We start from the raw sequence: 57671 nt of genomic DNA, 5'->3' as shown, positions 1-57671 counted from the left end.
TTATTCACCAGTACGCCTTCAGCATCGTATTTAGAAGGCTGGGTTACATCGATTTCATAGGTGACGCCGTCAATCACGTCAAAGTTATAGGAGCGGTAGTCACCGTTCACAAGATTTTGTTCCTCTGAAGTAGAAGGATCGATTTGATTAAATTGACCCGCAGACATTTCAAGCCATTCCTTCACGTCGGCACCTGTAAGCAGGACTGCCTGCAGTGTGTTTGGATACAGGTACAGGTCAGATACGTTCTTGATGGCGATTTCACCTGCCGGGATGTCTGTATAATAATCAGGATTCGCACGTGTACCCGCTTTGAACGGGGCGCCTGCAGATAGAACCGGAATGCCGTCGTATTCAGTCCCTTTTAAATACTTTTCAACATACCATTTCTGTGCGTTGGTCACGATTTGAACGGACGGATCATCACTCACCAATGCAAAGTAACTGTTGATTGGTGAAGTTGTCTCACCGACTGCACTGCGGACCCATTCAATCGTCGCCTCATGCTCTTCTTTCACTGCGTCGAGGATGCTTTGGTCTGCCTCAACAGCAGGCGTTCCATCGGGATTCAGGATCGAACGGGTGGAAGCCTGAGAATTTGTCACATCCCATTTCCCATCTTTCAATTCAAGTTCAAGGTCAACGAGTCCGAGATGATCTCCCCAGGAACCAGGCATGACCGATCCGACGCCATTGATCGTTCCTTTTTTCACATCTACCCCTTCAATCCCGCTGTAAGAATCAGAAGGGAAGACCCCGTGTGAATGGCCAAACAGGATCGCATTGATTCCATCTACTTTAGAAAGGTCATACGTTGCGTTTTCCTCCATGCCTTCCTGGGTCACATTTCCAATACCCGAGTGAGGGATCGCGACAATTACATCAGCACCTTCAGCCTTCATTTGAGGGACGAATTTGTTGGCTGTTTCAACGATATCCTTCGCAATCACCTTTCCTTCAAGGTTCCCTTTATCCCACTGCATGATCTGTGGTGGGACGAAACCGATGACCCCGACTTTTATTGCATGCTCTTCACCGTCTTCATCGACTACTGTGCGATCAAGGATTTCGTACGGTTTAAAATAGTTCTTGTCATTGTCTGGATTCCCGTCTTGATCATCTACGTATACGTTTGCGTTCACGTATGGAAAGTTGGAACCTTTTAATGATGTACCGAGGAAATCAAGTCCGTAGTTGAACTCATGATTTCCGACGTTGCCGGCATCATAATCCAACAGATTCATCGCTTTGTAGACAGGGTGAATTTCCCCATCTTGAAGCGGGTCTTCTTTTGCTACATAATCTCCAAGTGGATTTCCCTGAATCAAATCTCCGTTATCGAATAATAAAGAGTTCTTCGATTCCGCTCGAGCCTGTTTGATCAGGGTGGCCGTTTTGGCGAGTCCGTATTTATCTGTCACTGTATCTTGATAGTAATCATAGTTTGCGAGGTTCACGTGGATGTCGGTTGTTTCAAGTATACGAAGCTTTACAATATCTTTGTCCATGACGTCTGCATAAGTAATGGAAGGAGTGGCTTGAGGAATCAGAAGGCCAAGGGCCAACGCGCTGCCGGCAATGACTTTTTTCTTATTGGATGTTTTTTTCAAAAGAATCGCTCCTATATATGTAGTTAATTGTCAAACAATTACATGCTAGCATATCAACATGAAATAAAAATGGTGTAAAAGTATGATTTATTTGAAAAATGTAAAACTTTTGTAAAGGGATGGTCCTGGGTAAATTGTTTGTTTATTTTTAAGGGGTAATAAGATAGGATAGAACATATCAAAAATATGCTATAACATCTATTCATCTACTAAAATATACATTTTGGGAACAAAAGAGAGGAGGGAGCCAGTTGGCACGATTATACACGGCCCTAATTGGCTTAAGCCTGATCTGGGGCATGTCGTTCGTCTTTATCAAATGGTTGGTAGAGCCTGCAGGAGTGTGGGGGACGGTGTTTTTACGGTGCCTGGCAGGAGCCCTCGTTCTTCTTCCGATCTTTTTCATACAGAGGAAACGAGAAGGGAAGAAACCACTTCCCCTATGGAAACTCATAGTTGTGGGGATCGGCAATGCGGCCCTACCTTGGACCCTGATCGCCTTAAGTGAAACGCAGATCAACAGCAATACCGCTTCGATCCTGAATGCGACCACGCCGATTTGGACGGGGCTGGTTGGTTTTTTATTCTTCTCGGTTGTATTGACGGGGTATCAATGGATCGGGATTGCGGTCGGTTTCATCGGCATCCTCGTGCTGATGAACTTTGAAGTGAGCGGCATCTTCTCGTCTGATTTTGTCGGGGTGGGAACGATGATTTTGGCCACGATGAGCTACGCGTTTGCTTCCCAGTTCACAAAAAAATACCTGGCAGGAACCAGTGTGGTCGTGATCTCCACGTTTCAGCTGTTGATTGGGGCTGCGTTCGGGTTTGTCGGCATGATGGTCACGGATCCCATCTCTGTCGGTGATTTAGCGTCAGGAGAGGTCATCCTTGGCATTCTTGGCCTGGGCTGTCTCGGCTCTGGTGTGGCGACGCTTCTGTATTTCTACATCATGACCAATGGGAGTCCTGAGTTTGCCTCGACTGTGACGTACCTGATTCCGGGTACGGCGATGATCTGGGGATTCGTGCTTCTAAGGGAACCCGTGACCCACAATCTCATCTTAGGCTTGCTGATCATTTTCGCAGGGGTATTCCTATCATCCAGAAAATCAAAGAAAATCATCACTTCCCTGCCGGCAGGGACAAGGTAAGACCTTTAAACAAACGTTTGATTAGTATGTTGAATCCCTTGTCCCACAAGGGGTGAGTGCACTAGTCAAACGTTTGTTTAGTTTCCGGGCATCGAAACTCCCCGGAAATTAATGCAAACCAACTTATTTTCATATAAAATGAGTAAGATACATAAGGTAGACTAACGCATAGCACATGCTATTAAAAATAAAACATAAGGATGGTAATTCTATATGAAAACGGCAATTGTAACGGATAGTACCGCCTACATCCCGAAAGAATTGCGTGATCGACTCAACATACATATGATTCCTCTCAGCGTCATTTTCGGAGGAGAAACCTATCAAGAAGAAGTTGATATTACGGCAAGTGAATTTTACGAAGAAGTCAGCATCCAGGAAAAGCTTCCAACCACCTCACAGCCCCCGGTCGGGAAATTCGTCGAGCTGTTCGAGAAACTTTCCAAAGACTACGATGCCGTCATCTCCATTCACCTATCCAGCGGAATCAGCGGGACCTATCAAGGGGCCGTGCAGGCAGGTGAAATGGTCCAAAGCATTAAAGTATACCCATACGACTCAGAAATCAGCTGCATGATCCAAGGTTTTTATGCCATCGAAGGGGCCAAACTTGCCCGTGAAGGAAAAACCGCAGAAGAAATCGTTGGCTTATTGGACGAAATGAAAGAATCGGTGCAGGCCTACTTCATGGTCGACGATCTTGCCCATCTGCAGCGCGGAGGACGGTTATCCCAAGCACAGGCCATCATCGGAAGCCTGTTACAGGTAAAACCACTGCTGCACTTCGTGGACAAAGTCATTGTCCCATTTGAAAAAATCCGCACGAAAAAGAAAGCGTTGAAGCGGGTGGAAGGCATCCTTGAAGAAGCGGTAGCGTCAGGCGAAGCCTATCAAGCTTCCATCATCCACGCCAATCGGGAAGAAGATGCGATTGAGTGGAAAAACGAGCTTCAGGATAAGTATCCGAACGTGGAATTCAATGTGAGCTATTTCGGTCCGGTTATCGGGACTCATTTAGGTGAGGGTTCGATGGGGATGGGCTGGGCTCGGAAGATGAGCCGGTAGTGGGATTGGGTGTTGATTTCTGATTTGAAATGATTTGAACTGACTTGTACTGACTTGTACCTGGTACAAGTGGCGCTTGATGTACCAGGTACAAATAGGTCGTCATGTACCAGGTACACACTCCCACACTCTCTAAAGGTGCCAGGCACAAAACGATCGTTTCGTGCCTGGCACCGTTTTTTATTAGCAGGATTTTCAACCTCAAATGTAGAATACAATACTACCCTACATAAGGAGTGATGTTAATTGCGTTTTGCTTTAATGGATCACAGGTTAATCCCCGAGCTCCTCGTACAAGAACCTCACCCCCTTCTCCAAAAAATTTCGGAATTCACTACCATCCCGCCTCAACCAATCAGTCCATCCTTTCAATTTTCACCAGAGCTGCAATCTTATCTTAGTGGACGGTCTTTATTAGCAGACGAGATCCCATTTTCAATCCATACCCTACACGAGCACTATTTGAATGGCTATATTTCCTATGAAAAAGGTGTAGACGCAGGCATGTGTCGTCGTTGTGGAAATAATAAACCTCATCTATTTGCCAGTTTCGATTGCTCCAGATGCCACACCGAATGCACCTACTGCCGGAACTGCATCATGATGGGGAGGGTGTCTGAGTGCACGCCGCTCCTAAGGTGGAATGGTCCCGGACCGGAGTCTCCAACGGTAACATTCGACTGGACCGGTACCCTTTCAGAAGCGCAAAAAGCAGCTTCGGAACAAATGATAACTGCCATTCAAGCCCATAACGACCTTCTCATCTGGGCCGTATGCGGAGCCGGTAAGACGGAGGTTCTTTTTGAAGGGATAGATGAAGCCCTCGGGCAAAACAAGCGAGTCTGTATTGCCGCACCCCGTACGGATGTCATCCTGGAACTGTCTCCCCGCCTCAAAAAAGTCTTTCCTCAAACAAAGGTCACCACCCTGTATGGAGGCTCCGAGGAACGACACAGCTATGGTCAACTTGTTCTCTCTACTACCCATCAACTCTACAGGTACAAAGAAGCCTTCGATGTCATGATCATTGACGAGGTCGACGCGTTCCCCTATTCCTATGATTCCTCCCTGCAAGGGGCAGTAGAAAAAGCCCGGAAGCCCCAATCGTCCATCATATACCTGACAGCAACCCCGGATCAGAAAACGCAACAGGAATGTGCCCGGGGAAAAAGAAACTTCATTGGAATCCCGGCCCGTTTCCACCGGCATCCGATTCCCCTTCCCAAGTTTGAATGGTGCGGTCTCTGGAAAAAATCCTTGAAGAAAAATCGAATTCCCACTCCACTGAAAAAATGGACCTCATTAAGGCTTCAACAATCCAAACAAGCCCTGATTTTCTTCCCCACCGTCGCCCTTATGGAAAAGGCCCTTCCTCTATTTCAAGAAATGAATCCTCTCATTGAATCAGTTCATGCCGAAGATCCCAAACGAAAAGAAAAAGTAATGAGTATGAGACATGGAGAAATTCCGATTTTACTCACGACCACCATTCTAGAGCGGGGAGTGACAATCCCGAACATTGATGTGGCCGTCCTGGGAGCAGAAGAAAAGATTTTCACCGAAAGTGCCCTCGTTCAGATCGCCGGCAGGGTGGGGAGGAGCGCTGACCATCCAACAGGGGATATCGTGTATTTCCATTACGGCCGCACGAGGGAGATGATCAAGGCGCTGCTTCATATCGACCAAATGAATAAGGAAGCGGGGAAAAGGGGGTTACTTCATGGTCACTAACTGTTTGAATTGTAGTACCCGAGTCGAAGAGGTGTGGTCGTGGAGAGGGTTATTTTACAGGGAGCCTCAATTTCTGTGTAACGGATGCGAGAAGCGGTTGGAGAAGATAGAAGGAGTGCGCTGCAAGGGCTGCTCCCGTTCGCTGGAGACACTGCCTTCCAATCTTGTAAAAGAAGAGATCTGCCTGGACTGCCATCGGTGGGAATTGGATCCGGGGTGGAAGGGGATTCTTCATAAAAATGATTCATTGTATCACTATAATGATTTTCTAAAAGAGTACTTGGCCAGATACAAATACCGAGGGGATTACGCGTTGGCCAAAGCCTTCTCCCATACGATTAAATCCTATCTCACAAAAATGGACTATGACCACATCATCCCCATCCCACTCAGCGATGAACGCCTCTATGAGAGAGGATTCAATCAATCTACCGCACTTCTGGAAGAATCAGAGGTCCGTCCCTCACATATCCTCACGCGTTTGCACTCTGAGAAGCAGTCGAAGAAGACGCGTGCGGAGCGTCTTCGGCAGGTGCAGGTTTTTCAGTTGGTGGGATGTGATGTCAAAGACAAAACGATTCTATTGTTTGATGATATCTATACGACGGGGACGACGTTGAGGCAGGCAGCAAAGCTACTGAAGGAAGCGGGGGCTGACGAGGTATCATCTTTAACGCTCGCCAGGGGTTAAAGCAACCCCCTTTTCTGCCGATATAAAATGTAAGAGAAGCTTCACCGGGAGGAAACAGATATGTCAGAAATCATCAACTGTCCACGCTGCAACGCGATTTTTATGCAAAATAAATTCCGTGATGTGTGTGACAAATGTTATAGAGAAGAAGAAAATATGTATGAGACCGTTTACCAATTTTTAAAGAAACGGGAGAACCGCGCTGCGACCATGGATCGGGTAATTGAAGTAACCGGGGTAGACGAGGGAATTCTATACAAATGGGTGAAAAAGGGCCGCATCCAGACGAGACAGTTCCCGAATATGGGTTATCCATGTGATAAATGTGGGAAGATTATTGGGACGGGACGGATTTGTGGTGACTGTTCATCAGAGCTTGCCAATGACCTGGAAAAATTCGAAACCGAACAGGAATGGAAGAAAAAATCCCAGGAATCGGGTCAAAGAACGTATTACACGATGAGAGATTAGAACTAGTCATAGAAAATGGAATTCAGGAAGAACTAACCAGTCCATGATACTAAACAAAACCTGTTTTCATCCGATATACTAGGTAGAAACCATGTACGTGAAGAAAGCGAGGGAAAATGATGAAGATTAACTCTATCGGAAATCAGAACATCAATCCTTACAAGCGCAACCTGAACAAAATGGATGAGGTCGGGAAAGCGGGCAAACCGGCATCCGATAAAATCGAAATTTCTTCTGCTGCCAAAGAGATGCAGGAAGTTTCCAAACTCGGCAAAGAGCGTCAGGCGAGAGTAGAGTCTCTAAAAAATCAAGTTCAGAGTGGAAACTACACCCTCGATCCGAAAGCCATCGCTAAAGGATTAAAGAATTTTTATAACGGACAATAAAAAGGGAGCGAACAAACATGTCAGCAACCAATCTAATCTCAACTCTTGAAAAACTGTATAAGTTGCACAAAAGTTTGTTCGATCTTTCTGTGGATAAAACCGATGTCATCAAAAAAGGTGATATGAGTGAACTTGATCGTGTATTGAAGGCTGAACAGAAACATTTGGCCGCGATTAATACGGTGGAAGCACAGCGGCAACGGGAATCCAGCAACTATCTTCAATCAAGGGGAGTGCCTTTCAACCAGGCACCAACCATATCTCAGTGTATTGAACACAGTTCTTTTGAAGAACAAGAATCGCTCGCCCAATGGCAGGAAAAGCTGGTTGATATCATAGGAGAATTGAAGGCTCAAAACGAGCTAAACCAAAAGCTTGTCTATCAATCTCTTCAATTCGTAAATATGAATCTATCCATGACGCAACCGCAGCCAGAACCATCCACCTATTCACGACCGAACGGTGAAAAGAAAGCACCGGCAAGTCGATCCCTATTTGATTCGAAAGCATAGCACTTACTAATTGAAACGGAGGCAACACCATGCGATCCACTTTTATGGGCCTGGAAACGGCAAAACGAGGCATGTACACCCAGCAGGGCGCCCTTTATACAACCGGCCACAACATCTCCAACGCCAATACCCCTGGATATACCCGTCAACGGGTCAACTTTGAACAAACGACACCCTATCCTGCCCCCTCTATGAACCGTCCACAAATCCCAGGCCAAATCGGAACGGGAGTCGAAGCCGGTTCGATTCAACGCGTGCGTGATTCATTCCTGGACATGCAGTACAGAGGCGAGAACCAGAAGCTCGGCTACTGGGACACAAAAATGGAAGCCATGAAGAAGATGGAAGAAGTCATGAACGAACCATCCGACTCAGGCTTGTCCAAAACGATGGATATGTTCTGGCAGTCCCTACAGGATTTAGCGGTTAACCCGTCCAATTCAGGTGCACGGTCAGTCGTTGTTGAGAGAGGGAAAGCTGTCGCTGAAACATTTAACTACTTATCGTCATCCTTAACAAGTGTCCGTGGCGATTTGAAAAATGAGCTGTCAGTCAGTGAAAAGCAAATCAATTCCCTGTCCAGACAAATCGACAATATCAATAAACAAATAGCCGATGTAGAACCACACGGCTATCTACCGAATGATCTATACGATGAGCGTGACCGCTTGATCGATGAACTTTCACATCATGTTTCCATCCAAACGAGCTACCAGTCCAATGGAGGAGCGTCGTCACCAATCGCAGAAGGAGCCGTCACGGTTACATTGGTCGGTAAAGATGGGAACCTCGCCGTGAACCTGGTCGGGAAAAGTGGAGTCAATGAACTGAAACTCACTTACGGCGGCCCGCAAAATACGGTGGATACCGTATCCATCGGAAGCCAGACACTTGACGTCAATGATTTCTTATCACAAGGTGAGGGGAAACTGAGAGCTCTGATTGATACATACGGCTTTAAAAATAAAGGCGGTGAAGCAGAAGGCTCCTACATCAGTATGCTCGATGAACTAGACAGCATGGCATATGAATTTGCCAAAGCATTCAATGATCAGCATCAACAAGGATTCACACCGGAACAGATGAACGATCCAAACTTTGATCCTGATACCGATGCACCGAATACACCCAAGTTCTTTAAGGATGCGAAGGATGCCGCAGCAGGTTTGGATGGTGTACCGAAAGCAGGGTTCGCGCAAAGAATTCAGGTAGCCGATGAAATGAGCAATCTTGATAACATTGCGACAGCAGGTGTAGATAATCCGACCCTCGGAGATGCATCCAATGTTCTGGCCCTAGCCGACATCATCACGACGACTAAACTGCCTTATGGTGAAAAAGAAGCTTCATTCCAAGGGCACTTTGAATCCATGATAGGAAAAATGGCCGTAGAATCACAAGAATCGGTGCGACTCGCAAGCAACTCTAGCGTACTAAGAGGAGCTGTGGACGAACGCCGAATGTCCGTCAGCGGAGTGTCCCTTGACGAAGAAATGACCGACATGATCAAATTCCAGCATGCCTACAACGCCTCTGCCAGAATGATCACACTGCAAGACGAAATGCTCGACAAAATCATTAACGGCATGGGTACCGTTGGAAGATAGGTAGGTGAAATACTATGCGGGTAACACAAAGTATGCTGACTGCGAACTCAATGAGGAACCTTAGTTCTTCTTATGGACGAATGGGTCAATTACAGGACCAGCTGGCGACAGGGAAAAAGATTACGAAGCCATCGGATGATCCGGTTGTTGCGATGAAAGGGATGTTTTATCGTTCTAATTTGACTGGTATTGAGCAATATAAGCGGAATTTATCTGAGCTTTATTTATGGATGGAAAACTCGGAGTCAGGAATCGATCAGGCAAATCAAGGTTTGCAGCGCGTTCGGGAGTTGACGCTTCAAGGTAAAAACGGGACATTAAGTCCGGAAGACCGGAAAGCAGTAGCGGTTGAAATTGAACAAATCAAAAATGACTTGGTCAGTGTGGCTGAAACGAAAGTAGCAGGAAGATATATTTTTCATGGAACGGATGTTGGGAATTCTCCAATCAAGGAGGGGAATCCTGCTGACGGAAGTGCACCACAGGTCGCTAATAATCTAGGCAGCGGTGCTATCGATGCTTATCCAGTGGAGGTTTCACAAGGCGTTTCCTTAAAAGCCAACGTTAATCCTAATAAGGTCTTTAATCAGAAACTATTTGATACAGTGCACAATATTCAAAAGGCACTGGAATCTGGAAATGATTCTGCCCTTGACAGCCAGCTTGAAGAGTTAGATAGTGTCATGAACACATTATCAGCAGAACGCTCTGAACTTGGTGCCAGATACAATCGTCTTGAAATGGTAGACGACCGCCTGGGGCAGCAGGAAATAACAGCAAACCGGATTCTTTCTGATAACGAAGATGCCGATATCGAACGCGTCATCACGGATTTAAAAACCCAGGAAAGTGTCCATAGAGCAGCACTCAGTGTCGGAGCGAGAATCATTCAGCCTACATTAATGGATTTTCTAAGATAAAAGCAAGGGGACTGACCCTTTAAGGTGTTTTGTCATCTTAAGGTCAGTCCCTTTTATATGGAGGTGAGTACGAGTGAACATTCCACAAATAAGATTGCAGTCCACTTCAGCAGCCATTAGCATCCGGACGATTCCAGGACGCATGGACATCGAACAGCCACCGGCAGAATTGGATCTTCAGCAACCTCAGGCAAAAATGGAGATTGGGCGTACGCCTTCCAAGCTGACCATTGACCAAACCGAAGCGAGGGCCGATATGGATTTAAAATCGGTGCGCCGCAGGATAGAAGAATATTCCCAGCAGGGATATGAAGACTGGCTGAAGGGACTTGCCCGTGTCGCCCAGGACGGGGATGAACTGATGATGATTGAGAACGGAGGAGGTGCGATTGCCGCCCAGGCTAAGCGGAACAGTGAGGGTCCGATGTATGAGTTCAATATAGGATGGATTCCATCTGCTGGGAGTGTCAAAATCAGCTATGAGCCTGGAAGTGTGAAGGTGAACATTGAACCTCAAAAAGTCGTGAATCACTCTCGTCCTCAAAAGCCTGATATACAGTATACACCTGCCCAAGTGGATGTCAGTTTGAAACGGTATGCAGACTTAAAAATTGATTTTGCAAACTTAAAACATGTAGGGATCAACTACGAACAAGAAATATAGAATGAAGGAATGAATTGTATGAAAATTGATACGAAATATCATGGAGAAATAGAAGTGAAGTCAGAAGACGTTCTGACATTTGAACACGGAATACCTGGATTTGGGGAAGAGAAGCAGTTTGTATTATTGCCACTTCCGGAAAATGAGTGGTTCCATATATTGCAGTCGGTTAAGACACCTCAGCTTGGGTTTGTGGTGACAGATCCATTTGTATTTTACAAAGATTATGATTTTGAGTTAGATGAGGCTAGTGTGGAGTTACTGGAAGACCCTGTTGAAAAAGAAGTACAGGTTCTGTCAATTCTTACTGTTCGTGAAACACTTCATGAATCAACGGTCAATCTACAAGCTCCAATCATAATCAACCTGGCAAATCTCAAAGGAAAACAAGTCATCTTAAGAAACTCAGACTACCAAACCAAGCACCTGATCTTTGCTCAGCCCGCAGGAAAGAAGGGGTGAGGGAATGTTAGTACTAACAAGGAAAACGGGAGAGAGTATTCAGATTGGGGATGACATCGAGCTAACGGTTATTTCTGTAAAAGGGGATCAAGTAAAATTGGGAATCAACGCACCAAAGAACGTAGATATTCATAGAAAAGAAGTTTATCTCTCTATCCAAGAAGAGAACACTGAAGCTTCTAAACGAGTCGACAATCTGTTTAACCTTTTGCCAAAAAATGATTAATTATTTTTTTGAAACTATTAAAGACTAGTAGAAATGACCGATAATAGAACTGTAAGCAATGAGAAGAAGGGCGGCCGACCTTTGTGCCTTGTTGCAAACCAAAAAATGATATAGTTCACATGGATGTGGGCTTACTTTCAAGGAGGAAATTATTGTTATGAGAATTAATCATAATATTGCGGCGCTTAACACTTACCGTCAATTAAACAGTGCTTCTACTGCTCAAGGGAAATCTATGGAGAAGTTATCATCAGGTCTTCGCATTAACCGTGCTGGTGATGACGCTGCCGGTCTTGCAATTTCTGAAAAAATGCGTGGGCAAATTCGTGGGCTTGATCAAGCTTCACGTAACTCACAAGATGGTGTTTCTTTAATCCAAACAGCTGAAGGAGCTTTGAATGAAACTCATAGTATCCTCCAACGTATGCGTGAATTAACTGTTCAGGCTGGTAACTTGGGTACTAATGAAGCTGAAGATTTACAATCTATTCAAGATGAAATTAGTAATTTAATTGAAGAAGTTGATGGAATCTCTGACAGAACTCAATTTAACGGTAAGAACCTAATAGATGGTACTTATGCTAGCGGTGCTGCTACATTGACTTTCCAAATTGGTGCTAACGGTTCACAACAACTTGAACTTAAGATTGAAAATATGTCAGCAGGCAGTTTAGGTCTATCTGCTACATCAAACATTTCAAGCCTTGATGTAACAGGTTTCACTGCTGGATCAAGTACTGATGCTGCTCTTGCAATCATTGACAAAGCAATCGAACAAGTTTCTGGACAACGTTCAAAACTTGGAGCGAATCAAAATCGATTAGAACACACCATTAATAACTTAAATAATGCATCTGAAAACTTGACTGCTGCAGAATCACGTGTGCGCGATGTAGACATGGCAAAAGAAATGATGGAACAAACAAAGAATTCAATTCTTTCTCAAGCTGCACAAGCGATGCTAGCACAAGCTAATCAACAACCACAAGGTGTATTACAATTATTAAGATAATTAAATATAATTAAAGTGATTTTTATAACAAAAATAAGTCGACTTTCGTCGACTTATTTTTGTAGATTGGAATAGGAAAGGTGATCATCGATGGAGGATGTATTAGAGGTAAGAAAAACAGCACTAGAACTCATAAATAATTTAGAATCCAGATCAAAAAGTATTAATAAGCTTTTTTTGAAAAACGAAATAGAAGAAGGTACTAATAGGTTATTAATTTTTACTGAGGACATTGTTGTTCTTACAGAAGGATTATCAGTAATTGATTCTGAACAAACCACTTATCGAATTTCAGAAATAAACCAGAAGCTTAACGATATTTTAGGTGCGTTGGAAATGAACGATCCGTTATATGTATCTGAAATTTTAGAACAGGAAATAATTCCTTTGTTAATATACTGGAAGGAGAAACTCTCATAAAATGAGAAAACTAAAATTAAGCATCTGTATGATGGTGAAGAACGAAGAAGAAAATTTAAAAAACTATTTACCGAGCCTTACTCCTTTGCTAAAGGACAATATGGTGGAATTAATCATTGTTGATACAGGATCAACGGATAAAAGTAAAGAAATAGCTTTTGAATTCACCAGTAAAATTTATGAAAAACAATGGAACAATGATTTTTCTTCTATGAGGAACTATACAATTTCAAAAGCAGTTGGTGAGTGGATATTCATAATTGATGCAGATGAACAATTAGTAAATGGAGTGGGACTTTTAGATGTTCTAGATAGTTCAAAGTCAAAAAAATTTAACACGATTCAGATCGGGGTTAGAAATTTCAGTTATAAGAAGAATAATTTATATTCAACAATGGTTTCACCAAGACTATTTAGAAATGATAATGAATTTAAGTATGATGGTTCGGTACATAACCAACCTAAATTTAAAACCCCGATAATTAATCTGACTGATGTATATCTTAATCACTACGGGTATATAAGAGATGATGAACAACTAATGGAGAGAAAATTTAATAGAACTAGTCAATTACTTAAAGTGGAGTTAGAAAAGAACCCGAATAATATTTATTATAGATTTCAACTTGCACAAAGCTATGGATTACATGGAGAAACAGAAAAAGCATTTGAACAAATCAAAATGGCTTATTCGTTACTAAAGGATAAAGAAAAAACTGCTAAACTATATATTTATGGTGTATATGCAAAATTAGCTTACGTTTTAGAGAAAAATGAACAAACCATTGATATTTGTAAAGAAGGATTAGAGATAAGTGAAGAATATATCGACCTTAGTTATTATCTCGCAAGCGCATACGAAAGATTGGGAATGGAACAAGAAGCCACTATTCATTTCATAAAATATTTTGAATTGCTTAATAGGTTAGAGCAATTAGAAATTGGAAAAAGTTCTGCTATGGAATTTCATAAAACAGATGAAAGATCGGTTACTGTGGCAGCATATAAATTAGTGGATTTATTGTTAAAAGACCCCGTAAAAGCAAAAAGTGGTGAAAGTTATATCAGTTTGATTAAGGATGAATATTTTAAAAATGAACAATTGATTAAATACTTTATCGAAATGAAAGAATTCCAGAATATAAACGAACTCATATATAAAACAGAAAATAATAAAGTTCGTGAGGTAATGATAAATACCACTGAAAAGCACAAGGACAAATTACCCTCAGATAAACTACGGAATTTGCACCAAGAGTTATCCAAAGGTGAGGGTATATACCAACATCTAAATAAAATTAGAATTTCTAAAACATTAAATGAGAAAATAAATAATATCAGATTATTTTTTAATAAATATAACTTAAGGACAACTCCTTCCACATTTTTAGAGGAAGTATTCCAAAAAATCCTTGATTTAGACCTATCATTGATTGATTTTGGGACCAAACTTTCTGACGATATGTTATTTTTTGTATGCTCAAAAATTATGAACAAAGATAATGTAGATAAATTCAGAACTCAAATCATGGAAACAGAATTAAAAGAGCATGATTACAATTTTAATAGGGCGTACTTCGTCATTTCAAGCTGTTATCTTAGTTATATAATTAATTCAGGTATGACTGAAGAGGATAATATAAGCAATTATAAACAGATATTTTTCAACTATATTAAGAGTGGTTATGTTTATATTTTAAATCTTTATCAAGAAAAAAAATTAAGAATTATTTATAAAACATTAGGCAATAAAGAACATGCATTTATAATTAGTATGTTATTTGCCAATCAATTAGAAGAAATGGGTAATAAAAGAGGTGCATTAAATTATTACAAAGAAGCCATTGAAAATCATAGTGATTATAGAAGATTAGTAAAAGAATTTTATATAAAAAGAGTATTATGATGTTAGTTAGAAGGGTGAAATTTATTGTGGGATACTGAATGATTAAGTTATTAGGCAGTAATTCCACTCTTCTTTAAATATCAAATAGAGGGAATGAAAGTGAGAATCATGGAAAGTAATGAAAAATTATTTCAAATAAAAGATAAGATAGAACAAATGATTAATGAAGGATATTTAAATGAAGCCAAGGAGTTATTAAATAGAATTGAAAAAAAAGTTGAGATAGATTCAGATATTCTTTCCATGCAAGGAACTTTGCTCATACTAGAAGGTCATTATGAAAACGCAAGAATATTATTATCTGAGGCAATTAAAAAGTTTCCTTTAAATCAAGATATTATGTTTAATCTTGCATATGTATTCGAAATGGAAAACAAAAGTGAAGAAGCTTATAGGATATATAGAGATCTAGAGTTGATTGGAACTGAAGATATCCAGAATGATGTGTCGGAAGCGATAGATAATTTAAACGTTAAAAGGATAGAAGAGCCGCCAGCAAAGAAAAAATTAGCTTTCTTTGTTAAAAAAGGGATGGATTCTTTCCTTATCAGGATAATAGATGAACTCTCTGAAAATTATATTGTGAAAAAAATTATTATAAATAATTTGAAAGATATTGAAATTGGTATGAAATGGTGTGACATTTGCTGGTTTGAATGGTGTGATGAATTGATCGGTTATGGTTCAAAATTAGCATTGGCAAATGAAAGACAGATTATCTGCAGGGTACATAGTTATGAAGCTTTCACAAACTTTCCTCAAAGTGTAAATTGGGAAAATGTTAATTTAACCATATTTATTGCAGAGCATATAAGAGAGGTATTTTTGGAGAATACAGATTTAGACTATTCCAGAACAGCAATTGTTCCTAATGAAGTTGACTTGGGTGCATATACATTCAAAGAGAGGAAGCCAGGCTATAACATAGCCTTTGTAGGATACATAAATTATAAAAAAGGTCCTATGCTATTGCTCCATACTTTTAAAAGTATTTGGGATACAGATAAAAGGTATAAATTATTTATTGCAGGTCAGTATCAAGATTTAAGAGATAAGCTTTATTTTGATCAAATGATAGTGGAAATGGGCATGGAAGATAATGTGTTTTTTGAGGGATGGCAAACTGACCTGGATACTTGGTTAGAGGATAAACATTATATACTTTGTACAAGTTTGCTTGAATCACAAAATGTAAGTGTTATGCAGGCGATGTCTAAAGGGATTAAACCAATAATTCATAACTTTGTTGGTGCAAAGAACATATACCCCTCAAAATTCATTTGGAATACCATCGATCAAGCTGTTAGTTTAACTATTGATAAAGAAGGTTACCATTCCCAAAATTACAGGGAGTATATAAAACTTAATTATTCTTTAGATAGCCACATTACTTCTATAAAAAAAATTTTGAGTGAATCATACTAAGTGAGTCTTTTTTATTCTTAACCAGCCAAAATTAAGGGTATTGAAGTGTGACCTGCACTTTAATATTCTTAATTCATAAAGTGAGTTAGAGATAGGTCAAAAGATTTACAAGTGTAAGGACTTCGCCTTTGAAATTCGTTGTGAACAAAAATATTTAATCTATCTAAATCTCCTCCAATACTTTAATAACTTTCCCCATCTAAATCTAAAACAAAAATCCCCACAATATAATGGAATTTAATTAAATAACTAAACTTTCCTCCTTTATTTCCCGATATAATCCATATAACCATTAGGAGGATTAAATAATGATTGAAAAAGTGACAGGTGGATTTACAGGATTGCAATCATTTGAAAGATTCAATAGCCAAACAAGTGAAGCGGTTAAACAAATACAGATTCAGGAACGACACCAAGAGGAAGCAACAACAAAAGAACCTGTCACAAAAGAAAAAATGCAAGACGTCGTTCATGGGATGAATGAATTTTTATCAGCTTCTAATTCACATCTTAAATTTGAATTTCATGATAAATTGAAAGAATACTACGTTACGATTGTTGATGACGAATCACAAGAAGTCGTTAGGGAAATACCAGCAAAAAAGATCCTCGATATGTATGCGGCAATGACGGAATATGTTGGTTTAATGGTAGATAAGAAAATTTAAAGATAGGAGATTATTATGAGTAATGATATGAGAATAGGTGGGCTTGCAAGTGGCATGGACACTGATCAAATCATAAAAGATTTAATGAAGGCTGAAAGAATACCTCTCGATAAGCTGGAGCAGAAAAAGCAATATTTAGAGTGGCAGCGTGATGATTATCGGGATATGAATAAAGCCATGTTTGATTTTAGTAATCTTATTTTTGATGGCGTGATGAAGCACACAACATATTCACAGAAAACGATTGAAACCTCTGACCCCAATGCGGCTTCTATTAGAAATATTAATTCTACTTCAGATTTCAATGGTACCTTGAAAATAGACCAATTAGCATCATCGGCTACCATGTTTAGTGCGAATTCGGTCTTCACTTCTGGATTTGACCCTGCTGCGAGTCTAAGTGATGCTGGTGTTACTGGTACGCAATCTATTACAATAAAAGCTATCAAACCAGATGGGACCATTGAGACAAACGGATATACTCTATCATTTGATCCAACCACTGAGTCATTGAATAGTGTTATGTCAAAAATTAACGCCAGTTCAAACGTAACCATGTTTTATGATTCATTTACAAGAAAAGTTTCTGTTACAGCTAAAAATAGCGGAGATGTTTCTGGAGGGGATGAAATCCAGCTATCCGGGTCTTTTTTAACAACAAACCTTGGTTTGGATACGACTAATACAATTGCAGCTGATCCAGACGGAAATCCAGGGACCAATGATGGCAGAGGTTCTTTAGGAATGAATGCAAAATTTAGCTATAACGGTCTTTCAACCGAGAGAACTACGAACACATTTCAATTAAACGGTTTTGAGGTATCACTTAAAGAAGCTGATCCAACTAAGACCATTACCTTTTCATCAATACCAGATACGGAAAAAATCCTAGACAAAATCGTCAAATTCGTGGACGAATACAATAAATTAATCGAAAAAGTAAACGGTGAACTAAACGAAAAGAAATATCGTGACTTCCAGCCATTAACTTCAACACAAAAAGAAGGTATGGCTGAAAAGGAAATTGAATTGTGGGAAGAGAAATCTCATAGTGGAACTCTTCGTAATGATTCTGTCTTATCCTCAGGTGTAAATAAAATGCGTGTAGATTTATATAGTACTGTATCCGGCGGAACATCTTCTACGAATCAATTAGCTCAAATAGGCATTAAAACCTCTAGTAATTATTTAGATAATGGCAAATTAGTCATCGATGAAAGTAAGCTCAAAGAAGCTATTTCTAAAGACCCGAATGGAATTTATGAGCTCTTTGCTAAAAGTGGAACTACTTCAAACGAACAGGGACTTGGTAGAAGGTTACGTGAAACTTTAAAGGACACTATGGGCAGCATTGAGAAAAAAGCGGGAAAATACTCAAGTGTAAATAACACATTTTCTATTGGCCGGTTATTAACCAATATGAACTCTCAAATCGACCGCTTCCAAGATCGTATGGTTCAGGTTGAGAACCGCTATTGGCGCCAATTCACCGCTATGGAAAAAGCCATCCAACAATCCAACCAACAATCTATGTTCTTAATGAATCAATTTGGTGGAGGCATGTAATGTTAAAGATGCAAAAACTAAAGGAGTGTCAATATGGCAATCAATAACCCTTATACAGCATATCAGAACAACTCGGTCAACACTGCATCCCCTGGGGAGCTGACACTTATGCTTTATAACGGAAGTTTAAAGTTTATTCATATCGCTAAGAAAGCCATTGAAGAAAGAAATATGGAATTGAAAAATACGAATATCCAGAAAACACAAGCAATTGTTAATGAATTGATGGTGACCCTTAATACTGATCTGGAAGTTTCACAGAGTTTAATGTCTTTATATGACTACATTAATCGTCGTTTGACTGAAGCAAATATAAAGAATGAGGTTACTATTTTAAATGAAGTGGAAGGCTATATAACAGAATTTCGAGATACTTGGAAAGAAGTTATACAGTTGAATCGTCAAAAGCAGCACGCCGGAGTAGGTGGGCAAGCTTAATGAGCGCGGTTCTTCATTGTTATACCATAACAAAGAAATTAAAAGAAGCGATTGAAAAATTGAATGAAGAAAATAGAGAAACAACCATTGAAGAAATTGATTCTCTTTTAGAAAAAAGACAGCAACTACTAGGTACTATCAATCCTCCATTTTCAGCAGAAGAGCAGTCTTTAGGTAAACAAATGATTACTTTGAATAAGGAAATCGATTCGAATCTACTAAAATTACGTGCTGAAGTTAAACGTGATATGAATAACTTAAATAAGAAAAAAGAATCAGCGCAAAAATATAGAAACCCCTTTGAATCCATGCAATATGATGGAATGTTCTATGATAAAAAGAAATGAATGAAAGCTTCGTAAAATAATCCCGATTATTTTATGAGCTTTTTTTAAGAGAATAAGAATTATCAAAATAATGTCTTGCTATAAGAGTACAGGTGGAAGAGCTACCAATCATATATTGAAAAAGTTGATAAAACCATAGTAGACACCGAAAACTTCTTGCTAGCCTTGGCGAAAATCCCCTAGAAAAATATAAATTCTATGTGATAACCAAATTAAATACTCAAAATTGGAAGATGTCTTAATGTACCTATTTTCGGTGCCAGGCACATAAACCCTCGTCGGTGCCAGGCACTAAAAGCATAAAAGTACCTGGCAACTACAACCACAACCCCTAAACCCATTCACAAACCCGCCTCAATTTATACACCAATTCTCCAAATTCCCTCCGTTTATTCCCCATCAAAAGTGAGAAAATAATACTATAAAGAGTGATGGTTGAGTAAATACACATTGGAAATAGCTCAGTCAAATACACATCGTACCTCACTCTATCACTTTTCCAAACCCTTATCACATCAATGCATTCGACAATGTTCACAGTAACATGACAAAAATGTCGGATAGTTGACAAAAAATTTTGAAAGTTTAGGCAGGGATATTTAAGGGAATGGAGAATATATAAACATAGCTTTATTTTTAAAAGGAGGAGTTTACATGTTGAACTACAACATTCGAGGCGAGAACATTGAGGTAACTCCAGCGATTCGCGAACACGTGGAGAAGAAGATTGGCAAGTTAGACCGTTACTTTAATGAAACTCCTGATGCAAATGTACATGTTAATTTGAAAGTGTATCCTGATAAAAATACGAAAACTGAAGTGACTATTCCAATGCCGCAATTAGTTCTACGTGCAGAGGAACGCAACGCAGATATGTATGCGGCCATTGATCTGATAGTAGATAAATTGGAGCGTCAAATTCGCAAACATAAAACAAGAGTGAACCGGAAGATGCGTGAAAAGGGCAGCCCGAAGGAGTTCTTCGCGGCTCAGGAAGATCTGAATCATGTTTCCCCTAACGGTGCAGCTGCCGTTGAATTGGAGGAAGATGACGATGCGGAAGTAGTAAGAACAAAACAGTTCAATCTGAAACCGATGGACAGCGAAGAAGCGATCCTGCAGATGAATATGCTGGGTCACACATTCTTCATCTTCACTGACGCAGAGACGAACGCAACGAACATTGTGTACAAGCGTCGTGACGGCAAGTATGGCTTAATTGAGACAAACTAAATACATCATCGAAATCCTGTAGTCGCTTTGACTGCAGGATTTTTTTAGTGGATAGGAGGATTTTACCATTTTTTGTCGAAGTTTGAAGGTAGACAAAAAATAGGGGGAAATCAAATGAGAGATCCACGATTAGGGAAGTTAGCGGATGTACTGCTGACTCATTCATTGAAAGTCAAAGAAGGGGAAAAGCTCATGATTGCCGGAGAGCATTCAACGAAGCCCCTAATAAAAGAGCTCCTTAAAAAAGCTTACGAAATAGGAGCTATTCCTTACTTTGAACTGGGAGACCAGGAATTAAATCGGATCATGGCCACACATGCCAAACCAGAGCAGATGATTCTGCGAAATAAATGGAATTTGGAGCAGTATCAGGATTTGGACTCCTTTATCAGTATTGCCAGTGATGCCAACGACGCGGAGATGAGCGAAGTCCCTGCTGAACAATGGCAGGAACTTATGCCCCATATGAAAGAATCCAATGATTATCTCATACAAAACAAAAAGTGGGTTCTATTAAACTATCCAAACTCCTCACTCGCCCAAAAAGCGAAAATGAGCTATGACTCATTCTTCAACTATCTCATGGAAGTCTGCACGGTCGACTACAAGCAGATGGAAGCAGCCCAGAAACCACTGAAAGAGCTGATGGACAAAACGGACAAGGTACGCATTACCGGTGAAGGGACGGACCTTACGTTTTCCATCAAGGACATTCCGTCTGTCATGTGTTTCGGAGAGCGGAATATTCCGGACGGAGAAGTATATACGGCTCCTGTGAAGGATAGCGTGAACGGGACGATCTCTTATAATACGCCGACTCTGTACCGAGGTTTTTCTTTTAACAATGTGTCCCTTACCTTTGAAAACGGAAAAATCATCAAAGCAACCGCGGATAAAACGAAGGAACTGAACGATATTCTGGATACAGACGAAGGTGCCCGCTTTATCGGGGAGTTTGCCCTTGGGGTGAATCCGAAGATCAATGAGCCGATGCTGGATATTTTATTTGATGAAAAAATCAACGGAAGCTTTCACTTCACACCGGGACAAGCCTATGAACAGGCAGACAACGGAAACCGTTCCAATGTCCATTGGGATATGGTGTGTATCCAGCGCCCTGAATACGGCGGCGGGGAAATTTATTTCGATGATGTTTTAATTCGTAAAGATGGGTTATTTGTAGTAGAAGAGCTAAAAGGATTGAATCCTGACGCTTTAATCTAAAGGAGGATTTCACCATGACGTATTCCATTATAGGATTTGACCCGGAAGAGATGGAATGGGGGATTGCAGTCCAATCCAAGTTCCTCGGTGTTGGTTCGGTTGTGCCGTTTGCGAAAGCGGGAGTCGGGGCTGTGGCGACTCAGTCCTACGCCAATACTTCCTACGGGCCCCAGGCGCTTCAACTGATGGAGGAAGGTAAGACGGCGGAAGAGGTACTTGATATCATCACCAGGGATGACCCGGAGCGCCCATTGCGCCAGGTGGGATTGATCGATGCGTGTGGCAACCCGGCCACTGTTACCGGTGAAGGGTGCTATGACTGGGCAGGTGGACAGACTGGAATGCATTTTGCCGCTCAGGGAAATATTTTAGTAGATGATCAAACCGTGAAGGCGATGGCGGATACCTTTGAGTCCACCACCGGGTCTTTGGCTGAAAGGCTGCTCCACGCCCTCGATGCCGGCCAGGAAGCAGGCGGTGATTCCCGTGGCATGCAGTCGGCTGCCCTATTAGTCGTAAAGGAGAACGGTGGATATGGCGGGTTCAATGATCGGTATATTGACCTCAGAATTGATGATCACGCCTCTCCTATCCAGGAACTGAAGAGGATCTATCTACTACATCAGCTCTACTTTAAAGAATCAGATGCCGGCAGGGTGGTCCTTATCGAAGGTGACATTCACGATGAAGTGGAACGTGAACTCACCCGTCTTGGCTATGCAAAAGAAGAGCAGTCCCTCTATCAAAATTTGAAAGACTATCTCCATACGGAGAACTTCGAAATGCGTGAGCAGGAAGAGAATTATATCGATTTGGATGTCTTGGATTATATGAAAAATCAAGGAAGATAATTGTAAAAAGAACCAGTCGGAAAGTGATTGGTTCTTTTTTCTTGTTTTAAAACAGTTTAATGCTTGCCTGAAATGTTATATAATGAACCTTTGTGTACGGGACTCAGAGAAGTTGGAGGTAATTACAAACATGAGTACAGTCGGAAGAAATGAACCATGCCCATGCGGCAGTGGAAAGAAATATAAGAAATGTTGCGAAAACGTTGTGAATATAGATACCCTGGTAAGTCAGGAACTGGATGTGCTGCAGGCACAGCTGTATGACTTCATAGCTACGGCTCAGTCTGCCGAGATGGAAGAATCCTATCATCACTATCTGTCCAAGATGGATTTGATGCAGGCGGATCCTGATATATACGAAATGGCATTTGTCAGTTGGTACGGAGCGACTCAGAAGGATGCTGACGGTGTTCGTTTGATCGAACGGTTTGTGGATAAGCAGCTGAGCACGGTGACTCGACCACAGACAGCTGAGGTATTGGAGTCTTGGAAAAATGTACGGGTGACAGCGGGTACGGTAGAGAAGCTTGATGACAATACACTGCGTGTCGGGGAAGCGATCACGGGAGATACGCTTATCGTGACCGAGAAATTCGGTAAGCTTGAAGAGAACAGCTTCTTCCTGGGATTATTATTGCCGAACGGGGAGAAATATCTTCCGTTTGCTCAATACTTCATTTATCCGGCGATTGAAAAGGCGGCGATGGAGTTAGTGAAGATCCGTTTCGAACAGGGTGAGTTTGAAACTCTTCATGGTTACTTATCAGGTCAGTACCTGGAAATCGCGGATGTCGGATTCGTCCTTTATAGTGCGGAGAAGAAGAAGGCTGGAAAAGCAGCGGCAACGGATAAAGCGTCTGCTGAATCAGATCCAGCGCATGATTCTGATAAGGGTTCTGCAGACTCCATTGAAGGCGTCGAAATCTGGAAGACGCCGGAATACAATGAAGCGATCACTTCACTTCAATCCTTCCTGACTGAAAAAGGGGAAGATAAGAAAGAGAGTGAACTGCTCGTAGCCGTATTGGAAAAATACTTCTACACAGAACGCCCTACGATCCGCAACCCGAAAATCTACTCGGGGGCTATGGTCGACATGGCGAAAAACATCGACGAAATCAGTATCCGCCACGTTCAAAAAGAACTCGCCGAATACTTCGATGTCTCTGCCAACAGCATCTCAAGACGAAGCAAGCAAATCTGGGAAAGCTACCAGGACACCGTCTACGAACTGCTGAAAGCAACGAACGCCTAAACCAAACTCAATACACACCCTACAAAAGTCGTCTGATAAAGGCGGCTTTTTTTGAGGGACGGACCTCCCAAATCACGACCGTTGTGGAAAGAAAGGTTGATATGAAAGCATTCAACCTTCCAAAGGGCAGCAATAGGGAGGTCCGTCCCTCAAAGGCTTAAGTTGTAACCGGTATGGGATAGTGGTAAGATTGATAGGGAAAATATCGTGTTTGTGTGGGAGGATAATTGGGTTTTGTAGCGAATTTTAAGTAGAGTGATGCGGAAGAGGTCCTGGGAATTTACAGGGATTTCACATTATTCTCATCCAAATCTCATTTTCTTTCGTTATACTTGTGACGTTTGGCTCTCATTCCAACACAGATAAAGGAGCGTTTATACATGCTTGGTCTACTAAATAAAGTGTTTGATGCGAATAAAAGAGAATTAAAAAGGCTGGAGAAGCTGGCCGATCAAATAGAAGAATTAGGTCCTGATATGGAACGTTTGACGGATGATGAAATCCGTGAAAGAACGGAGCGTTTCAAAGAACGCTATCAAAAGGGTGAAGATTTAGAGGACATGCTCGTTGAAGCATTTGCTGTCGTACGGGAAGCGGCACGCCGCGTATTGGGTCTATACCCGTACCGCGTCCAGCTCATGGGTGGTATCTCCCTTCATGGCGGGAACATCTCCGAGATGAAAACCGGTGAAGGTAAAACCCTCACGGCGACGATGCCTGTTTACTTAAATGCCATCACAGGAAAAGGCGTTCACGTCATCACGGTCAATGATTATCTGGCGAGCCGTGATGCGGAGGAAATGGGGAAACTGTACAATTTCCTGGGACTGACTGTTGGGCTCAATCTCAACTCAATGTCTAAAGATGAAAAACGCGAAGCATATAGTGCGGACATCACATATGGTACGAATAACGAATTCGGATTCGATTACCTTCGTGATAACATGGTCCTCTACAAAGACCAAATGGTTCAGCGCAGCCTTCATTTTGCCGTTATTGATGAGGTCGACTCCATCTTGATCGATGAAGCACGTACACCATTGATCATTTCAGGTAACGCCCAGCGCACGCCTCAGCTTTATATCCAGGCGAATGCGGTCGTACGTACTCTGAAAAAAGAAGAAGATTACACATATGATGAAAAAACAAAAGGTGTTCAATTAACGGAAGATGGAATCAGCAAGGTGGAAAGAGCCTTCCATATTGATAACCTGTTTGATATTTCACACGTAACCCTGAACCACCACATCAACCAGGCGTTGAAAGCTCATGTAAGTATGCACCGTGATGTGGATTATGTTGTCCAGGAAGGCGAAATCGTCATCGTTGACTCCTTCACGGGACGTCTGATGAAAGGCCGCCGTTACAGTGACGGTCTTCACCAATCGATTGAAGCAAAAGAAGGTCTTGAAATTCAGAATGAAAGCATGACGATGGCAACGATCACGTTCCAGAACTACTTCCGTATGTATGAAAAGCTGTCTGGTATGACGGGTACAGCGAAGACGGAAGAAGAAGAGTTCCGTAATATTTACAATATGAACGTTATTGTCATCCCTACGAATAGACCGATCGTTCGTGATGACCGCGCCGATTTAATTTACGCGTCCATCGAAGGAAAGTTCAACGCCGTAGTGGAAGACATCAAAGAACGTAACGATAAAGGACAGCCTGTACTGGTCGGTACGGTTGCCGTTGAAACGTCAGAATTGATTTCTAAGCTCCTCACGAAAAAAGGCGTACGCCATAACGTGTTGAATGCGAAAAACCATGGCCGTGAAGCGGAAATCATTTTAGAAGCGGGTCAGCCTGGTGCTGTGACGATCGCCACGAATATGGCCGGTCGTGGTACAGATATCAAGCTTGGCGAAGGCGTCATCGATCTTGGCGGTCTTGCCGTCATCGGTACGGAACGTCACGAATCAAGACGTATCGATAATCAGCTTCGTGGACGTTCCGGACGTCAGGGAGATCCAGGGGTGACTCAATTCTATCTTTCAATGGAAGATGAATTGATGAGAAGATTCGGCTCCGACAACATGAAGAGCATGATGGAACGTCTTGGAATGGACGATTCCCAGCCGATCCAGAGTAAAATGGTCAGCCGTGCTGTCGAATCGGCTCAAAAACGAGTGGAAGGAAACAACTTCGACGCTCGTAAACAGCTTCTTCAATATGATGATGTCCTGCGTCAACAGCGTGAAATCATCTACAAGCAGCGTAACGAAGTCATCGATTCCGAAAACCTTCGTGACATCGTTGAAGGCATGATTAAATCAGTCATCGAGCGCCAGGTAGCGGCTCATACGGCAGAAGAAGAGATGGAGAATTGGAATCTGCAAGGTATCGTGGATTACGTCAATGCCAACCTTCTACCGGAAAATGACGTGACAGTCGACGACCTTCGTGGAAAAGAAGCCGATGAAATGATGGCTCTCATCTTTGAAGATGTACAGCATCGCTACAATGAAAAAGAAGAGCAGCTGACACCGGAACAGATGCGTGAGTTTGAAAAGGTCATCCTGCTTCGCGCCGTTGATACGAAATGGATCGATCACATCGATGCCATGGATCAACTTCGCCAGGGTATCCACCTCCGTGCATACGGACAAAATGATCCACTGCGTGAATACCAGCATGAAGGCTTCGCCATGTTCGAAAGCATGGTACTCGCCATCGAAGAAGACGTGGCAAAATACGTCATGAAAGCGGAAATCCGCAACAACCTGGAACGCCAGGAAGTGGCCAAGGGCCAAGCGGTCAATCCGAAAGAAGACGGAGCAAAAACCAAAAAACAACCAGTCCGCAAACAAGCAGACGTCGGACGCAACGACCCATGCCCATGCGGAAGCGGCAAAAAATACAAACACTGCCACGGCATAACCGGATAATTTTTATGATTTGAGATGATACCTGGGACTTATTTTGCTAAAATAAATCCCAGGTACTTTTCCGTTTTTTATGGGTTAGATAAATTAGAAGGCATTAATAATGAATATACTTGTAAAATTGGCAAGTGATAAAACACTATTGATTGAAGCGGAAGGTGCTCGACTCCTGCGGGAAACGCGTGGAAGTTGAGACCCCACAGGGCTTTAGCCCGAGGAGGCTCAAGCCACGCCCCGCGGAAAGCGAGCACCTGCAGCGGAAATCACACTACTGTCTAATACAAACTTCAAAATGATTTTTACAAAACAACAACCCAAATAACTATAGAGGTGACCACACATGGAACTATCAGAAATCAGAGCAGAGTTAGAAAAATCAGCTAAGACATTAGCGGACTTCAGGGGGTCTCTTTGACTTAGAAAACAAAGAGGCACGAATCCAGGAACTGGACGAAATCATGGTCCAACCCGACTTCTGGGATGACCAGCAAACAGCACAGGGACTGATCAATGAAGGAAACGGCTTGAAGGAACTCGTCAATGAATACAAATCATTGCTTGAATCACAAGAGAACCTCGAATTGACACTTGAACTGGTCAAAGAAGAGCCGGATGAAGAACTTCAAAAAGACCTGGAAGAAGAGCTTGCTGACTTGGTCAAACGTTTAAATGACTACGAGCTGCAGCTTCTTCTAAGCGAAGAACATGATAAAAACAATGCGATCCTTGAACTGCATCCCGGTGCAGGCGGAACCGAGTCCCAGGATTGGGGTTCCATGCTTCTCCGTATGTACACACGTTGGGGTGAAAAACGCGGATTCAAGGTGGAAACACTCGACTATCTTCCAGGTGATGAAGCAGGGATCAAGAGTGTAACGTTAGCGATAAAAGGTCACAACGCATACGGCTACTTGAAAGCTGAAAAGGGCGTACACCGTCTTGTGCGTATTTCACCGTTCGATTCCTCAGGCCGTCGTCACACATCATTCGTATCTTGTGAAGTGATGCCTGAATTCAATGAAGAAATTGAAATCGACATCCGTACGGAAGATCTGAAAATCGATACGTACCGTGCAAGTGGAGCCGGTGGACAGCATATCAATACGACCGACTCAGCTGTCCGTATCACTCACTTACCGACTAACGTGGTGGTAACGTGTCAATCGGAGCGTTCTCAAATCAAGAACCGTGAGTCAGCGATGAAAATGCTGAAAGCGAAGCTCTATCAGAAGCGGATCGAAGAGCAGGAGCAGGAGCTTGCTGAAATCCGTGGAGAGCAAAAAGAAATCGGATGGGGAAGCCAAATCCGTTCCTACGTCTTCCACCCATACTCCATGGTCAAAGACCACAGAACCAACACAGAATCAGGAAACGTACAAGGCGTCATGGACGGTGACATCGACCCATTCATCAACGCCTACCTGCGATCCAAAATAAAGTAATACGTGATAAAAAACTGACCCCGTCAACCACTGGCGGGGTCAGCTTTTTTGAGGGACGGACCTCTAATCAGCACCATAAAGCCACTGTTTCCCCCCAGCCAAGGTCCGTCCCTCAAACCTCACCTCATTAATGCTTTAACACGTTATTGAACTGTTATTTACACCTTTATGCGCCCATGCTATACTCTCAAAGGTTGATACAGGAGGGTCTGATGAAGGTATCACCCTCTATATCATCTTCTTCATCACAGGTTTATGAAAACAGAAGTTCTGCGTTTCTTTGGATGTATATGTATACTTCTTCACAATCCAGGGGTGCCCTTACGGAGGTCCGTCCCTCGAGGAGAGTTGCATCAAAGAAAGCGTTTGTACTCATACTATTAATACATAGGTTAAAGGAGTCGTACTGGATGGGTTTGAAGGAAAGGCGTCGTGAGCAGGTAGTTAATCCACGTAAAGAAAAATTGTTAGAGTATTTGTTTGTTGTGTTCGGTTCAACCATTGTGGCCATTGCGTTTAATGTTTTCTTACTGCCGAATGAGGTCGCTTCAGGAGGAGTAAGCGGGATATCCACGATTCTGAATGGATTGTTTGACTGGAAGCCCGCATATGTTCAGTGGGCATTCAATATACCATTATTCATAGCAGGATTGATCTTCCTTGGTCTTCAATTTGGAGTCAAGACAGCTATCGGTACGGTGTTTTTACCACTGGTCGTGTTCTTGACCGAAGACTGGAAACCCTGGACGGAGGACCCCCTGCTTGGAGCCTTATTCGGGGGAATCGGAGTAGGACTTGGATTAGGGATCGTATTTCGTGGAAGAGCTTCTACGGGAGGGACGGACCTTGCAGCCCAGATTGTCAATAAGTTCACGGGTCTGTCCTTGGGAACCTGTGTTGCCCTGATAGACGGGATGATCGTCCTTTCTGCAGCCATCGTTTACGATATTGAACGTGGATTATATGCTTTGATCGGTTTATATGTAACAAGTAAAACCATCGATCTCGTCCAAGTAGGAATCAGCAGATCGAAAATGGCGCTGATCATTACCAATCGTCAGGAAGAAGTTCGTGAAGGAATTCTGAATAAAATAGACCGTGGAGTGACAAAACTATCAGCATACGGTGGTTATACGGATGACGAGCGCCCGATCCTCATGTGTGTCGTGGACCAGACAGAATTCACAAAACTGAAACAACTGGTCAAAACCATTGACCCTTCAGCATTCGTCGTAACAATGGACGCTTCAGAAGTATTGGGGGAAGGTTTCAAACGGGTTTAAACTTGGTATAATTATGTAATAGAGGGACGGACCTGACAACCGATCCGTGACTCTGAAATATGTTTCCTAGGGGGATAAAAATGAAGAAAAAGCTGCTAGGTGTTCTTTTTGGCGCTTCATTGGTACTTGCAGCCTGCGGTGGTAACGACGGCGACAGTACAGAAACAAGCTCCGGCGGAATGGATCCTGAAAAAATCGTGAATAATAAGTGCTCCAGCTGTCATGGTGGGAACCTTGAAGGCGGAATGGGGCCGGCCCTTAAAAATATTGGGGCAGAACTAAGCAAAGATCAAATCCTTGAAACCATCAAGAATGGTAAAGGACAAATGCCTCCTGGACTCATTAAAGGTGATGAAGCAGAAGCGGTGGCAGAATGGTTATCGAATAAGAAATAAGATTGGGAGAAGAATCCAATGGGTTCTTCTTTTATTTTTGGCGAGATCTGCTTAAACTTCCCCAATCGAGGCTGTTGTTTTATGGACAAAACTTCCTCTAAATAGATATCCACAATTGTTCCCCAATTCTTCTTTAAGTCTTTGTTACAGAACCTTTTCTCATGAAATCATGTAATGGTAATTCACCCTACCAGGTAGAATTATAACCTAGTAACTTAATCTGATTACCATCAACTTAGCGTTTGTCACGACGGTACCCCAATACGATAGGATGTAGTATTAGTACTAGTTACTAGGTATAAATAACTATAAAATGATCTGATTATAGGTAAAATCGACAACAAAACAGGTAATAAATTCACATTTTTTCAGGTTCTGAAATGTAAATGTAATAATTTTTTTCCTTAACTTACTATAAAGAGATGTTATAATAATTTTCGGAAGCGTAATTCGAGGTTTTTCACCATTTTTTGTCTAACGGTGATAAAGACGACTTTGGTTACGTGCCGTGTACATATGTCGATAACAGCCAAGAGGGTAACTACATAATACAAATTAGGTGATTTTAAAATGATAGAAATGAAAGACGTCTACAAGCAGTACAGCAACGGTGTCATGGCTGCTAATGGCTTTAACGTACACATCAAGCAAGGAGAGTTTGTGTATGTGGTTGGGCCGAGTGGTGCCGGGAAGTCTACTTTTATTAAAATGATGTACCGCGAAGAACGTCCTTCCAAAGGAGATATCGTTGTAAATGGTATCAATCTCGCAAAACTGAAAAATAGTAGAGTTCCATACTTAAGAAGAAACGTGGGGGTTGTATTCCAGGATTTCAAGCTTCTACCATCGCTGACAATCTATGAAAACATTGCCTTCGCACTTGAAGTGATAGAAGAACATCCAAAGCAGATTAAGAAAAGAGTCATGGAAGTACTGGACCTGGTAGGGTTAAAGCATAAAGCAAGAATGCTGCCGAATGAACTTTCCGGTGGGGAACAACAACGTGTATCGATTGCTCGATCCATTGTGAACACACCGAAGCTTGTGATCGCGGATGAGCCTACAGGAAACCTTGATCCCGAAACATCCTGGGATATCATGAACATTTTTGAAGAAATCAGCAACCGTGGAACCACGGTGATCATGGCTACGCATAACCGGGAAATCGTGAATACGATCAAGCATCGGGTAATCGCCATTGAAAATGGCCGGATTGTCCGGGACGAACAGCGAGGTGATTACGGTTATGAAAGCTAGAACATATGGCCGCCACTTTAGAGAAAGCTTCAAAAGCATCGGTCGTAACGGCTGGATGACATTCGCATCAGTGAGTGCTGTTACCGTGACACTACTACTTGTTGGTGTGTTCATCGTCTTGATGCTAAACATGAACAAGGTAGCAACTGATATTGAGAAAGACGTTGAAGTACGGGTCTTACTCGAAATTGGGACTGAAAAATCCCAAACTGAACAAATAGAAAAGAAGATACAAAACATAAGTGGTGTGGAATCGGTTGAGTATTCTTCCAAAGAAGAAGAACTTCAGAACCTCGTCAAGGATCTGGGAGACGATTTCAGATTGTTTGAACAAGATAACCCATTATATGATGTGTTTATCGTAAAAGCAGACAATCCAAGGGACACCGGGAAAATCGCAGGTCAAATCAGCAAGTTTGATGGTGTCAATGAAGCCCTTTACGGGGAAGCGAAGATTGAAAAACTATTCAATGTACTGGAAATGAGTCGGAATGTTGGACTTGTATTGATCATCGGTCTGTTGTTCACGGCAATGTTCCTTATTTCAAATACAATCAAAATTACCATTGTCGCCCGAAGAAGGGAAATCGAGATAATGAAACTCGTGGGTGCAACCAACTGGTTTGTACGCTGGCCATTCATATTAGAAGGTTTATGGCTTGGAATTTTAGGTTCTATTATCCCGATCGCTCTTGTCTCAACAGGTTACTACTATGCCTATGGATTTATTAAACCAAAACTACAAAACAATTTTATTCAGATATTAGATTTTACCCCCTTTATCTATCAAGTAAACGGATTAATTCTATTAATGGGTTGCCTGATCGGGGCTTGGGGAAGCTTTATGTCTGTGCGTAAATTCTTAAAAGTGTAAAATTTGATAGGTTGATAGAAGCTGAAAGGAGCATGCCGCTTGAACAAGAAGTATTTCATATCATTATCTATTGCAGCAGCATTAACAATCGGAAGTCTACCAACGTTAGCAACCACTGCTAGCGCTAACTCCTCCGTGGAGGACTTGAAGAAACAGCAGGACGACGTTTCATCTAAAAAAGAAGAGATCAATGGCAAGATTAGTGAAAAAAATTCTCAAATCGACCAAACGATCAATAAACAAAAAGACCTTGAATCACAGATTGCCGAAATCAGTACGAAATTAAAAGATACAGAAACGAAGATTGCCGAAAAAACAAAAGAAATTGATGAAACAACAGCAAAGATCAATAAACTTAAAGCGGATATTGAAGAGTTAAAGAAGAAGATTGAAGAGCGTAATGAACTTCTGAAGGAACGTGCTCGTGCCATTCAGGAAAAAGGCGGCTCTGCCAATTACCTAGACGTACTACTAGGAGCGGAAAGCTTCGGAGACTTCATCAACCGTGTCACAGCAGTGAATACCATTGTAAGTGCAGACAAAAAGATCATGGACGAACAGAAACGTGATCAAGAGGAATTAGAGAAGAAGCAAGCGGAAGTGGAAAAGGAGCTTGCTGATCTAGAATCGTCTAAAGCAAACTTGGAATCGTTGAAGAAAGACCTTGATAGTCAAAAGGCTAAAAAAGCTGAATTATTTAAGCAGCTGGAAGCTCAACAGGCTTCATTAAAAGTAGAAAAAGCCGATCTTGAGAAAGAGTCCGATGAACTTTCAAAAATGGAACATCAGCTTGAAGGTGAAATCCAGGCTGAGCAAGCACGTCTGGCAGAATTAGCCCGTCAGCGTGAAATCGAACGTAAGCGCCAGGCAGAAGCGGAAGCGGCGAAGCGTGCAGCAGCACAACAGCAGGCGACAGCAAGCAGCAGCGGCGGGTCTTCATCAGCATCAGTAGCTCCTGAAGAAACAGCTCCAAGTGCCCCTGTAAGTGCAGGAGCATGGACAGCACCAGCACGTGGAACAATCACAACCAACTTTGGTTGGGATGTCTTAAATGGTGAGCGACGTTTCCACTACGGTACAGACATTGCGGCACGTGGAAGTGTTCCAATCTCTGCAGCAGCAGATGGTTATGTCATCAAGAGCCATTACAGCTCAAGCTACGGTAACGTAGTGTACATCACTCACTCTATTAACGGTCAAATGTTTACCACTGTGTATGCCCACATGTCTTCTTCATTAGTGAGCACTGGACAAGCAGTAAATAAAGGTGACAAAATCGGTTACATGGGTAACACAGGTTACTCTTTCGGACAGCATTTACACTTTGAACTATACAGAGGTTCATGGAGTGCGTCACACGCTAATGCTGTTAACCCACGTCAATATATTAACTTTTAAGTTTTAAAAGTCCCTCTTCTATTTTGAAGGGGGACTTTTTTGAGTGAAGGCGGAGGAACTCTTTCTTCCAACTACTTGTAAAGATTGTTAACTGGTAAATCAACAACTTGTTTACGAAAGACTGTTTTCATATCCTTATTTTTCTAGTATAATGGCAATATTCAAGTGATTTTTCGAAAAAGGCAAACTAATTGAAAGATTAGGACGCAAAACCACGGGTCTACCATTTTTATTAAAATAATGATCGCCGGGTTACCGAAAACAATGGAAGCAATGAATACTAATTCGAATCTTTTTCTAGTATCATTCAGCCTGCCTTTTTGGTGGGCTTTTTCTCTGGGAATGTTCGTTTTTGTTGGATTTGAATCTGTACGAAGGATGATGATGTTGGAGTTAGCAGATATAAAAAGACAATTAAGAAGTTTCTGCAGAAGAAATCGCACAGCATTGAAGTACACTCATATTGGTGAGTACTCTGCGGAAGAAGTGTGTGAGATGTTTATTGAATGTGTCGGAATCGAAGAGATACAAAAGATTCTACATGACATTGACATTATCAATCAACGCGGTGGAGATACCGTCAAATACTTCATGCTCATCCTCGAAGGATTGAGAGCTGCTTAAGATTTAGATTCCTTCACAGGGGAGCATATTTTCACGTCGTATACGAAAGGATCCTTCAGAGAGGGATCCTTTTTTGCCGGGAAAAGAGCACTATCACCGTCTGTAATCATGACGGTAAGGGATACACTATGAGTAAATCACTTGCCTGAATGATGGAAATTTAAGATACTAATACATAATAGGGTATATATTTCGAACGGAGGAAACGTCATGACCGGACACTTATTCGAACATCACAAAGCTTCAAAGCTGCTTGACCCGGAACGACAAGAGCTTGTACCAGTGGATAATGTATTAAAGTTGCTTCAATTGAGGAAGGAGGATATCGTTGCCGATCTAGGCTGCGGGAATGGCTATCTAACCCTTCCGATTGCCAAAGAGGTGGAGACGAAGGTCCAGGCGGTAGACCTGCAGCAGGAGATGCTTGAGTACCTTAAACATCGTGCTGGGGAAGAAAACATAGATAATATCGTGTATGTAAAGTCGTCTCTTGAATACCTTAGCTTTAACAAAAGTACATTGGATAGGGCCGTTTCTGCCTTCGTCTTACATGAAGTGCCGGACCTGATCAAAGTCTTTCAGGATCTTCACGATATGCTGAAGGACGATGGAATCTGGTTGATTCTTGATTGGGAAGCGGTGGAATCGGAAATGGGTCCTCCTTTAGAAGAACGTATACCATCTGAGGAACTTGAACGTCAGCTCAATTCAGGAGGATTCAAGACAACAGTGGGGCATCTGCATCCTTCTGTATACTATATCGTTGTGAGAAAAAACACTTCTTTATGAAAGGTGTAGAACTGAATGGATGAAAGATGGTACACCGTAGGCTCTCTTACTTTCCCATCAATCTGGGGAGCGATCATCGCCTCGTTCATTTTGACCTTTCTTTTCCTCTACTTCTGGAATCGAAAGGCTAGCGACTGGTATTCAAATGGAGTTTTTTACTGCTTGGTCATCTGGAAGCTGAGTGTCATTCTCGTTGATTTTCAAAATGTCATTGAACATCCCATTACGATCCTTTATTTCAATGGTGGAATGTGGGGGTATTGGTTAGGCTTGCTGACAGTGCTTTTATTCATTTTCGTTAAAAGGGTGGATAGGACGTCTCACCTGGTCATTGCCTGGATGAGCACAGTCGTTTTCTTTGAACTTATCTTTCATTTGCTCCAATTTGATATTCTTGCAGGGGTATTTCAATTCATCATCAACGGTGCACTGATCTTATTTTTACTGAAAAAAGAAAATGATAGCGATACTTGGGCCATCCAATTGGTGATCGTTTTCACCCTTCTTCAACTGCTATTCCAATCCATTTATGGAGGCTTTATGTTTACCACTGTCACCTGGACGTATCTCATTGTGATGGTTTATCTTATCTTTTTCAACGGAAGGTGGAAAACGAACATTGAATAAACGAAATTTTGCTCTGGCGATCGTTGCCCTGCTGATCGGGATCTTCCTGGTGAATTTGTTTCAGGATCAACAGGAAAAAAAGGCAAAAGAAGAGGCTGACCAGTTGGCCAAAGAGTCCATGGATCTGACTGATGCCAAGCAGGGGCTCACGAAAGGGGATCGTGCACCGGACTTTACCTTGACCACTTTAGATGGTGAAGAAGTCAAGCTTTCCGACTATCAGGGAAAGAAAGTGATCCTGAATTTCTGGGCCACCTGGTGCCCGCCATGTAAAGCGGAAATGCCCCATATGGAACAGTATTACGAAAAAAACGCGAAAAAAGAAAATGTCGAAATCCTTGCCGTCAACTTGACCTCACAGGATGATGGGGAGAAGGCAGTCCAGCAATTTGTCGACGGTTACGAACTCACTTTCCCCATTCTCATGGATGAGAATGGGGATATCGGAGACGAGTACCGGGCATTCACGATCCCGACCACTTACATGATCGACACAAACGGCCTCATCCAGCACAAAATCGTCGGCCCCATGAACGAAGAAATGATGGGTAAAATGGTCGAAGGGATGAAATAATGAGAGGGACGGACCTCGATCAGGACGTTTCAATGCATACACTATGAGGTATAAATAACCATGACCCAAAAAGGAGGATCACTATGTTCCACTACACAAAAGAAGTTTCAATGAATGTGAAGGATGCCGTATCAGCAGTAGAGGCAGCCTTGAAAGAAGAAAGCTTCGGGGTTCTGTGGAATCTTGACCTGGCCGCAAAGCTTCAGGATAAAGGGCTGGATTTTAACGAAGAAGTCGTTGTCCTGGAAGTATGTAATCCCCACGAAGCGAAAAAGGTGCTGGAAGAAAGCATGCTCGTCAGCTATTTCCTGCCTTGTAAAGTGACGGTATATACAGAAAAGGGAACGACGAAAATCGGTATGGCAAAGCCGAGCAAGCTGATTGAAATGGTTGATAACGATGAATTGAAGCGGTTGGCGTTGGATATCGAAAATCGCCTGATCGGGTGTTTAGAAAACGTCTGACGAGGAGAACCTGTTGCATTAATGCGACGGGTTCTTTTTTTTGCCTCCCAACACCTCATACTCCTCACAATCTTCTGAATATGATACACTTTTAAAAATACATAGATTCAGGAAGGATGACAGTGAAATGAAATTCACCACCAAGGTCGTACATAGTCAGCTGAAAGGAACAGAGGAAATCCGTAGTAAGACAACACCGATCTACCAGACGTCTGCTTTTTCTTTTACGTCTCTGGAGGAGCTTGAGGGCTTCTATGAGGGGAAGTCTCCTTATCTTTATTCAAGGACGGGTAATCCCAACACGGATGAACTTGGGAAGATGGTGGCAGAACTTGAAGGAGCTCCTGCCGGTGTCGCCACGTCTTCCGGATTGTCGGCGATCCTGGTTGGTCTCCTTGCCATTGTTCAGGCAGGGGACCATATTGTTGCGGCGGAGGATTTATACGGAGGCACTTTCCATATGCTGAAAGAAGAGCTGAAATCATTCGGTATTTCGACCTCCTTTGTCGATTTCACGAGTGAGGAGGAAATCGAGGCAGCACTTACTCCCGACACCAAACTTCTCTACAGTGAGACGGTAACCAATCCATTTATGCGGGTAGAGGATATTTCAAGAATGGTAGCTCTTGCCGAAAAGCATAACCTGAAATCGATGATCGACAATACATTTGCTACTCCATTTCTGCGTCAGCCCTACCTTGAAGGGGTCGATCTGGTCGCTCACAGCGCTACGAAGTATATCGGCGGGCATAGCGATATCACAGCGGGAGTCGTAGTCGGAAATGAAGAACTTGTTCAAAAGGCAAGGGAAAAGGTCGTCAACATAGGTTCCAACTTAAGTCCTTTTGAAGCATGGCTCACATGCCGGGGGGCGAAAACATTGGCACTTCGGGTGGGGACCCAGGCTCAGAACGCGGGAACACTTGCAGATGAACTGCGCAGCAATGAGCAGGTGAAGAAGGTCTATTATCCAATTGATCTATCCGATAAAGGAAATGGCGCAATCGTCACCATCGAACTCGATGACAGCTGCAATATCAGCACATTCTTCAAATCCCTTGGGTGGATCAAGATCATCCCGTCCTTGGCCGGCGTGGAAACAACGGTTTCCTATCCGCTTGGAACCTCTCATCGTGCCCTTCCGAGAGAAGCGCAGGAAAAACTAGGCATCAACACCCATGTGGTGCGCATATCGTTAGGTATCGAGGATGGGGAAGATATCGTTTCTCAATTCAACGAGGCAATAGCAGCTTCTGTTAAAAAATAAAAAATTCTGAAAATGGTCTTGACGTTGAGGCTGGTTACCCTTTATAATTCATCTCAACGCATGAATTTTTCACATTGACAATTAAATGCTCTTATCCAGAGAGGTGGAGGGACTAGGCCCGATGAAACCCGGCAACCTTCATGTACGCACTATGCGTCACATGAAAAGGTGCTAATTCCTGCAGGCGATCTGCCTGAAAGATAAGAGGAGGACCCTATTCAATTAGACCCTCTTCTTAGGAAGAGGGTTTTTTATTTTATCCTCTTCTCGCTTCTTAGGCTTTTGCATGGGGGTTCAGCAGGAGAATGTTTGGATGATTTCACCTGCTGATATTCTGTGAAAAATCAGCAGGTGAAATCATCCCGAAAATCAGCAGCTGAAATTCTTCACAAATTCAGCTGCTAAAAAAAACCATCCAATTCAGCAGCTGAACCCAACCAACCAACCATCCACATCAATCCAAAAACTAAAAAACTCTAGGAGGAATTCCAAATGACCAAATCATTCGATTTCGACACACTTCTTCTTCACGGCGGCCAGGAGCCGGACCCAACTACAGGCTCAAGGGCGGTACCCATCTATCAAACGACATCCTACGTGTTCGACAACAGCGATCACGCCGCAAAGCTATTCGCCCTTGAAGAACCGGGAAACATCTACACCCGTATCATGAACCCGACCGTTGACGTCCTTGAGAAGCGCCTCGCCCTTTTAGAAGGGGGAATCGGAGCCCTGGGTGTATCATCCGGGATGGCCGCCATTTCTCTTTCCATCCTGAATATAGCCGGTGCAGGGGATGAGATCGTGGCAGCCACCAATCTGTACGGTGGAACGTACAATTTATTCTCTACGACTCTTCCGAAATACGGAATCAAGGTTCATTTCGTCGATCCGACTGATCCGGAAAACTTCCGAAAGGCGATTACGCCGAAAACAAAAGCGGTATTCGCAGAGACGATCGGAAATCCGAGCCTGCACGTCCTGGACATCGAGTCGGTGGCGAAAGTGGCCCATGACCATCATATCCCACTCATCATCGATAACACATTTGCCACACCATATGTGTGTAAGCCGATTGAGTGGGGAGCGGACATCGTCATTCACTCTGCAACGAAGTGGATCGGCGGCCACGGTACGGCCATCGGGGGAGTCGTCATCGACGGTGGGAAGTTTGATTGGAATCATGAAAAATTCCCTGGATTCACAGAAGAGGACAGAAGCTATAATGGACTTCGCTACGCACAGGATGTAGGGGCGGCCGCATTCATCACAAAATTAAGGGTGCAGCTGCTTCGGGATCTCGGGGCGTGCTTAAGTCCGCAGAACGCATTTCTGCTATTGCAGGGACTGGAAACCCTCCATCTCCGCATCGAACGTCACACGGAGAATGCCTTGAAGATTGCGGAACACTTAAATCAGCACAGCGGAGTTGCCTGGGTTTCTTATCCGGGTCTGCCGCAGCATCCGTCCTACGCTCTTGCTCAAAAATATTTGAAAAATGGAGCAGGTTCCATCGTCGTCTTTGGAATCAAAGGGGGCAGGGACTCAGGACGTAAAGTCGTCGACAACATTTCCCTCTGGTCCCATGTTGCCAATGTAGGGGATGCGAAGTCATTGATCATCCATCCAGCGTCCACGACGCATCAGCAATTGAACGATGAGGAAATCCGGGCCACAGGCGTAACCGAGGACCTTGTAAGACTTTCCGTCGGATTGGAATCTGCGAAGGATTTGATCGAGGATCTGGATCATGCGATTGAGGTGGCGTTGGAAACGTCCCGGGTATAAAAGGAACTGATTTCACCGGGGTGCCGCGGCGTCCCGAACAACATAAAAAAAGGAGGTGGAGGAATGGAGAATTCATACTCATACGAAGTAAGCTCCATTACCATCCCATCCCTCACATTAGAGTCAGGCACCACATTGCACAATGTAAATCTGGCCTATGAACGGACCGGCAATAAAGAAGGCCCTGTCATCCTCGTTTGCCATGCCCTCACCGGAACCCATATTGTGAAAGGGACAAGAGAGGACCGGGGCTGGTGGGATGGACTGATCGGACCAGGATCCTACATTGATACCGATCTATACAATGTGATTGCTTTCAATGTGTTAGGGGGATGTGAAGGCAGTACGGGACCGACGTCCACGGATCCTGAAACCGGAAAACGTTACGGACCGAATTTTCCCCACATTACCATACGGGACATGGTCCACGCTCAATATGAAGCACTCCAACAGTTGTCCGTCGACCACATCGAAGCAGTGATCGGCGGGTCGCTTGGTGGAATGCAGGCATTGGAGTGGGGAGCCCTGTACCCGGCATATATCCATAAGGTATTCGCCCTCGCCGTCTCACCGGCATTGAATGATTACGGTCTCGCCTTCAATCATATCGGGATCACAGCGATTGAAGGGGATCCCGATTTTCAAAATGGCCACTATCCTCACGGGTCCATATTAAAAGGACTTGAGATTGCCAGGATGGTCGGGATGGTGACCTATCGTACACAGGAGTTGTTTGACAGGCGCTTTCAGCGGGAGAGGACGAATGAGCAGTACAATGTAGAAAGCTATCTTGATTATCAAGGAAAGAAACTCGGAAAGAGATTTGATCCGAACAGCTATCTGACCCTCCTGAAAGCGATGAACACCCATGATATCGGGAGGGGAAGGGGAGGCACGGAACTGGTCGCCGATTCCTATCCGTGCGAGCTGGTCTCGATCAGCTATGAGGGTGATTTGATCTATTCTCCTCACTATTTAAAGGAATTCACCACACAAGCCGCTAAAGGTGAACATTACTTTATCCCGACAGCCTTCGGTCATGACGGGTTTCTTGTGGAATTTGAGAAATGGGGAGGGATCATCTCTTCTCATCTGAAAAATCATCAAAATCAGAAAATCGTGACGGGTATGAAATAATCCGCTGCCAATCATAACTCGTCCCCCTCCGGCATATAGTTAAATAAGCAAAGACATCGCACCGCCTAAGCGCGTTTTTGTGTGGTGTCTTTTTCGTTGGATGGGAATGCGTACGCTGCTCTCATCCATACCATAAACTAACGACAAGCTGGAGGGGAATATATGGAGTGGACGGGCAGAAAGCTCATCATCACCATCATCATTAGCATGTTGATCGGTGCAGGAGGAATGTATGGCGGCTTGGAGTGGACGGGCAGTTCCGGGTCCGGGGACGAGCTGGCCCAGTTTAACGGCAAAGGGGAGCTGAATGATAAGCTTCACAAGGTGGAAGTCGCGTATGATTTGATCAGTGACAAGTTCTTTCAGGATGTAGATAAGGGACAGCTCGTGGAAGGGGCGATTCAGGGGATGCTGAAGACCCTGGACGATCCATATTCGGTGTACATGAATGCGGAGACCGCTTCCCAATTCAATGACGCGTTGGATTCTTCCTTTGAAGGAATCGGGGCAGAGGTCACAATCATGGACGGGAAACTGGTCATCGTGGCTCCTTTTAAAAATTCTCCTGCCGAGAAAGCCGGGCTGAAACCGAATGATCGCATTATCAAGGTGGATGGGAACAGCATTGACGGGCTTGACCTTTATGAAGCCACGTTGAAGATCAGAGGGAAAAAGGGTACGGAGGTAAAATTGGAGATTACGAGAGAGGGTCTTTCAGATCCGATCGAGGTGTCCGTGAAGCGGGACGATATCCCAGTTGAAACGGTGATCTCCAATGTGAAGGAAGTCGATGGGAAAAAGACGGGCTATATCCAAATTACGACCTTCTCGGAAAATACCGCCGTCGATTTTAAAAAGCAGCTGGCAGAACTCGAGAAGAAAAAGGTAGAAGGATTGGTTCTTGACGTGAGGGGTAACCCGGGTGGACTCCTTTCCAGTGTGGAAGACATCCTCAAACAGTTCGTGACCGAGAAAAAACCGTATGTGCAAATCCAGGAACGAAGTGGAGAGGTGCTGAAATCCTTCTCCAACAGTAAGGAAAGAAAAGCGTACCCGGTGGTGGTTCTCATCGATGAGGGCAGCGCATCGGCATCTGAGATCCTGGCAGGGGCCCTTAGTGAGGCGGAAGGATATCCACTGATTGGGACGAAGAGCTTCGGAAAAGGGACCGTGCAGCAGGCAGTACCGATGGGTGACGGAAGCAATATCAAGCTCACCATGTTCAAATGGCTGACCCCGAACGGGAATTGGATTCATAAGAAGGGGATCAAGCCGGATATCCCGGTCAGACAGCCATCCTACTTCTATGCCCATCCTCTTCAAGTGGAAAAACCAATGGAAGAAGGCACGAACAATGAGCAGGTGAAAAACGCCCAGGAAATGCTTCAAGGATTAGGTTTCACCCTTGATCGTGTCGATGGTTATTTCAGTAAGAAAACCGCTAAAGCCGTCAAGGATTTTCAGATCCAGGAAAGCCTGGACGTAACGGGAGTCATTGACGCCAAGACCGGCGAAAGGCTGCAGGAAGAAATATTTGAAGCGGTGCAGAATGAAAAGAACGATTTGCAGCTGCAGGCAGCCTTGGAGTATATAAACCGTACGGCCAGTAAGGATCAGTAAAAAGCAGAGATCTCTCTTCGTGAGAGGTCTCTTTTTTTGTGGGGGCATTTGATTCAATTTCGACTGTATGGAGCGGAGAATCCGCACTTATTCTCTCAATCTATCTATTATAATAATGACCTTCCATTTACTAGAAAGGAGATTGATAGAATGTTCTCAGTCAAAGACAAAGTCGCCATCGTCACAGGCGGTGGACGGGGCCTCGGGAAAGAGATGGCCCTGGCATTGGGAAGTGCTGGTGCTCATGTTGTGGTCTGTTCGAGAAACCAGTCGGCGTGTGAAGAAGTGATGGAAACGTTGATTGGTTCAGGTGTAAGGTCACTCGCCATTCCTTGCGATGTGACGCTGAAAGCGGATGTTATACATGTAGTGGAAACGGTGATGAAAGAGTTTGGAAGAATCGATATATTGATCAATAACAGCGGGACGTCCTGGGCCGGTCCATTTGCTGACATCCCTGAAGATAAGTGGGACAAGGTGATGGATGTCAATGTAAAGGGGGCTTTTTTATTTTCCCAGGAAGTGTCCCGGATCATGGTCAGGCAAAAAGCAGGGAAGATCATTAACATCGCTTCCGTTACGGGGTTTGGCGGGACGAACCCCATGCTCATGGATACGGTACCCTATAATACGAGCAAGGGTGCGGTCATGACGTTGACGAAAGATCTTGCCGTGAAACTTGCACCGCATAATATCCAGGTGAATGCCATCGCTCCCGGTTTCTTTCCAACCAAGATCACGAAGGAACTTTTTGCTAGTCAGGGAAATATGATCAAGCAGCATATACCAGCAAGGCGATTTGGACAGGGAGAGGATCTGAACGGGGTCGCCATCTTCCTTTCCTCTGCTGCTTCTGACTATATAAACGGTCACATCTTAGTCGTGGATGGCGGCATCCGGGCGCAGGTATAAGGAGGGGGAGACATGGATCTATTTTATGAGGAACTGAAAAAAATCGGAATGAGTGTGGAGTATGAGTTGAATCAGTGGATTGTAGGGAAGCTTGATGACCCGGAAGTGGTAGCGGTCGTCAAACAATGGCTTGAATTATTCCAAACAGTACTGGTATTCATTCAACTTCTTTCACTCTTACAGACGCTGAATGAATAAAGAATGGAAGTGAATACATGAAAAAAGAGATTGAACAAAAAGAACGAGCCCGTTGGAAGGGATTCATCGAGACTTTGCAAAATGATAGTGAGTGGCAGCCGAATTTTCCAAGGGAAAAGATCTGGACGAACAATAATAGTAGATTGTGGCACTATGCCCCTGTAAATGAAAACGGGCATATTCCTGTGTTCTTACTATACTCGCATATTAACAAGCCATGCATCCTTGATTTGACAAAGGAACACAGTCTGATAGGGACATTTCTTCAAGAAGGATACGACGTTTATCTTCTTGAATTTGGTGAACCCGTAGTGGAAGAGAAAGGTACAGGAGTCGCGGAGTATCTGTCTCACTATGTGGACCCGTGCATAAAGAAGGCCCTTCAACATAGTGGGAAGGACGAGCTGTCCCTTTCCGGATTTTGCTTAGGTGGGACGCTGGCTGTCATTTATGCCGCTTTAAACCCCTGCCTGATCAGAAATCTGCTTCTTTTTGTCACGCCGATTGACTTTGGTCAGGTCCCCGCTTATCACAATTGGGTGCAGGCTTTGAAGAAAGACGAAATAGATCTCCCGGGTATCATGGAAAGAATCGATCTCATACCGGCCCCCATGATCCGTTACGGGATGAGGGCTTTAACTTCGCCCATTTACTATTCTCCCTACTTGTCGTTGTTAAATAAAGCCTACGATCCCGACTATGCCCATTATTGGCGTCGGTTCAATCAATGGACAAATGATCACATTTCCCTGACCGGAGCCATGGGCCGTGACATTATCACTTATTTTGTAAAAGAGAATGTGCTGATGGCAGGGGAATTTGAACTCGCCGGCGTAGAAGTGGATTTGAAAAAAATCGATTCGAACCTTTACCTGATTTCTTCCCAATATGATCACTTGGTTCCTTCCTCGATTAGCACGCCCTTGCTGGAACGGGTGTCTAGCACGAATAAGGTAGCAGCAGAGGTAAGGGGAGGCCACGCAAGTCTGATTAAATACGGGATATCAAACGAATTGAAAGAGTGGCTGAATCAATACTCACAATAAAAGGAGGGGAAACATGATGCTGGAGTGGGAAATCGACACCCCTTTTGATTATATGGGTTTTGCCTTTTTCGTTTTTAAAGAGTGTATCAAATCATATTTTCAATAAGGAATAGGGGCGGCTGGGGTGAATCTCAACCGTCTCTTTTTCTTCAAATGGAGATATCATTCCCATCCAATCGACATCATTTCCCGGGAAAATATGAGGAATGCTGTCGGAAATGAAATCGAATCGTAAAAGTATTGAATAAAATTGCAATAGGTTTTAACAGCTTCTTTTGATAAAATAGTAGATAATGCAAATTTTCTTGCAAAAGGTGGTGACGGATATTGATTGAGCTTTGGTTACTGGAGATTTTAAAGGGATTCGGGAAACTATTTCTGCATCCTGTACTATATCTGTCCGTGTTTTTCGCTATCATGGCGGGCTATTATCGTGTGAAGAGGGAACGGAGAGATTTCAATACGAGATTGCTGGACGGATACCATGATATGCGGGTGTTATGTTCATACGGAATCGTCCTTGGACTGCTGTTTTCTATTGTGACAGTCGGAGCGGGAGTGGTGATTCCTTTCGCCGGTCTCATCGTTATGGGAGCCGTGTCGATCCTGTTTGCGTTAACGGGTCGTTTTCAACTCATGTCAGCCACCATGACAGTAGGATTTTCCTACTTCATCTTAGTAGCGGTGGATTATTTTCAGTGGGACATCCCTTACGTGGATACATATGTGGAAAGCCTGAATCTGGGTCTGCTCAGTTCCATCGTCGTCCTTCTCGGTATATTGACGATGATCGAAGGAATATTGATTGTATTGAATGGCTGGAAGCACACATCACCTCGCCTGCTTAAAAGTGCACGTGGCTTGAAGGTGGGGGCCCATCTCGGAAAGAAATTATGGCTCGTCCCTATGTTTGTACTGGTACCCACGGGGTCATTGACCCTTCCATTTGAATGGTGGCCGGTGTTTACCCTGGGCACTGAAACGTATTCATTACTGTGTATACCGTTTCTCCTCGGGTTTCAGCAGCTGGTGAAAAGCACGCTGCCTGAAGTCGCGATCAAGCATACGGGATCCCGAGTGTTCTGGCTTGGTGCATTCGTATTGACCTTGGCAGTAACAGGATTTTGGGCCCCGCTGTTTTCGGTCGGTGCAGCAACTGTAGCCATCCTTGGCCGGATCTGGATCGCGTACCGTACCCGAAGTGCGGATGATTCAAAACCTTATTTCTTCAAACGGCAGCCAAATGGCGTCATGATCCTAGGTATCCTCCCAGGATCACCTGCCAGGAAACTGACCCTTCAAGTGGGGGAAATCGTCCTGAAGGTGAACGGTGTCGAAGTGAATACGGAACGGGCATTTTATGAAGCGCTGCAAAAGAACGGAGCCTATTGTAAGCTGGAGGTTCTGGGGACGAATGGTGAAAACCGTTTTACACAGGGAGCCCTGTATGAAGGGGATCATCATGAACTGGGGATACTTTTTGCCGATGAAGCTTCAGGGTGGGAGCATCATCAGGTTTCGTAATAGGAAAAAGGATAGCCGCGGCTATCCTTTTTTTTTGGCATTTATGAAAGGGAAGGAGCTTGTTTGTCATCCTTCTCCGTTTTATCAATAATCGACGTACCAACCAGATCCCCCGTCACATTCAGGGCCGTACATCCCATGCCGACAAGGGCATCAATCGCCGTCAGGAGTGCAACGGTTTCCATCGGCAGGCCCAGCTGAGCAAATACGGTGGCGATCATGATAATTCCTGCTCCAGGGACGCCTGCTGTTCCGATGGAAGCCAATGTTCCTACGAGGACAACGACCATCATATCGGTCAGACTCAATGGATCACCGACGACATTGGCGGCAAACACCGCAGATACGGCAATCCGAATCGCAGCTCCATCCATATTGATGGTGGCGCCGAGAGGCAGGCTGAAGCCGTATAAACTTTTTGGCAATCCGAGGTTTTTTGCTGCATTCAATGTTAATGGCAGAGTGCCAGAGCTGCTCTGTGTTACAAAGGCTGTAATCATTGGCGTACGTGCTTGAGCAAAGAACTTGCCGGGACTGATCTTGAATCCAACCAGAGCAATCATATAGATAGCCAATTGGACGAACAAAGCAATATAAAGAACGAGAATCATATTCCCCAAGGACACTAATGTGTCGAGTCCCTGATTCCCGACCGTATTTGCCATGATCGCAAAGATTCCGATGGGAACGTATTGAAGGACCACTTTCATAATCGAAAGGGTGGCTTCGTTTAAGCCATTTACGACTTTGTACACATGTTCACCGAGTTCGTGGTATTCCGCTGAAGACCGTAAATATGAAATCGCAATACCAAATACGATCGCTGTAAAGATGATCCCGAGCAGGTTCATATCTGTGAATGCCGTGACGATATTATCAGGGATGATATTCAGAAGAACACTGGTGACCCCCGGATTTTCCGGTACCTTGAATTTTTCCGTCGTATCAAGGGTCATCCCTGTGCCGGGATTAAAGATACTGGCAACGGCAATCCCGACGATAATGGCTAAAGCCGATGAGAATAAGTAATATAAAAACGTTTTTCCTCCCATTCGTCCTAGTTTATTAACACTGGTCTGGTTCACACCGACCATCAAGGTAAAAAGAATAAGGGGGATGATTAGGAACTTAAGCAGGCGAATCAAAATATCGCCAAGTGGTGAAAGGACAGATGCATCCTTACCGAATATCACACCGACGGCAATTCCAAGTACGAGAGCCACGGTTATTTTCATGATAAGGGAAGTATTGAGATAACCTCTCCAAAGAGATTTCATTGGTTGACGCCTCCTTTTAGTAATAGTAGATTTCCCCAAAAGTCTTAAATGTAAAATACATATATATCTGATTGGTTTAATGAGGATTCAGTCTCATAAGATACAACAGATTATTTGAACTGTCAAAATTCGTGCCTGCAGTGGGAAGCATCAGTAGAGAGGTGGCTTCTGATAAATGAGGAAAGAAAGAACAGAAAAAGGAGCTGCCAAACCGGCAGCTCCTTTTAGATCTTAATAAATCGTCATATGACGGTTCTTCCCTTTTAAAATCTGGAAGACACCATATAAAAACAATCCTACTGCAACAATTCCGAGCAGCCATTGTCCGAATGGCTGCTGAGCGAGTTTAGATAACGCCCCGTCAAGTCCCTTCGTCTTATCCGGATCCGCCGTGATGGCCGTCTGAATGAAGAAGTATCCGATCAGCAGAAAGACGATCCCGCGTGAATATAATCCAAGTTTTCCTGTTTTTCGTCCAAGTTCCCATTCTTTTTTCGACATTTCATGGCGTTTGAATTTGTCGGTGTATTTTTCCGTATAAGCTTTATGAATTTCATATAGTGCGAATCCAATGATGATGAGTCCGACAATCCCGACGATCCATTGTCCGAAAGGCTGTGCCAATAATTTGGCTGACAGGGTCTGCTTGGAACCCGAACCGGATCCGGAGCTTTTGGCGTGCATGGCAATGGCAAAGGCGTTATATGTCAAGGAACCATAAGCAATCCCGCTGATCAGATTGCCTAGTCTTCTGAACATGGACTTACCGCCGTTTTTTACGTGTTCAGGATCTTTGATCACTTGAATGAGACGCCAAAGGACGATTCCGATCAAGCCCACTCCGAGGATCCAAAGAAGGACTTCCCCGAACGGCTTGCTGGCAACAGCCGTAAAAGCTCCGCTCGAGTCCGATGTGCTTCCTCCTATCCCGAGTGCCGCCATCACAGCTAATGCCCCGATGAGCATATAGACGAGCCCTCTTGAGATGTAACCGATTCGTGCAAATCCCTTGATCCAGGGCTTTATATCATTAGATGAAACGGATGAACTTTCATTGCTTTCCGTTGATGAAGTAATGGATGAGATTCCTGCCATAAACGCTTCTTCCTTTCTGATTCGAATTTCGTATGACTAATGTATGCTATTCCCTGAAAAACGACGACACAAACCTTTTTAACGAACAGTAAATCTTGGGGTGATTGAGATAATTTTGCCTTTTTTTCTTTAGGTTTTTTTTACAAAAAACCTATTTACAACCCCTGTGGAGAGGAGTAATATATCTATCATCAAATGAATATTCTTTATCGCTTAATTCAATTATTGAAGCGGGGGACCCACTAGTTTCAGGGGTGAATCCTTTCAATCGAAAGGTAGGGCCACTTCCATGACCCGAATCCGTCAGCTAACTCCGTAAGCGTATTGGGAGAGGATGATACTTGTGATCTGTAATGAATGACCACAGGCTTAGTTCCTGGTGGTTTTTTTGCGTTGTTTAACATGGTAGTAAAGTCAGGCAGTAATTGGTTAAGCTATAAAAAAGGTTTTGGAGGATTTCATCATGAAAAAGCAGTTTGCCGTTATTGGATTAGGGAGATTTGGAGGGAATTTGGTTCAGGAACTGGCTGATCTGGATGTGGAAGTGCTCGCCATCGATATTCATCATGATGTGGTACAGCACTACATCGACATCGCCACCCACGCGGTGCAGGCCAATGCCATGGATGAGTCGGTTTTGAAATCACTTGGTTTAAGGAACTTCGATCACGTGATCGTATCCTTCGGCGATAATATCGAAGCAAGTATCCTCACCACGCTCCTTCTCAAGGAATTGGGGGTCAAGGAAGTGTGGGTGAAAGCATCGAATTCCTACCACCAGAAAGTACTGGACCGGATCGGTGCGGATAAGGTCATTCATCCGGAGCGTGACATGGCAAGAAGGATCGCCCACCATATCACGTCTGAAAAGATTATTGATTATATCGAGCTGTCGAAAGAGCACAGCATCGTAGAGGTCTATGCTTCCAAGAAGGTAGCCAATAAAACGTTGAATGAGCTCGACGTCCGTGCGAAATTCGGCTGTAATATCATCGCCATCCATCGGGGGGAAGAAGTCATTGTCTCTCCTTCTGCCGACGAGGTGGTTGAAATAGAGGATCTTCTGATCGTTATAGGACACAACCGGGATATCAATCGATTTGAAAAAGAAGGTGTATAAAGATGAAGCAAAAGGTCATCCGGTTAAGTCCGCCGCAACTTCTTGTTGTGACCTTTCTATTTTTCATCATACTGGGAATGGGGCTCTTAAAGCTTCCTTTTGCCACCACTGAACAGATCTCATGGCTCGACGCATTGTTCACGACCACGTCCGCCATGACGGTGACAGGGCTTGCCGTGGTTGATACGGGAGGGGCCTTCACTCTGTTCGGGGAAGTGGTCGTCATGAGCCTGATCCAGATCGGAGGGCTCGGGATCATGTCCTTCGCGGTCTTGATCTTCATGATGCTTGGTAAGAAAATCGGATTCAAAGAACGGTTACTCCTTCAACAGGCACTGAATCAGACTTCCGTAGGCGGTGTCATCAAGCTTGTGAAATATTTATTTATTTTTTCCTTTATCGTTGAGGGGTTTGCCGTTCTCTTATTAGCGACGGAATGGGTACCGGAGTTTGGATGGAAACGGGGCTTGTATGTCAGTATCTTTCATTCTATATCTGCGTTTAACAATGCCGGTTTTTCCTTGTTTTCCGACAGTTTGATGGGATATGTGGGAAGTCCGATCATTAATTTGACCATTTCATTTCTATTTATACTGGGGGGGATCGGGTTCACGGTTCTGGTTGATCTGTGGAAATCCAAAACGATCCGTCAATTATCCCTCCACACAAAAATCATGGTCATTGGAACCTTTCTGATCAATGTCATCGCCTTCATGATGATATTCGTGCTGGAATTCAATAACCCGAACACCCTGGCTCAGCTGCCGCTTTCCGATAAGATATTCGCTTCCTACTTTCAAGCGGTCACCCCCCGTACAGCGGGATTCAACTCCCTTGATTACGGAAGCATGGAGCGATCCACGCTGCTCTTTACGATTTTATTAATGTTTATTGGAGCTGGCAGTGCCTCCACAGGCGGTGGGATCAAGCTCACAACCTTTGTGGTCATTTCATTGAGTATGATTGCCTTTTTAAAAGAAAAAAAAGAAATCCGGATTTTCAGGCGTACAATTGATCAAGCGCATATTTTCAAAGCTTTGGCTCTATCCATGATCAGCGTGCTGCTGGTGTTCACCGCGCTTTTCTTCCTGGAAATGACAGAGCATGATGTTTCGTTCCTGTCCATAGTGTTTGAAGTGGTGTCTGCCTTCGGTACGGTGGGCTTGTCCATGGGGATTACGGGTTCCCTTTCTGCTATTGGAAAGTGTATCATCATCGTTGTGATGTTCGCAGGTAAACTCGGACCCCTTACACTTGCGTTCTCCCTGTCACGACCTGATAAAGAAAAAATCCGCTATCCGAAAGAAGATATCTTAACAGGTTAAAATGAATAAAATCGGCTTGTCCGTTTTACCATTATTGGGTGAAGCGGGGAAGGCGATTTTTTTTATAAAACTAGCAAGAATTCATCCATGACCACGCATGAGGCTAAAAACCATCTTATTAAGCGTTTTCATCATGGGTTACTGATATTGACGAAAGCGCTGCACGGGATTATACTGTTGAAAAATTCTGAACTTTTGGTGGTGCTGTTGTTGAAGCGTGTGTATAATTTTTCTGCTGGTCCTGCTGTGTTGCCTGAGCCCGTGTTGAAGAAGGTTCAAAATGAGTTATTGAATTATCGTGAAACGGGCATGTCTGTGATGGAATTGAGTCATCGGTCTGCCCCTTTCCAAAATATAATAGAAGAAGCACAAGGCTTACTCCGTGAACTGCTTGCGATTCCTGATGATTATAGAGTGGTCTTCATGCAGGGGGGAGCGTCCCTTCAGTTTTCCATGATCCCTCTTAATCTTCTCGGTGAAGGACAGGGAGCGGATTACATCGTGACAGGAAGCTGGTCGAAGAAAGCCGTTAAAGAGGCGGAGAAAGTCGGGGATATCCGATCGCTGTCTCTCAAAGAACCCTTTGAGATCCCGGCCTATACACCAGAAGATTTCTCTCCAGATTCAAGTTACGTACATATCACATCTAATAATACAATCGAGGGAACCCGGTTCGACCAGTATCCCGATACAGGAGGCATTCCCCTTGTGGCCGATATGTCATCCCACATCCTGTCTGAAAAAATAGACGTTTCCTCTTTCGGGCTCATTTATGCCGGGGCCCAGAAGAACCTTGGCCCATCCGGTGTGACCGTGGCCATCATTCATGACAGTCTGATCGGGAAGGCACCCGATACTTGTCCGACCATGCTGAACTACGAAACGTATGTGAAGCATGATTCTCTCTTCAATACGCCACCGACCTTTTCCATCTACGTTCTGAAACTAGTACTGGAATGGGTGAAAGAGAACGGGGGAGTGGAAGGGATGCAGGAGCATAATGAAAGGAAAGCCGCCCTTCTTTACAACTGTATTGATGAATCATCATTATTTCACAATCCCGTACCGGAGAAAAATCGTTCCTTGATGAACATTCCTTTTTCGACGGGCAATGATGAACTGGATGCGGATTTTTTAAAGGGAGCCAAAGCGAAGGGGTTTGAATTTTTAAAGGGTCACCGATCCGTCGGTGGAATGAGGGCGAGTCTTTACAATGCCATGCCACTTGAAGGAGTGAAATCGCTGGTCGATTTCATGAAAAAATTTGAATCTGATCGAGGAGGATGTTGAGAATGATTTCAATCAATACGTACAACGCCATCAGTCAAAGCGGATTATCACTGATTGAGGACGACCTGAACTATCATCTGAATGGAAACGGGGACCCCGATGGAATCCTCGTCAGATCGAAAAACCTTCATGATTACGATTTCCCTGCTTCCGTCAAGGCCATCGCCCGTGCAGGAGCGGGAGTCAATAATATCCCCATTGATCTCTGTACGGAAAAGGGGATTGTTGTTTTTAATACACCGGGGGCCAATGCGAATGCCGTCAAGGAGCTGGTCCTTGCCAACTTGATCGCTTCCTCCCGTAACCTGTATTCTGCCGTCGGCTGGACAAACTCGTTAAGAGAGTCGGAAGATGATGTCCCGGGTGTCGTGGAAGCGAAGAAAAAGGAATTCGTAGGAAGTGAAATCAAAGGCAAGAAGCTCGGGGTCGTTGGCTTGGGGGCAATCGGTGTCCTCGTCGCAAACGATGCCCTTGCCCTCGGGATGGATGTAGTCGCCTACGATCCATTTATCTCCGTCGATGCTGCATGGCGTTTATCCCAGGATGTGAAGCGGGCCCATCACATTGAAGAAGTATGGGCTGAGTGTGATTTTGTCACATTGCACATCCCTCTGACAGACAAAACGGCAAGCTTTGTAAGCGAAGAAGCATTTAGGAAAATGAAAAAAGGAATGACGATCCTGAATTTCTCTAGGGGTGAGCTGGTGGAAGAGGATGCCATGGCCACTGCACTGGAATCAGGAATCGTCCGGAAATATGTGACGGATTTTCCGAATGAAAAGGTCCTCGCCATGAAAAATGTCGTGCCGGTCCCTCATCTCGGTGCGTCTACCGTCGAATCGGAAGAAAACTGTGCCATCATGGCCACCAAACAGCTGAAAACCTATCTTGAAACCGGGAATATCAAGCATGCCGTCAACCTGCCGGACGTTGAGCTTCCGTACAGCGGGAAGATGAGAGTGACGGTCATGCATCAGAACATCCCGAACATGGTGGGACAAATCGCCACGGTCCTCTCAGGTTACGCCGTCAACATCGCCGATATGATCAACCGCAGTAAGAACACGTGGGCGTATACCATGATCGACCTTGACCAGAAACTGGCGGAAGATGAACAGGCCGAAGTGAAACAAAAAATGAAAAACATCACCGGCGTCGTTTCCGTGCGTCTCATATAAAGTCAAAAACACTCCTTCATGTGATGAAGGGGTGTTTTTATCAACCCATACTATCCTGAAAAAATATGGACAGGCAATCAAGCACGTATCATTCCACCGTAAAATACCATATTAGTAAGAGAAGTAGAAAAGGATAAGCCACGAATCTTTGCATCGGCCGACTCTCCTTGATACTATTTTCATAAAGTAAACATAATCAGAGAGAGGAGAATACCATGGGAATTCATCATTATTTTAAAAGCTTATCAGACCTCGAGACCCTCATCCGCTGTCCGGGTCGCTTCAAATACCACGAGCATAATGTGGCCAGCCATTCCTTTAAAGTAACGAAAATCGCCCAGTTTCTCGGGACGGTGGAGGAACAGAACGGAAAAGAATTGGATTGGAAAGCCCTCTATGAAAAAGCATTGAACCATGACTACGCAGAACTGTTCACCGGTGATATCAAAACACCTGTGAAATATGCTTCGGGAAAATTACGGGAGCTCTTCAGCCAGGTGGAAGATCAGATGGTGAATAAATTCATCACCACGGAGTTTCCACCGCAATTTCAGGAAGTGTACCGGGAACGGTTTAAAGAGGGGAAGGATGAGACACTGGAAGGAAGGATTTTATCCGTCGCAGATAAAATCGACCTTTTATACGAGTCCTTCGGTGAAATCCAAAAAGGAAATCCTGAACCATTGTTTATTGAAATTTATCAGGAGGCACTGACCACCATCGTCAAATATAAGGACATGGATTGCGTCCAATACTTCCTCGAATATATCCTTCCAGATATGCTGTCCGAGAAATTCATCCCCCATCATGAACTGAAAGAACGGACACAGAAACTGATCCGGGAGGCTGAAGAATAAGAACCCCCTTTCCAGATAGGGGAAACTTCGGTAGAATATGTGTTATTCCCTTATTTACAAGGAGAGTTGAACGTGTCCAAAATTATTTTAGGCTTATTTTTACCGGGATTGCTTGTCGTTCTGTTCACACGGGTGACGTATAATCATTATGTCGGCTTGATCCTGACCGTTGCCCTCATAGCGGCTTCGGTGTCAAAAGGATATACGGATTCCTGGTTGCTCATAGTCATAGACGCGGCATCGCTCACCGCCGGATTCTGGTATAGTGACCGGATGATGAAAAAAGCAAAGAGAAGTGCATAACCGATAAAAACAAGGCCATCCTTTGGGACGGCCTTGTTTTTTTATCGGTTATGGTTTGAATCATCCACAACATCCACATCTTCAGCTCTTACAAAGGCAAGACGGTGATTCAGGTGAATCAGATAAAATTCGTCATCTCCCCAAACAATCTTATGGGTCGTATCCGGATTGTACGTATAAACCGGTGCGCTATAGTAGCTTCCTTTCACTCTCTCGGTGGCGACATACTTCTGTCCCGGGGTGAGTGTATATTGAAGTACATCCATCCCTCTAACCGGAATGCCGTCAGGAAAGGCTTCTGCTTCGGGATAAGCCAATCCGTAAACAGGGATTTCCGTTTTCCCTTCTTTCGGGGTAATGACGATCCCTGAACCTTTTGTCGTGTTTTTTCCTTTTGGATTGTAGAACCACGCTTTTTGGGCTCCATACCAGATTGCTGTCCAGTCCCCTTGGTCTTCTATTTTATAGAACGTTTGACCTGTCACTGCTTTATTTCCCCAATTCGACGCATCTAAAGGATGGGCATTTGGCAGTGCCGCGTCTTTGATAAGAGGAGCATCAAAGCTTGGTGCACTATAAAGGTAGACGAAGTTTGCCGGTTGCTTTGGAACGGGTTCACCGGTCGGTGTCTGCAGATCCGGCATGTTCTTCTTGAAATTTGGATTGATCTGGACTACATCTTTTTGCTTCTTCCCCGACTCAAGGGGTGCCCCCAAAATCTTCATATAATGTGCCCAATCCCAGAATGGGCCCGGATCCCAGTGCATGGTGGACTGTCTGGCTGCGGATGTACCCGGCACTTCATCATGGGCGATGATATGATCTCGGTCCAACGGGATATTGTACTCCCTGGCCAGATGCTTTACTAAACGTGCGGAGGCATGATACAGCTGCTCGTTGTACCAGTCTGCCCCTTCAATGGCGATTCCTTCATGTTCGATCCCGATACTCTTCGAATTGAAATACCAGTTGCCCGCATGCCATGCTACATCTTTATTATCAATCATTTGAGTGATATCGCCATCTGAAGAGCGGATCACATAGTGGGCGGAAGCCTGGGTCGTTTCCCGCTGAAACACGGTTTTGGTTAGATCATAGCTGATTTCCGTATCGTGGAGGACGATGTACTTGATCTCCTGGTTATCATGTGGACGGTTGGCTTTGTCGTAGTTGCCGTAAGACCACTCATAGAATGTTCCGTCATGATTGATTTTCTTGTAAGCTGCCGGGACGAAATGGCAGGCAAGGTCTTTCGGACAATCGGCCTTGTTTTCTTCGCCGTCTGATTTTAAGTGTAATGGATTGATGGTTTCTTTATCGGGAGTGATCTGTTTTGGAGCGAGATGGATGGAAGAGCCATCTTCTGTCTGTTTCTTCGCTCCATTGTTGATCGTTTCATACACTCGATCGGCAAAATCCCTTGCTCCCGCCTCGTCGGAAGAACCACTGTATTTCGCAACGGCCCCGTACCAATCGTCAAGGCCATTCGGCTTTTTACCGACCGTCTGATCCGCATACTTTGCAAGTAAGGCCGCAGCTCCGCGGATGTTTTGTTTTTGATCTTTTTTTAGATCCTCGGATGGGAGGGAGAGCAGGTCCGCCGCTGCGGTTAATGTGTGAAGGGAAGGATCTGAAAGAGAAATATCTGCTTGCTTCCCAGTTGGCACAACACCCTGCATGGGAGCGTCTTCTTTTCCTGATAGAAACATATGAAGCGGATTGTCCGATGTGTCAGGACCTTCCAAGTTGTCCACATTGACATCCGTCAGATGCATCAACCCGTAGCCGCCGGAAGCGCTTGGCTTACCGCCGTGATGCTCCCATAACGACATGTTATACCCCACTGCAAGGAGTATTTCAACGGGTACGTCAAATTCTTGAGCGGCTTGTCGGAATGCCTTCTGTAATTCGGATGAATCCACTGTGGCCGCACGTGCAATTCCTTGAGAAGAAAGGGATGGGGACAATGGTGTCATGGCGGAACCTAGTAAGAACCCCGTTAAACTGAGACTGCCTGCAACTTTCAACCATTTTGATTTTTTCATACATTCCTCCTGTGCTTATGTAGTTTAGCTGAATCTATTAAAAAGCTTATAGAATAATAGACTGAATAGTCAATCAATTATTGGATATATGCCTAGATGAATAATTCATGAAAGTGGAAATGAGGGGAGAAATGATTGAATTGTGGATAAAGGGTGAATTATGTGAATAAAATAGCATCTCCAATGGTTATTCACAGTTTGAAATCGAATACACGGGATTTGTTCACAAGAAATTTGACGAAATGTGTATAAGTTTACGTATTTTCCACAAGTGATGCTGACTTATGCACATAGTTATGCACAGGTTGTGCATAGAAATGTTCGAATAATGTCGAAAAAAGACGGTCAAACTTCTTGGCTTTGTCGAATGCAAAATCTTTAGCTGTTCCTTGCTCGAAATTGAAAGTTATCCACAATGTTGATAGATTTGGAGGTCCGTCCCTCAAATAAGGAAAACGAACTTTTGTTCGCTTATTGTTGGTTAATAAGGGAGGAAATGTGGTAGAATGTGTATAAATGAATGTGCAGTGTTTAAGATGGGTATAAGTAGGTAAATACAAGGTAGCAGTCCTTTATTATAGGAGGTTTCACGGTGAAAGATCAATTCGAGCTCAAATCCAAATATAAACCAGAGGGGGACCAGCCCCTTGCCATAGAGAAGCTGGTACAGGGAATCAATGAAGGGAAACGGCATCAAACGTTACTTGGGGCGACAGGGACAGGGAAGACCTTCACCGTCTCCAATGTGATCAAGCAGGTTGAAAAGCCGACCCTCATCATCGCCCATAATAAAACATTGGCGGGACAGCTCTACAGTGAGTTCAAAGAGTTTTTCCCTGATAATGCCGTTGAATATTTTGTGAGTTACTATGATTATTATCAGCCGGAAGCATATGTTCCGCAAACGGATACCTTCATTGAAAAGGATGCCAGCATCAATGATGAAATCGATAAATTGAGACACTCTGCCACATCTTCCCTGTTTGAACGGAAAGATGTCATCATCATTGCCAGCGTGTCCTGCATTTACGGTTTAGGTAATCCGGAAGAGTATCGTGAGCTCGTCCTATCCCTCAGGACCGGGATGGAAATTGAACGGAACCAATTGCTTCGCAAGCTTGTGGATATCCAATATGAACGAAATGACATCGATTTTCAGCGTGGGACTTTCCGTGTTCGCGGAGACGTGGTTGAAATATTCCCGGCTTCCCGTGATGAACACTGTATGCG

General features: G+C 43.8%; 55 protein-coding genes and 3 riboswitches (2 of these 58 cut by a window edge). Of the genes, 51 read left to right on the top strand and 4 right to left on the bottom strand.

Annotation, left to right across the window (positions count from 1 at the left end; translation table 11 throughout):
- Positions 1–1610 carry the 5' portion of a bifunctional 2',3'-cyclic-nucleotide 2'-phosphodiesterase/3'-nucleotidase gene (locus P8596_RS21305; RefSeq protein ID WP_481900307.1) on the bottom strand. Its footprint begins 460 nt before the window's first position, so the window shows 1610 of its 2070 coding nt (coding positions 1–1610); its start codon is at positions 1608–1610; its stop codon lies beyond the left edge, outside the window.
- Between the two features lie 251 nt (positions 1611–1861).
- Between P8596_RS21305 and P8596_RS21300 the strand changes: the two genes are divergently transcribed.
- The 44 genes from P8596_RS21300 (at position 1862) to P8596_RS21085 (ending at position 45951) form a co-directional block, all read left to right on the top strand.
- The gene (locus tag P8596_RS21300; RefSeq protein WP_159362890.1) at positions 1862–2764 is read left to right on the top strand and encodes a DMT family transporter; all 903 of its coding nucleotides are present in this window, start codon (positions 1862–1864) and stop codon (positions 2762–2764) included.
- A 213-nt stretch (positions 2765–2977) separates the two neighbouring features.
- The gene (locus P8596_RS21295; protein WP_279725011.1) at positions 2978–3829 is read left to right on the top strand and encodes a DegV family protein; all 852 of its coding nucleotides are present in this window, start codon (positions 2978–2980) and stop codon (positions 3827–3829) included.
- A gap of 246 nt (positions 3830–4075) precedes the next feature.
- Complete coding sequence (locus tag P8596_RS21290) at positions 4076–5560, top strand: ATP-dependent helicase ComFA (protein ID WP_279725009.1); 1485 nt, start codon at positions 4076–4078, stop codon at positions 5558–5560.
- Positions 5550–6251: a ComF family protein gene (locus tag P8596_RS21285; protein ID WP_279725008.1), complete on the top strand. Its 702-nt coding sequence runs from the start codon at positions 5550–5552 to the stop codon at positions 6249–6251. Before P8596_RS21290 ends, P8596_RS21285 begins: the two co-directional genes overlap by 11 nt.
- A gap of 60 nt (positions 6252–6311) precedes the next feature.
- Positions 6312–6722 carry a TIGR03826 family flagellar region protein gene (locus tag P8596_RS21280; protein WP_279725007.1) on the top strand — a complete coding sequence of 137 codons (411 nt, stop codon included), beginning with the start codon at positions 6312–6314 and terminating at the stop codon, positions 6720–6722.
- Between the two features lie 116 nt (positions 6723–6838).
- Complete coding sequence (gene flgM / locus P8596_RS21275) at positions 6839–7108, top strand: flagellar biosynthesis anti-sigma factor FlgM (protein ID WP_347815196.1); 270 nt, start codon at positions 6839–6841, stop codon at positions 7106–7108.
- A 17-nt stretch (positions 7109–7125) separates the two neighbouring features.
- Positions 7126–7620, top strand: a complete 495-nt coding sequence (locus tag P8596_RS21270; RefSeq protein ID WP_279725005.1) for a flagellar protein FlgN — start codon at positions 7126–7128, stop codon at positions 7618–7620.
- 29 nt (positions 7621–7649) lie between these two features.
- On the top strand, positions 7650–9227 hold the full coding sequence (gene flgK / locus P8596_RS21265; protein WP_279725003.1) for a flagellar hook-associated protein FlgK: 1578 nt from the start codon (positions 7650–7652) through the stop codon (positions 9225–9227).
- Positions 9228–9241: 14 nt separating this feature from the next.
- Positions 9242–10147 carry a flagellar hook-associated protein FlgL gene (flgL, locus tag P8596_RS21260; protein ID WP_279725001.1) on the top strand — a complete coding sequence of 302 codons (906 nt, stop codon included), beginning with the start codon at positions 9242–9244 and terminating at the stop codon, positions 10145–10147.
- A gap of 73 nt (positions 10148–10220) precedes the next feature.
- Positions 10221–10811 carry a DUF6470 family protein gene (locus P8596_RS21255; RefSeq protein WP_279724999.1) on the top strand — a complete coding sequence of 197 codons (591 nt, stop codon included), beginning with the start codon at positions 10221–10223 and terminating at the stop codon, positions 10809–10811.
- An 18-nt stretch (positions 10812–10829) separates the two neighbouring features.
- Positions 10830–11273 carry a flagellar assembly protein FliW gene (gene fliW, locus P8596_RS21250; protein ID WP_279724998.1) on the top strand — a complete coding sequence of 148 codons (444 nt, stop codon included), beginning with the start codon at positions 10830–10832 and terminating at the stop codon, positions 11271–11273.
- Positions 11274–11277: 4 nt separating this feature from the next.
- A complete protein-coding gene (gene csrA / locus P8596_RS21245) occupies positions 11278–11499 on the top strand; it encodes a carbon storage regulator CsrA (RefSeq protein ID WP_279724997.1) in 222 nt (73 codons plus the stop codon).
- Positions 11500–11656: 157 nt separating this feature from the next.
- On the top strand, positions 11657–12511 hold the full coding sequence (hag, locus tag P8596_RS21240) for a flagellin Hag (RefSeq protein WP_279724996.1): 855 nt from the start codon (positions 11657–11659) through the stop codon (positions 12509–12511).
- 90 nt (positions 12512–12601) lie between these two features.
- Positions 12602–12931, top strand: coding sequence for a DUF8042 domain-containing protein (locus tag P8596_RS21235; protein ID WP_279724994.1), 330 nt, complete (start codon positions 12602–12604; stop codon positions 12929–12931).
- 1 nt (position 12932) lies between these two features.
- On the top strand, positions 12933–14837 hold the full coding sequence (locus P8596_RS21230; protein WP_279724993.1) for a glycosyltransferase: 1905 nt from the start codon (positions 12933–12935) through the stop codon (positions 14835–14837).
- Positions 14838–14945: 108 nt separating this feature from the next.
- On the top strand, positions 14946–16262 hold the full coding sequence (locus tag P8596_RS21225) for a glycosyltransferase (protein ID WP_279727043.1): 1317 nt from the start codon (positions 14946–14948) through the stop codon (positions 16260–16262).
- A 308-nt stretch (positions 16263–16570) separates the two neighbouring features.
- Positions 16571–16930 (top strand): flagellar protein FlaG, encoded by a 360-nt coding sequence (flaG, locus tag P8596_RS21220; RefSeq protein WP_279724992.1) that lies wholly within the window; start codon positions 16571–16573, stop codon positions 16928–16930.
- A 15-nt stretch (positions 16931–16945) separates the two neighbouring features.
- Complete coding sequence (locus P8596_RS21215; RefSeq protein ID WP_279724991.1) at positions 16946–18496, top strand: flagellar hook-associated protein 2; 1551 nt, start codon at positions 16946–16948, stop codon at positions 18494–18496.
- A 33-nt stretch (positions 18497–18529) separates the two neighbouring features.
- Entirely contained in the window at positions 18530–18934 is a 405-nt protein-coding gene (gene fliS, locus P8596_RS21210; RefSeq protein ID WP_279724990.1) for a flagellar export chaperone FliS, read from the top strand.
- Positions 18934–19281: a flagellar protein FliT gene (gene fliT, locus P8596_RS21205; protein ID WP_279724988.1), complete on the top strand. Its 348-nt coding sequence runs from the start codon at positions 18934–18936 to the stop codon at positions 19279–19281. The genes fliS and fliT overlap by 1 nt, the downstream gene beginning before the upstream one ends.
- Positions 19282–19935: 654 nt before the next feature.
- Positions 19936–20514 (top strand): ribosome hibernation-promoting factor, HPF/YfiA family, encoded by a 579-nt coding sequence (hpf, locus tag P8596_RS21200; RefSeq protein ID WP_034764401.1) that lies wholly within the window; start codon positions 19936–19938, stop codon positions 20512–20514.
- Positions 20515–20628: 114 nt separating this feature from the next.
- Entirely contained in the window at positions 20629–21738 is a 1110-nt protein-coding gene (locus P8596_RS21195; protein ID WP_279724986.1) for an aminopeptidase, read from the top strand.
- 14 nt (positions 21739–21752) lie between these two features.
- Positions 21753–22589: a DUF1028 domain-containing protein gene (locus P8596_RS21190; RefSeq protein ID WP_279724984.1), complete on the top strand. Its 837-nt coding sequence runs from the start codon at positions 21753–21755 to the stop codon at positions 22587–22589.
- Positions 22590–22719: 130 nt separating this feature from the next.
- Positions 22720–23844 (top strand): YecA family protein, encoded by a 1125-nt coding sequence (locus tag P8596_RS21185; protein ID WP_279724981.1) that lies wholly within the window; start codon positions 22720–22722, stop codon positions 23842–23844.
- A 380-nt stretch (positions 23845–24224) separates the two neighbouring features.
- A complete protein-coding gene (gene secA, locus P8596_RS21180) occupies positions 24225–26735 on the top strand; it encodes a preprotein translocase subunit SecA (RefSeq protein ID WP_279724980.1) in 2511 nt (836 codons plus the stop codon).
- A gap of 337 nt (positions 26736–27072) precedes the next feature.
- Positions 27073–28174, top strand: a protein-coding gene (prfB, locus tag P8596_RS21175; protein ID WP_156030177.1) for a peptide chain release factor 2 whose coding sequence is annotated in 2 segments (ribosomal slippage) — positions 27073–27144 and positions 27146–28174 — 1101 coding nt in all. Because the reading frame shifts where the segments join, the coding sequence is not laid out codon by codon here.
- A 410-nt stretch (positions 28175–28584) separates the two neighbouring features.
- A complete protein-coding gene (locus P8596_RS21170; RefSeq protein WP_061810140.1) occupies positions 28585–29457 on the top strand; it encodes a YitT family protein in 873 nt (290 codons plus the stop codon).
- 80 nt (positions 29458–29537) lie between these two features.
- Complete coding sequence (gene cccB / locus P8596_RS21165) at positions 29538–29852, top strand: cytochrome c551 (RefSeq protein ID WP_159362867.1); 315 nt, start codon at positions 29538–29540, stop codon at positions 29850–29852.
- 570 nt (positions 29853–30422) lie between these two features.
- A complete protein-coding gene (gene ftsE / locus P8596_RS21160) occupies positions 30423–31109 on the top strand; it encodes a cell division ATP-binding protein FtsE (protein WP_034764386.1) in 687 nt (228 codons plus the stop codon).
- Positions 31099–31983 (top strand): permease-like cell division protein FtsX, encoded by an 885-nt coding sequence (ftsX, locus tag P8596_RS21155; protein WP_034764384.1) that lies wholly within the window; start codon positions 31099–31101, stop codon positions 31981–31983. The genes ftsE and ftsX overlap by 11 nt, the downstream gene beginning before the upstream one ends.
- Positions 31984–32022: 39 nt before the next feature.
- Complete coding sequence (locus P8596_RS21150; RefSeq protein WP_254652373.1) at positions 32023–33381, top strand: murein hydrolase activator EnvC family protein; 1359 nt, start codon at positions 32023–32025, stop codon at positions 33379–33381.
- A 171-nt stretch (positions 33382–33552) separates the two neighbouring features.
- A riboswitch (cyclic di-GMP riboswitch) is annotated at positions 33553–33641 on the top strand.
- 4 nt (positions 33642–33645) lie between these two features.
- The gene (locus P8596_RS21145; protein WP_279724979.1) at positions 33646–34005 is read left to right on the top strand and encodes a hypothetical protein; all 360 of its coding nucleotides are present in this window, start codon (positions 33646–33648) and stop codon (positions 34003–34005) included.
- 210 nt (positions 34006–34215) lie between these two features.
- Positions 34216–34794: a class I SAM-dependent methyltransferase gene (locus P8596_RS21140; RefSeq protein WP_279724977.1), complete on the top strand. Its 579-nt coding sequence runs from the start codon at positions 34216–34218 to the stop codon at positions 34792–34794.
- Between the two features lie 15 nt (positions 34795–34809).
- Positions 34810–35421, top strand: coding sequence for a hypothetical protein (locus tag P8596_RS21135; protein WP_279724976.1), 612 nt, complete (start codon positions 34810–34812; stop codon positions 35419–35421).
- A complete protein-coding gene (locus P8596_RS21130; protein WP_279724974.1) occupies positions 35414–35995 on the top strand; it encodes a peroxiredoxin family protein in 582 nt (193 codons plus the stop codon). Before P8596_RS21135 ends, P8596_RS21130 begins: the two co-directional genes overlap by 8 nt.
- 83 nt (positions 35996–36078) lie before the next feature.
- Positions 36079–36459, top strand: a complete 381-nt coding sequence (locus P8596_RS21125; RefSeq protein WP_098439039.1) for a DUF302 domain-containing protein — start codon at positions 36079–36081, stop codon at positions 36457–36459.
- A 127-nt stretch (positions 36460–36586) separates the two neighbouring features.
- Positions 36587–37726 carry a trans-sulfuration enzyme family protein gene (locus P8596_RS21120; RefSeq protein WP_279724972.1) on the top strand — a complete coding sequence of 380 codons (1140 nt, stop codon included), beginning with the start codon at positions 36587–36589 and terminating at the stop codon, positions 37724–37726.
- An 88-nt stretch (positions 37727–37814) separates the two neighbouring features.
- A riboswitch (SAM riboswitch) is annotated at positions 37815–37933 on the top strand.
- A 285-nt stretch (positions 37934–38218) separates the two neighbouring features.
- Positions 38219–39514: an O-acetylhomoserine aminocarboxypropyltransferase/cysteine synthase family protein gene (locus tag P8596_RS21115; protein WP_279724970.1), complete on the top strand. Its 1296-nt coding sequence runs from the start codon at positions 38219–38221 to the stop codon at positions 39512–39514.
- 63 nt (positions 39515–39577) lie between these two features.
- Positions 39578–40651 carry a homoserine O-acetyltransferase MetX gene (metX, locus tag P8596_RS21110; RefSeq protein WP_279724969.1) on the top strand — a complete coding sequence of 358 codons (1074 nt, stop codon included), beginning with the start codon at positions 39578–39580 and terminating at the stop codon, positions 40649–40651.
- Between the two features lie 162 nt (positions 40652–40813).
- Positions 40814–42271: a S41 family peptidase gene (locus P8596_RS21105; RefSeq protein WP_279724967.1), complete on the top strand. Its 1458-nt coding sequence runs from the start codon at positions 40814–40816 to the stop codon at positions 42269–42271.
- 150 nt (positions 42272–42421) lie between these two features.
- Positions 42422–43183, top strand: a complete 762-nt coding sequence (locus P8596_RS21100) for a glucose 1-dehydrogenase (RefSeq protein WP_279724965.1) — start codon at positions 42422–42424, stop codon at positions 43181–43183.
- Positions 43184–43195: 12 nt separating this feature from the next.
- The gene (locus P8596_RS21095) at positions 43196–43381 is read left to right on the top strand and encodes a hypothetical protein (RefSeq protein WP_279724963.1); all 186 of its coding nucleotides are present in this window, start codon (positions 43196–43198) and stop codon (positions 43379–43381) included.
- 17 nt (positions 43382–43398) lie between these two features.
- Complete coding sequence (locus tag P8596_RS21090; protein ID WP_279724961.1) at positions 43399–44427, top strand: alpha/beta fold hydrolase; 1029 nt, start codon at positions 43399–43401, stop codon at positions 44425–44427.
- Between the two features lie 327 nt (positions 44428–44754).
- Complete coding sequence (locus tag P8596_RS21085) at positions 44755–45951, top strand: zinc metalloprotease (RefSeq protein WP_279724959.1); 1197 nt, start codon at positions 44755–44757, stop codon at positions 45949–45951.
- Positions 45952–45992: 41 nt separating this feature from the next.
- Here the strand turns inward: P8596_RS21085 and P8596_RS21080 are convergent, their stop codons facing one another.
- Both P8596_RS21080 and P8596_RS21075 read right to left on the bottom strand, forming a co-directional pair.
- Complete coding sequence (locus P8596_RS21080) at positions 45993–47228, bottom strand: dicarboxylate/amino acid:cation symporter (protein WP_279724958.1); 1236 nt, start codon at positions 47226–47228, stop codon at positions 45993–45995.
- Between the two features lie 231 nt (positions 47229–47459).
- A complete protein-coding gene (locus P8596_RS21075) occupies positions 47460–48323 on the bottom strand; it encodes a DUF1206 domain-containing protein (protein WP_254652359.1) in 864 nt (287 codons plus the stop codon).
- 200 nt (positions 48324–48523) lie between these two features.
- A riboswitch (cyclic di-AMP (ydaO/yuaA leader) is annotated at positions 48524–48661 on the top strand.
- 125 nt (positions 48662–48786) lie between these two features.
- Here P8596_RS21075 and P8596_RS21070 point away from each other — a divergent pair.
- The 6 genes from P8596_RS21070 to P8596_RS21045 all read left to right on the top strand — a co-directional run bounded on the left by P8596_RS21070 (position 48787) and on the right by P8596_RS21045 (position 54396).
- Positions 48787–49443: a potassium channel family protein gene (locus P8596_RS21070; protein WP_034764346.1), complete on the top strand. Its 657-nt coding sequence runs from the start codon at positions 48787–48789 to the stop codon at positions 49441–49443.
- A 2-nt stretch (positions 49444–49445) separates the two neighbouring features.
- A complete protein-coding gene (locus P8596_RS21065; RefSeq protein WP_254652358.1) occupies positions 49446–50768 on the top strand; it encodes a TrkH family potassium uptake protein in 1323 nt (440 codons plus the stop codon).
- Positions 50769–50978: 210 nt separating this feature from the next.
- Entirely contained in the window at positions 50979–52058 is a 1080-nt protein-coding gene (gene serC / locus P8596_RS21060) for a 3-phosphoserine/phosphohydroxythreonine transaminase (protein WP_279727042.1), read from the top strand.
- A gap of 2 nt (positions 52059–52060) precedes the next feature.
- Positions 52061–53236, top strand: coding sequence for a phosphoglycerate dehydrogenase (locus tag P8596_RS21055; RefSeq protein WP_279724956.1), 1176 nt, complete (start codon positions 52061–52063; stop codon positions 53234–53236).
- A 215-nt stretch (positions 53237–53451) separates the two neighbouring features.
- Positions 53452–54093: an HD domain-containing protein gene (locus P8596_RS21050; RefSeq protein ID WP_061810167.1), complete on the top strand. Its 642-nt coding sequence runs from the start codon at positions 53452–53454 to the stop codon at positions 54091–54093.
- A gap of 72 nt (positions 54094–54165) precedes the next feature.
- Entirely contained in the window at positions 54166–54396 is a 231-nt protein-coding gene (locus P8596_RS21045) for a CsbA family protein (RefSeq protein ID WP_034764322.1), read from the top strand.
- Positions 54397–54437: 41 nt separating this feature from the next.
- On the opposite strand, the gene P8596_RS21040 is transcribed toward P8596_RS21045, so the two are convergent.
- The gene (locus P8596_RS21040) at positions 54438–56441 is read right to left on the bottom strand and encodes an N-acetylmuramoyl-L-alanine amidase (RefSeq protein WP_279724955.1); all 2004 of its coding nucleotides are present in this window, start codon (positions 56439–56441) and stop codon (positions 54438–54440) included.
- 592 nt (positions 56442–57033) lie between these two features.
- Between P8596_RS21040 and uvrB the strand changes: the two genes are divergently transcribed.
- On the top strand, positions 57034–57671 hold the start of the coding sequence (gene uvrB / locus P8596_RS21035; RefSeq protein WP_224521925.1) for an excinuclease ABC subunit UvrB. 1345 nt of this gene lie beyond the right edge of the window; the window shows 638 of its 1983 coding nt (coding positions 1–638); its start codon is at positions 57034–57036; its stop codon lies off the right edge, out of view.

The organism is Rossellomorea sp. DA94, assembly GCF_029834455.1.
In the GTDB taxonomy this organism is placed as follows: domain Bacteria; phylum Bacillota; class Bacilli; order Bacillales; family Bacillaceae_B; genus Rossellomorea; species Rossellomorea vietnamensis.
Note: the sequence above shows the minus strand (reverse complement) of the source record. Positions and strands in the feature narration are given on the sequence as shown.

Excerpts from the sequence above, each read along its gene's own strand:
- P8596_RS21140 (WP_279724977.1), top strand. The coding sequence starts at position 34,216 with ATGACCGGACACTTATTCGAACATCACAAAGCTTCAAAGCTGCTTGAC.
- ftsE (WP_034764386.1), top strand. The coding sequence starts at position 30,423 with ATGATAGAAATGAAAGACGTCTACAAGCAGTACAGCAACGGTGTCATG.
- P8596_RS21090 (WP_279724961.1), top strand. The coding sequence starts at position 43,399 with ATGAAAAAAGAGATTGAACAAAAAGAACGAGCCCGTTGGAAGGGATTC.
- P8596_RS21185 (WP_279724981.1), top strand. The coding sequence starts at position 22,720 with ATGAGTACAGTCGGAAGAAATGAACCATGCCCATGCGGCAGTGGAAAG.
- P8596_RS21145 (WP_279724979.1), top strand. The coding sequence starts at position 33,646 with ATGGAAGCAATGAATACTAATTCGAATCTTTTTCTAGTATCATTCAGC.
- csrA (WP_279724997.1), top strand. The coding sequence starts at position 11,278 with ATGTTAGTACTAACAAGGAAAACGGGAGAGAGTATTCAGATTGGGGAT.
- flgK (WP_279725003.1), top strand. The coding sequence starts at position 7,650 with ATGCGATCCACTTTTATGGGCCTGGAAACGGCAAAACGAGGCATGTAC.
- P8596_RS21215 (WP_279724991.1), top strand. The coding sequence starts at position 16,946 with ATGAGTAATGATATGAGAATAGGTGGGCTTGCAAGTGGCATGGACACT.
- hag (WP_279724996.1), top strand. The coding sequence starts at position 11,657 with ATGAGAATTAATCATAATATTGCGGCGCTTAACACTTACCGTCAATTA.
- flaG (WP_279724992.1), top strand. The coding sequence starts at position 16,571 with ATGATTGAAAAAGTGACAGGTGGATTTACAGGATTGCAATCATTTGAA.
- P8596_RS21065 (WP_254652358.1), top strand. The coding sequence starts at position 49,446 with ATGAAGCAAAAGGTCATCCGGTTAAGTCCGCCGCAACTTCTTGTTGTG.
- P8596_RS21120 (WP_279724972.1), top strand. The coding sequence starts at position 36,587 with ATGAAATTCACCACCAAGGTCGTACATAGTCAGCTGAAAGGAACAGAG.
- metX (WP_279724969.1), top strand. The coding sequence starts at position 39,578 with ATGGAGAATTCATACTCATACGAAGTAAGCTCCATTACCATCCCATCC.
- fliS (WP_279724990.1), top strand. The coding sequence starts at position 18,530 with ATGGCAATCAATAACCCTTATACAGCATATCAGAACAACTCGGTCAAC.
- P8596_RS21270 (WP_279725005.1), top strand. The coding sequence starts at position 7,126 with ATGTCAGCAACCAATCTAATCTCAACTCTTGAAAAACTGTATAAGTTG.
- hpf (WP_034764401.1), top strand. The coding sequence starts at position 19,936 with ATGTTGAACTACAACATTCGAGGCGAGAACATTGAGGTAACTCCAGCG.
- cccB (WP_159362867.1), top strand. The coding sequence starts at position 29,538 with ATGAAGAAAAAGCTGCTAGGTGTTCTTTTTGGCGCTTCATTGGTACTT.
- P8596_RS21225 (WP_279727043.1), top strand. The coding sequence starts at position 14,946 with ATGGAAAGTAATGAAAAATTATTTCAAATAAAAGATAAGATAGAACAA.
- fliT (WP_279724988.1), top strand. The coding sequence starts at position 18,934 with ATGAGCGCGGTTCTTCATTGTTATACCATAACAAAGAAATTAAAAGAA.
- fliW (WP_279724998.1), top strand. The coding sequence starts at position 10,830 with ATGAAAATTGATACGAAATATCATGGAGAAATAGAAGTGAAGTCAGAA.
- P8596_RS21280 (WP_279725007.1), top strand. The coding sequence starts at position 6,312 with ATGTCAGAAATCATCAACTGTCCACGCTGCAACGCGATTTTTATGCAA.
- P8596_RS21040 (WP_279724955.1), bottom strand. The coding sequence starts at position 56,441 with ATGAAAAAATCAAAATGGTTGAAAGTTGCAGGCAGTCTCAGTTTAACG.
- P8596_RS21285 (WP_279725008.1), top strand. The coding sequence starts at position 5,550 with ATGGTCACTAACTGTTTGAATTGTAGTACCCGAGTCGAAGAGGTGTGG.
- secA (WP_279724980.1), top strand. The coding sequence starts at position 24,225 with ATGCTTGGTCTACTAAATAAAGTGTTTGATGCGAATAAAAGAGAATTA.
- P8596_RS21055 (WP_279724956.1), top strand. The coding sequence starts at position 52,061 with ATGATTTCAATCAATACGTACAACGCCATCAGTCAAAGCGGATTATCA.
- P8596_RS21135 (WP_279724976.1), top strand. The coding sequence starts at position 34,810 with ATGGATGAAAGATGGTACACCGTAGGCTCTCTTACTTTCCCATCAATC.
- P8596_RS21190 (WP_279724984.1), top strand. The coding sequence starts at position 21,753 with ATGACGTATTCCATTATAGGATTTGACCCGGAAGAGATGGAATGGGGG.
- P8596_RS21075 (WP_254652359.1), bottom strand. The coding sequence starts at position 48,323 with ATGGCAGGAATCTCATCCATTACTTCATCAACGGAAAGCAATGAAAGT.
- ftsX (WP_034764384.1), top strand. The coding sequence starts at position 31,099 with ATGAAAGCTAGAACATATGGCCGCCACTTTAGAGAAAGCTTCAAAAGC.
- P8596_RS21230 (WP_279724993.1), top strand. The coding sequence starts at position 12,933 with ATGAGAAAACTAAAATTAAGCATCTGTATGATGGTGAAGAACGAAGAA.
- P8596_RS21080 (WP_279724958.1), bottom strand. The coding sequence starts at position 47,228 with ATGAAATCTCTTTGGAGAGGTTATCTCAATACTTCCCTTATCATGAAA.
- P8596_RS21100 (WP_279724965.1), top strand. The coding sequence starts at position 42,422 with ATGTTCTCAGTCAAAGACAAAGTCGCCATCGTCACAGGCGGTGGACGG.
- P8596_RS21095 (WP_279724963.1), top strand. The coding sequence starts at position 43,196 with ATGGATCTATTTTATGAGGAACTGAAAAAAATCGGAATGAGTGTGGAG.
- P8596_RS21105 (WP_279724967.1), top strand. The coding sequence starts at position 40,814 with ATGGAGTGGACGGGCAGAAAGCTCATCATCACCATCATCATTAGCATG.
- P8596_RS21170 (WP_061810140.1), top strand. The coding sequence starts at position 28,585 with ATGGGTTTGAAGGAAAGGCGTCGTGAGCAGGTAGTTAATCCACGTAAA.
- P8596_RS21295 (WP_279725011.1), top strand. The coding sequence starts at position 2,978 with ATGAAAACGGCAATTGTAACGGATAGTACCGCCTACATCCCGAAAGAA.
- P8596_RS21050 (WP_061810167.1), top strand. The coding sequence starts at position 53,452 with ATGGGAATTCATCATTATTTTAAAAGCTTATCAGACCTCGAGACCCTC.
- P8596_RS21235 (WP_279724994.1), top strand. The coding sequence starts at position 12,602 with ATGGAGGATGTATTAGAGGTAAGAAAAACAGCACTAGAACTCATAAAT.
- flgL (WP_279725001.1), top strand. The coding sequence starts at position 9,242 with ATGCGGGTAACACAAAGTATGCTGACTGCGAACTCAATGAGGAACCTT.
- P8596_RS21070 (WP_034764346.1), top strand. The coding sequence starts at position 48,787 with ATGAAAAAGCAGTTTGCCGTTATTGGATTAGGGAGATTTGGAGGGAAT.
- P8596_RS21195 (WP_279724986.1), top strand. The coding sequence starts at position 20,629 with ATGAGAGATCCACGATTAGGGAAGTTAGCGGATGTACTGCTGACTCAT.
- flgM (WP_347815196.1), top strand. The coding sequence starts at position 6,839 with ATGATGAAGATTAACTCTATCGGAAATCAGAACATCAATCCTTACAAG.
- P8596_RS21115 (WP_279724970.1), top strand. The coding sequence starts at position 38,219 with ATGACCAAATCATTCGATTTCGACACACTTCTTCTTCACGGCGGCCAG.
- P8596_RS21125 (WP_098439039.1), top strand. The coding sequence starts at position 36,079 with ATGTTCCACTACACAAAAGAAGTTTCAATGAATGTGAAGGATGCCGTA.